The organism is Allobosea sp. 01N443 (assembly GCF_056399325.1).
On record NZ_JBFTRC010000005.1, the window covers coordinates 1 to 57,671 of the forward strand.

Genomic DNA, 57,671 nt, shown 5'->3' on the forward strand with positions numbered 1-57,671 from the left:
GCGCCGACCCGGCGCAGGCGCCGACCCGGCGCAGCGCTTCCCGTGGAAGCGCTGCTTGACCGCAAGGCGCAGGATTTCCTCGCAGTAGCAGGTCGACTCGGCGATCCACTTGGCGACGAGGCCACCCGGCATCTGCGAAGCGAGGCGGCGGCAGCGCTTGCCGCCGGCCGCTTCGCCGATGCGGACAAGGCGCTGGCTCAGGCCGAGCTCCAAGTGATCGGCGGCTCGACCGATCTCTCGGCGCTGACGGTCGCCCAGCGGCTCACGGCCGGCGGGAACCGCACCGACCGGGCGGCGATCAGCTTTCTGCGCATGACGTCGGAGGCCTATCGCGAGGCCGCTGCCCGCTATGGCGAAGCGTCTGCGCTCATCGGTCTGGCCGATCTCGATCGCAGTCGGGACCTGGCTCTCGCCCAGGCGAAAGCGCTGGCGCGGATCAGCGAGGATTTCGGTGGGCGAGACGGCTATGACGCGGCCATTGGCTTGCTGCGCCGTTTGCTCGAGGGCTTCGACAGCCTCGAGGATACGGTCGCCTTTGCCGGGGCCCAGGACGCTTTCGCTGCCGTGCTCGAGAGCCTTGCGGAGATGTCCGGCGATGGCAAACTACGCGTCGAGGCGCTCGGCCGTTGCCGGGCGGCATTAGAAGACCTCCGCCGGGATGAAGCGCCGGCCCTCTGGCATGGATTGAAGGTCCGCTTTGGCCGACTTGCCTCGATGCTGGGTGAGGCCAGCGCGGACGATGATCTGCTGGAGGAAGCGGTTGCAGCGTTCGCCGATGTCCTTGCTCGCTGGGATCGAAGTCGTGACGAGGCGCGTTGGCTCGAGGCCGAGCACTTGATTTCTCGCGCGCGCGCCGATCTCGGTTCGCGCCGGAAGGACCTCGCCCTGCTCGAGCGGGCTTTCAACGGCTTCAACAGGGTTGCCAAGACCGTCGACAGGGCGCGGGAGCCTCTGCGCTGGGCCGAGTTGCAGCATCAGATGGGTGGGGTGCTAGCGGCCATGGGCGAGCGCTATAGCGAGCCCGTCGTGCTCGAAGAGGCCCTCGCCTTGTTCTCTGCCGCGCTTGAGGAGCGCCGGCGCGAGACCGTACCCTCCCTTTGGGCGGCAACCACGGCCAGTCACGGACAGGCTTCCCTGCATCTCGCCGAACGCCGCCGTGATCGGGGCCTGGCCGAGCAGGCCCTCGCTCAGATCATGTCCGCGATCGAAGCCTTGCGGGCCAGTGGACACGCCGCGAATGCCAAGCGCCTCGAGGCGCCGTTGATCAAGGCCGGCAGGCTGGTCGAGACACTACGCAAGAGCTGAGAGCGGGGCTTCCGCGGCTCAGGCCGCTTTCCTCCAGTCCGCGAGCCGCTCAAGTGCCGCATCGAGCGTCGCGTCATGCTTGGCAAAGCAGAAGCGCACCACCGTCTTGACGGCGCCCTCCGCATAGAAGGCGCTGACCGGGATCGCGGCGACACCGTTCTCCGTGACAAGTCTCTGACAGAACGCGATGTCGTCGGTCTCGCCGAGCGGCGCGATGTCGACATTGAGGAAGTAGGTGCCGACGCTTGGCAGCACGCTGAAACCGAGACCCTGCAACCCGCTGGCGAAACGATCACGCGAGCGCTGGAAATCGGCGCGCATCCCGTCGAAATAGGAATCATCCTTGCCGAGCCCATAGGCGACTGCAACCTGCAGGTTCGGCGGGGTGGTAAACGTGATGTATTGATGCGCCTTGGCGAGCACGCGCATCAGATTGGGCGCCGCCATCACCATCCCGACCTTCCACCCGGTCAGCGAGAAGATCTTCCCAGCCGACGAGATCTTCACCGTGCGCTCGCGCATGCCCGGCCGCGCCATCAGCGGTACATGCCTGCGGCCGTCGAAGACGACATGCTCCCAGACCTCGTCGCAGATCGCGACGGCGTCATGCCGGATGCAGAAATCGGCGAGCAGATCGAGATCGGCAGCACTGAAGATCGTCGCGGTCGGATTCAGCGGGTTGTTGAACAGCACGACCCGGGTCTTTGGTGAAAAGGCCTTGGCCAGCGCCTCTTCGCTCAGGCCGAAAGCCGGCGGGGTTAGGGTCACGAATTTCGGGATGCCGCCGGCCCGGCGCACCAGCGGCACATAGGCGTCGTACATCGGCTCGAACAGCACGACCTCGTCACCGGGCGTGATCAACGCCATCAGGGCGCCGGCGATCGCCTCGGTTGCCCCCGAGGTGATCATCACCTCGCTGTCCGGATCGAGATCAAGGCCCTGCCAGTGCTTGTAATGCGTGGCGCAGGCCTGACGCAGCTCCGGCAGGCCCATCATCGGCGGGTACTGGTTCCAGCCGTTCATCACCGCCTCGGCGGCCTTTCGCCGCACATCCTCGGGCCCCGGGTCGTCGGGAAAGCCCTGGCCGAGATTCACGGCGCCGGTCTCGCGCGCGAGCCGCGACATCACTTCGAAGACGCTGGTCTGAAGGGCGGAGAAGATCGGGTTCATCGCAATCTTGTCGAGTTTGGGTGCGAGAGAGCTTGGGCCTCTACCATGTCCCGCTGCCCTGTGCACCGGCTCAAGCAAGCCCTCATGCTCCTGACAGAATATGGAATGATGAATGTTGACATTCATCAGCGGTCAATGCTTATCTCCGTTTCGCCGGTTCACGACGGGCGCCCGCGGTTTCTTCGCCCCTTTGGAGCTGCGGGATATTGGCGTGAACCGGTGACCCTCCCTCTCCATCGCCGCCTGCTTGCCCGCGCCCTGAGCGCCGCCTAAGCAAGCGCCATGGCCGCGCCCAAACCCACCCCCGCCCTGATGATTCTCGGCACCGGCTCGAATGTCGGAAAGTCGCTGCTCGTCGCTGGATTATGTCGGCTCTTTGCCGATCGCGGCCTCAGGGTGCGGCCGTTCAAGCCACAGAACATGTCGAACAATGCCGCAGCGACCGCTTCAGGCGAGATCGGTCGCGCCCAGGCTCTTCAGGCCCGCGCTGCCCGCGTGCCGCCGCATGTCGACATGAACCCGGTGCTGCTCAAGCCGGAGAGCGACACAGGCAGCCAGATCGTGCTGCAGGGCCGCGTCGCAGGCCACCTCGCGTCGGGCGATTTTGCGCGGCGCGGCGATTTCCTGCCGAAAGTGCTGGAGAGTTTTGAGCGGCTGAGCGCCGGGGCCGATCTCGTTCTCGTCGAGGGAGCCGGTTCACCGGCCGAGACCAATCTGCGCGCGCGAGATATCGCCAATCTCGGCTTTGCCCGCGCGGCCGGCGTTCCGGCGCTGCTGATCGGCGACATTGATCGCGGCGGCGTGATCGCCAGTCTCGTCGGCACCCATGCCGTGCTCGATGCCGCCGATCGCGAGATGATTAGGGCCTTTGCCATCAACCGCTTTCGTGGCGACGCAGCACTCTTCAAGGACGGCATCTCCACGATTTCGCAGGCGACTGGCTGGCCTTGCCTCGGTATTGTGCCCTGGTTCGCCGAAGCGTCCCGCCTGCCGGCCGAGGACGGGCTCGATCTGACCTCCGGCGTGCGCACGGCCGGCGCCGTGCTCAAGGTCGCGGTACCCGTACTGCCGGGAATCGCCAATTTTGACGATCTCGACCCGCTGAAACTGGAGGCCGCCGTCGAACTGGTCATGGTGACCCGTGGCGCGCCGCTGCYGGGCGACGCCGATCTCGTCATCCTGCCCGGCTCAAAGACGACGCTCCGCGATCTCGCGGCTTTGCGCGCCGAGGGCTGGGATATCGATCTCGCTGCCCACCGCCGACGCGGAGGTCATGTCATCGGCCTCTGCGGTGGCTACCAGATGCTCGGGCGTACCGTGCAGGATACTCATGGTCTGGAGGGACCGGCAGGTGAGGCTCCAGGCCTCGGCATGCTCGAGGTCGAGACGGTGCTGGAGCCTGGCAAGACCGTGCGTGAGGTCGATTTCACCCATGCGCCCAGCGCATCGTCAGGTCGGGCCTACGAGATTCATCTTGGCCGCACCGAGGGGGCCGACACGCAACGCGCGCCCTTCCGGGTTGGTGAGCGGCGGGAGGGAGCAGCCTCGACCGATGGGCGCGTGATCGGCACCTACCTGCATGGCGCCTTTGCCTCAGATGCCGTCCGTGCCGCCATTCTTGCGGGCATCGCGGGCCGAACGCTGTCTTCGACGCTGAATTACGAGGATGAGGTCGAATTGGCGCTCGACCGTCTGGCCGGACATCTGGCCCGGCATCTCGACATCGATGCGATCTGGACCCTCGCTCAGGAGCGGGTGCAATCCGGCTGATCGAGTTGCGCCGCCTCGGCGCGGCCTAGCCTGCGACACTTTCACCGCACCCCGGTCTACCCGCCCGGGGACGGATTGACAAACTGGTCAGTTTTGCCGTCTACCGGTCAGAGAGGCCAGGAAGATTTGGCTAAAGTCTTTATTCGTCATGGAGTTGACGAATGACGAAATTCATCATAATGAACAATTCCCACCCGAAATCGCTGAGCAACTGAACGAGAAACCGAGTTGAGTCATCTTGAGCGGGATACGAGGCAGTGCATCGTCGATACGGCGGAGCGCTTCTTTCGTGACATCGGCTACCAGAAGACCACGGTGGCGGACATCGCCAAGGCACTGCGGATGAGTCCCGCCAATGTCTATCGGTTCTTCGACTCCAAGAAATCCATCAATGAGGCCGTCGCCGAGCGCTACATGGGCGAGATGGAGGCGGCCGTTACGGCGATTGCGCGGGAAAAGCGTTCCGCTGCCGAGCGGCTTCGGGATATCCTGATCACCAACAACCGCATCAACTCGCTGCGTTATCTCGACCACCACAAGGTGCACGAGATGGTCGCCGCTGCGATGGAGGAGAGCTGGGAGGTCGTCCAGGCTCATATCGGGCGCTATGACGGCATCCTGCGCGGTGTCGTGGCGGAAGGCATCGCTTCGGGCGAATTCCGACCGATGGACCCGCAAGTCGCCACCGCCTGCGTGCGCTTTGCAATGACGCCCTTCTGCCATCCGATGCTGATCTCGCAATGCCTGAGCCTGCCGGGGCCGAGCATCGAGGAGATGGTCGATTTCATTCTCGCCGGTCTCGGCTATTCGCGCGCCAAGGTCTCGCACGCGGAGGCTTGATTTCGCGCGCAGCGCGCTCTTTGCCTGCCGCTTCGCGTTGACAAGGCGGCACGGGAGCGGGATACCCCGCCGGCCATGGCCCTATTCACCAAGCAGAATACCAAGAAGCTCGCCGTCATCGTCCATGATCTCGTGGTCACGGCGCTGGCAATCGTTTCCGTTTTCGTGGTGCGGTTCGAGGGCGGGCAGCTCGATGAGCATCTGCGCTATCTGCCGAGCTTCCTGCCGTTTTTCGTCGCCTATGCTGGCGCGGTCTACTGGTTTTTCTCGCTTTATCGCTCGAAATGGCGCTTCGCCTCGCTTCCGGACCTGTCGAACATCGTCAAGGCGGTCACCGTCCTGTCGCTGTCGCTGCTGGTGATTGACTATCTCCTGTTGTCACCGAGCCTCTACGGCGCCTTCTATTTCGGCAAGATCACCATCGCACTCTATTGGCTTGTGCAGAACGCGCTGCTCGGCGGCCCGCGCCTCGCCTATCGCTACCTCAAATATTCCCGTTCCAAACAGCATGCCGAGCGCGACGCGGCGCTCCCCGCGCTGCTGCTCGGCCGCGGCGTCGAGGTCGAGATGGTCATTCGCGCCATGGAAGCCGGGACCATGCGCAAATTGAAGCCTGCTGGCATTCTGTCACCGCGCGCCGATGATCTCGGCCAGTCGATCCGCGGCGTTCCCGTGCTTGGTCTGCTGTCTCAGATCGAGACGGTCGCTGGCGACGCGGCCGAACGCGGTGAGCCGTTCCGCCGTATCGTCGCCACTTCGAGCGCCTTGGCACCGGAAGCCGAGCCGGACAAATGGCTCGCCCGGACGCGCAGGCTCGCCTTGCCGATCTCGCGGCTCGATTCCTTCGGCGAAGGCGGGACCGAGACTGAGCTGGCACCGCTGGAGATCGAGGACCTGCTCGTCCGCCCTTCGGTCAAGATCGATCGCGATCGGTTGGGGTCCTTCCTGAAAGGCAAGCGCGTCATCGTCACCGGCGGAGGTGGCTCGATCGGCTCGGAGATCTGCCTGCGCTGCGCGGCCTTCGGTGCTTCGGAGCTCCTGGTGGTCGAGAGCTCGGAGCCGGCGCTGTTCCAGATCACCGAGGAACTCGCGGCTCATCGGCTGGAGACAAGGATCTCGGGAGCGCTTGCCGATGTGCGCGACCGCGCCCGGATCACGCCGCTCTTCACGGCGTTTGCCCCCGACATCGTGATCCACGCCGCAGCGCTGAAACATGTGCCTTATCTCGAGGCCGACTGGGCAGAGGGCATCAAGACCAATGTCTTCGGCTCGATGCATGTCATCGATGCCGCGATCGCTGCTGATGCCAAGATCTTCGTGATGATCTCGACCGACAAGGCGATCGAGCCCGTCTCGATGCTGGGAGCGACCAAGCGTTTCGCCGAGATGTATGCCCAGTCGCGCGATGCCGAGTTTGTCGCAGCAGCCTCCGGCATGCGCCTCGTTGCCGTGCGCTTCGGCAACGTGCTGGGCTCGGTCGGCTCGGTGGTTCCTAAGTTCAAGGCGCAGATCAAGCGCGGCGGCCCGCTGACCGTGACCAGCCCGGAGATGATCCGCTACTTCATGACGATCCGCGAAGCCTGCGATCTCGTCCTGACCGCCGCGTCGCATGCCCRCGCCGCAGGGCCAGAGACTGAGCGCGCGGCCGTCTATGTGCTCAAGATGGGCCAGCCGGTCAGGATCATGGATCTGGCCGAGCGCATGATTCGGCTCGCTGGCTACGAGCCGGGCGTCGATATCGAAATCGCGATCACCGGCGTCCGCCCTGGCGAGCGTCTGAACGAGATTCTCTTCGCGCACGATGAGCCGATGGCCGAGACCGGGCTCGACGGCGTCATGGCCGCGAAGCCGAGCTTCGCGGCGCGCGCCCGCATGCAGGGCTGGTTCTCGCGCCTGGAAGCCGCCATCAAGGCTGAGGATCGCCTTGCGGCTGAAGCGGTGCTGGAGGAGGCGATTCCGGATTTCAAGCTGCGTCAGCAGCCGCGGCCAGCTGCGCCAGTGYCGGAAGCGTCGCTGCCGGTGGCCGCCAACCGGCCCTGATCAGCCCCTCGGGGCGCGCGACGAGCCCGCCACTGAGCTTGGCGAAGGCCTGTTTCTTCCCGGACAGCCGCGCCGCCTGCCTCAGGAGGGCCGCTGGAATGGCCAGGAGGCCGGGCTTGCGCCCGAGGCCGGAGCGCATCGCCGCGATCATCTCGGCCACGCTGACGGGCTCGGGGTCGGCAACCGTATAGCTACGCCGTGCCGGACAGGCGGATGTCAGCGCGAAGAGGATCGCGTCGACGAGATTCTCGATGGCGAGCAGCGAGCGCGGGGCATCGAGACCGCCGAGGGGCAAGGGTATCGGCAAACGCGCCAGCTTCAGGAGCGACGCCATATTCGCTTTGACGCCGGGCCCATAGACCAAAACCGGCCTTAGCGAGATCCAGTCGAGACCGAGCGCGGCGAGTCCCTGCTCCGCTGCAAGCTTGGAGCGGCCATAGGCATCGTCCGGTGCTGGCGCGTCGCTCTCGCGAAAATGGCCGTCAAAGGCTCCCGTGAGAGCCTTGATTGAGGAGACATAGACAAATCGCGCAGCGCCTGCTTGCAGAGCAGCTTCCGCCAGCGCGAGCGTCGCCTCGGTGTTGATGCGCCGGTAGAGCGATTCATCGAGACCAGGCCCGGCATGGGCGAGGCCGGCGAGATGAACGACATGGCGGATGCCAGCGACAGCCGGGCGCCAATCCACCGGCTCGGAGAGATCGCCGATCACCACGCGCTCGATGCCCTCATCCGCGGGGCTCTCGCGCCGCTGGGCTACCCGGACGCCATATCCCCTCGCACGAAGGCCGGCGACGACATGCGGGCCGATGAAGCCGCTCGCTCCTGTAACGAGAACACGTTCGCTCACGGCCGGATCCGCTTGCTGGCGAAGCGCCGCAGCAGCAGCCCGGTCAGCATCGCTGCAAGGGCAAGACAGATGAGCTGTTGCCAAAGCGCGGGAACGGCGACGCTGAGTCCGGCAAGCGCGATCAGGGCAAGGTTGAGCAGCGCGACCTGCATCACGACCTCTCGAACGCTGAAGCCGTTGACGGTGGCCTGCTGGTAGAAATGGCTGCGATGCGCCTCCCAGACTTTCTCGCCGCGCGCCAGCYGCCTGAACAAAGTGATCGTCGAATCCGCGACATGGTAGAGCGGCAGGATCAGCGCGGCGGTCAGTGCGCCGGTTCCCGCYAGGCGGTAAAGCAGATAGGCGCTGAGCAGACCGAGCGGCAGCGAGCCGACATCGCCGAGAAAGAGCCGCGCCACGGGCTTGTTGAACGGCGCGAAGCCGATGATCCCGCCGAACAAGGCGGCGGCGAGCAGGCCACTGGCGGGATCGAGCACCCCGCTGGCGCCCGCCAGGGCAAGCGCACCGGCGAGCGGTGCGATGCCGGCCACGGTGATCCAGTCGATGCCGTCCATGAAATTGGCGAGATTGACGAACCAGAGCCCGGCGATGAGCGCGAGACCGCGCTCGAGCCCGAGCGGCATGAGGTCCGGGAACAGTCTGAGTTCGGGAGCGGCGCAGAACAGCACGATCCCGACGCAAAGCGCCTGCAGGACGAGCCGTGTCGCGGCCGGAAGCGGGCGGATGTCATCCCAGGCTCCGACGACCGCCAGTGCCGTTGCCGCCGCCATGACCCAGACCAGATCAGCGCGCGCCGCCGTTGGAAGGGGAAGGAGCAGCAGAGCCAGGATCAGCGCGAGAAAGGCCCCGGCAAGAACTGCGATGCCGCCGCCCTGTGGCGTCGGCTGCGTATGGCTGGAGCGGGCATTCGGCCGCGCCAACGCATAGCGGACCAGCAGGGGCCGCAACAGCACGCAGAGCGCCGCCGATGCCGCGGCAGCCGGAATGATGATCAGCAGGAGAGCAAGATGGGAGTTCAAAGCGCCGGGACCATAGCCGGACGGCGCGGGCCTGCAAGCGTCTTCAGCTTGCGTTGAGGCGCACAAAGAGTGAACATGTGGGTATGTTGCTTCCCGATTCCGTGCTCAACCCGCCGCCTGCCCGCCCAGACATCACCCGTGCCGTCTGCCGCGGCGCGGCCAGGCATCTGCGTGAGCGCGGCTATGCCATCGTCAAGGAAATGACCTTCGCCAATGGCCGTCGGGGCGATATCGTCGCCTTGTCTCCGACCGGCGAACTCCTGGTCATCGAGGTCAAGTCGGGCATCGAGGACTATCGCGTCGATGGCAAATGGCCGGATTATCGCGACTATTGCGATGGTTTTCTCTTCGCGGTCGCGCCGGAATTCCCGCGCGAAATCCTGCCCGACGATGTCGGGCTGATCATCGCCGATAGCTATGGCGGCGAACTCCTGCGCGATGCGCCGCGCCATCCGCTCGTGGCTGCACGACGCAAGGCGCTCACGATCGCCTTCGCCAGGCTGTCTGCCCAGCGCCTTGCCTTGATCGAGGACCCGCCGCTCTAGATCAGTGGGCCGGATATCCGGCCCGATAATCTGACCTTCAGCGCTTGCATAGGCTTTCCCGAAAACCGCAATCCACTTTTCGGGCCGATGCTTCAGCGCGGGGCGCGCTTTGCCAGGATGCGCTGCAGGGTGCGCCGGTGCATGCCGAGCCGCCGCGCCGTCTCAGAGACATTGCGGCTGCACAGCTCGTAGACACGTTGGATATGTTCCCAGCGGACCCTATCGGCCGACATCGGGTTTTCCGGCGGCATCGGCCGCGAATCGCGCGCGGCTGCCAGGGCCGAATGGATTTCGTCGGCGTCAGCGGGTTTTGCCAGGAAATCGAAGGCACCGAGCTTCACGGCACTGACGGCGGTCGCGATGTTGCCGTAGCCGGTCAGCACGATGCCGCGCGCGTCGGGGCGGCGCTCCTTCAGGCGGGCGATGACATCGAGCCCGTTGCCATCAGCAAGGCGCAGATCGATGACAGCAAAGGCCGGGGCCTCTTCTTCGACAGCAGCAAGACCAGCCGAGACACTTTCGGCGATGCGTACGGAGTAACCCCGCCCTTCCATGGCCCGCGCGAGTCGGGTCAGGAACGGCTTGTCGTCGTCGACGAGCAGCAGGGTCATGTCCGATTGGGCGGCGTCGTTCAGCGCCTGTTGCATCTCAACTCTCCTGCCACCGGTTCGGGCCGGCGAAATTGTAACGCGATCATGGGTTTCGCGCATCAGGACGGCGAGAAGGGGCCGTCACCCTCAGGTAGTGGCATTTCCCCCCGTTTTGAAGACCCGGAAGGTTTTGCGTCGGCCTCGAACACCGCCCTCGGCCAGACCATGCGGACGGACGCGCCGCTCGCCGGGGATGGCAGATTCGAAAATTCGAGCGCTGCACCGCCGCGTTCCAGCAGCGTTTTTGCAATGAAAAGTCCCAGGCCCAAACCGCCGCCGGCGCGACTTTCTGCCGCTGCGCGCGAGAGATAGGGCTCGCCGGCGCGCATCAGGACGTCGGGAGGAAACCCGGGGCCATCATCGGCGATGGTCAGCATGACATGTATATCGGTCCATTGTGCGATGATCGCCACTTCGGACCGGGCGAAGTCGACGGCATTGTCGACGATATTGCCGAGGCCGTAGATCATGCCCGGGTTGCGTCGGCAGACGGGTTCCGGCTTGTCTCCGATCATATCGATGCGGAACGGCACGCCGAATGGCCGCTGCGGGCCGGCCGTCTCTTCGATCAGCAGGCGCAGCGAGAGTTGGTCGAGCGGGCCGGCATCGTCGTCCTGAAGCGAGGTGAGCTTGCCGAGGATGCCGCGGCAGCGCTCGACCTGCTCGCGCAGCAGCGTGATATCCTCCGCCATCTCGCCTTCCGGAGGGGCCAGCCGCGACAATTCACGTGCCACCAGGGCGATCGTGGCGAGCGGCGTGCCGAGTTCATGGGCTGCTGCTGCGGCGAGGCCGTCGAGCTGCGAAAGGTGCTGTTCGCGTGCCAGGACCAACTCCGTCGCAGCGAGAGCCTCCGAGAGGTCGCGCGCTTCCTTGGCGACGCGCCAGGCATAAATGCCGGTGAAGCCGAGCCCGAGCACGAGCGCGATCCAGTTCCCGGCCTGGTAGAATGGCGGCAGGACCGGCCGGTTGGGCCCGGCCCAGGGCAGGGGCAGATGCGCGAAGTTCAGCACGCTCGCCAGCACGACGGCCAGTAGCCCGAGCAGCATGGTGCGCTGCGGCGGCAAGGCTGTCGCCGAAATCATCACCGGCGCGAGGAACAGAATTGCGAAGGGATTTTGCAGGCCGCCGGTCAGGTAGAGCAGGGCTGCGAGCTGGATGATGTCGAAGGCCAACAGCGCGGTCGCCGCATCCTCGCGCAGCCTGTGGCTGAGCGGAAAGCGAATGCGCAGCGCAATGTTCAGCCAGGCGGAGATTGCGATGGCGAGGAAACACCAGCCGAAGGGCAGGGTGAAGCCGAGGCCAAAATGCACGCCAGCGACTGCGAGGCTCTGGCCGGCGATAGCAAGCCAGCGCAACCGCACGAGGGTGTCGAGGCGCAAATGACGGCTGGATCGTGCCAGCGGCGGGAGATCCGCATCAGGGACCGTCATGACGCCCATGCATCCGATGACGGACCGGGGTTTTGCAGTGCAAAACTGTGGCATTTTGGCATTGAAGGAAAATCTTAGCCTTTTGCCGGATTGAATGAGAGCAGAAACAATCTAGGCTGCGCTGTTTGTTGCGGCGCATCATCAGGTGCATCCGGCACCCGGGAGACGTCGCTGCATGTATGGAGCTGCCATGTCGTTCGCTTATCACGCCTACGAAGCGGTTCATACGATGGTCGCGCCCGTTCGTGGCATGTCGGATGCGCTGCAGCTGGCGTTCAAGAACCCAGCCAATCCGCTGACCTACACGCCGCTCGGCCGCACGGTCGCTGCGTCCTGTGAACTGTTCGAACGGATGACGCGCCGCTATGGCAAGCCCGCCTTCGACCTGAACGAGACCACGATTGGCGGCGTCAAGGTCGCCGTCGAGGAACGCGTCGTCTGGGAGCGGCCCTTCTGCAAGCTGGTCTATTTCGACCGCAAAATCGCCGGGCGTCGCAAGCCGCAGCCGAAGGTGCTGCTGGTTGCGCCGATGTCGGGCCATTACGCCACTCTGCTAAGAGGCACGGTCGAGGCCTTCCTGCCTGGCCATGAGGTCTACATCACCGACTGGACGGATGCCCGCCTGGTGCCGCTCGCCGCCGGTCGCTTCGATCTCGACGATTATATCGACTACGTCGTCGGCATGCTCCAGACGCTCGGCCCCGGCACCCATGTCATGGCCGTCTGCCAGCCTGCGGTTCCGGTGATTGCCGCGATCGCGCGGATGGAAGCGGAGAATGATCCCAATGCGCCGCGGTCGATGACCCTGATGGGTGGTCCGATCGATACCCGCCGCTCGCCGACCGCGGTCAACCAGCTAGCCATGGAGCGCGGTACCGAATGGTTCCGCCGCAATTGCATCACCATGGTGCCGTTCCCGCATATGGGCGCTTTCCGGGAGGTTTATCCCGGCTTCATGCAGCTATCGGGCTTCATGGCCATGAATATCGACCGGCATGTCTCGGCTCACTACGAGATGTACAAGCACCTCATCGCCGGGGATGGCGATTCGGCCGAGAAGCACCGCGATTTCTATGACGAGTATCTCGCGGTCATGGACCTGACGGCGGAGTTCTATCTCCAGACGGTCGATACCGTATTCGTTCAGCATGCCCTGCCCAAGGGCACGATGATGCATCGCGACAAGCTGGTTGATCTGAAGGCCATTCGTCGTGTTGCGCTGATGACGGTCGAGGGCGAGAACGACGATATCTCGGGCGTCGGCCAGACCCAGGCCGCCCATGATCTCTGCGCCAATATCCCGGCCGACAAGCGCGTGCATTACCTTCAGAAGGGCGTCGGCCATTACGGCGTCTTCAACGGTTCGCGCTTCCGCGCCGAAATCGCGCCCCGCATTTCCGACTTCATGGTCAGCCTCGACATGGAGGCAGCCAAGGTGCGCCGGGACGACAGCGCGGCCGTCGCGCGCAAGGCCTTGAAGATCGCGAACTGAAGCCCTTCCGCATCGCCCGCGAATCCAGCACAATTGCGGGCGATGCGGCTCTCCCTGTTCAAGCGCCAGCCTGATCCGGATCGGATCGAGGTCGCTCACGGCGGCACGCTGTTCTCCGTTGCGGTGAAGCGGCGCGCTGCCGCTCGGCGGATGACGCTGCGTGTCTCGCAGGCGACCGGCGAGATCACGCTGACGCTGCCGGAACGCGCAGACTTCCTCACCGGCAAGATCTTCGCCGAGAATCATGGTGGCTGGATCGCGGCAAAGCTCGCCAAACGTCCGCTTTCGGTGCCCTTTGAGCCGGGACAGGTCGTGCCCTTTCGCGGCGCACCCCACCGGATCGTGCATTGGTCGAAGGTGCGCGGCATCACCCACGCTACAATCGACAAGGATGGCACCGCCATCATCGCGGTCGCCGGCGAAGCCGCCCATGTCGCGCGTCGGGTCAAGGATTTCCTGCGCCGCGCCGCACTCGAGGATCTGGAGCGTGCGGTCAGGCACCACACGGCAACGCTCGGCATCCCCGCCCGCAAGATCACCATCCGCGACACCACGAGCCGGTGGGGCTCCTGTTCGTCGAGGGGGCACCTGAATTTCTCCTGGCGCCTGATCCTCGCCCCGCCACTGGTGCTGGACTATCTCGCGGCCCATGAAGTCGCGCATCTCAAGGAGATGAACCATTCCCATCGCTTCTGGGCGCTGACCCACAAGCTCTGCCCACGGACGGAAGAAGCGGAAGCCTGGCTGAAGCGCCATGGCGCAGGGCTGCACGGCTACGGCTGAGGCAGTCCTGGCCGCAGGCGTCCGGCTCGACTTGAGGCGCAACCTCCCCTAACCCGGCATCAGCCGAAACAGGGATGGTCTCGTGAAGCTGCGCCCCGACACGCTCGCAATGACCGCGGTCCTTGCCATGCTGACGGCCCTCGGGCCGCTCTCGACCGATTTCTATTTGCCGTCCCTGCCCGAGATCGTTCGTGTCATGGGCACCGACGTTGCAGGGGCGCAGGCGACGCTCTCCGCCTTTCTGTTCGGTTTCGCCGGAGGCCAGATCGTCTGGGGGCCGCTCTCGGATCGGTTGGGGCGCAAACCCGTGCTTCTCACCGGGCTGGCGCTTTTCCTCGTCGCGACCCTGCTCTGCGCACTTGCGCCTTCGATCGAGTGGCTGGTGGCGGGCCGGGTCTTGCAGGCATTGGGCGCGTCCGGGCCGATCGTGCTCGGCCGGGCCATGGTCAGGGATCTCTATGAGGGGCCCCGCGCCGGCCGGGAATTCGCCCGCATGGGCATGATCATGGGGTTGGTCCCGGCCATTGCGCCGGCGGTCGGCGGCATCCTGCAGGCGGCCTTTGGCTGGCGCTCGACCTTTGTTGCGACGCTGGCTCTCGCGCTGCTGCTGGCGGTCGTGATCATCCTGTTCCTGCCGGAAACCATCCGCGTGCGTTCATCGGAGCGGCTGTCGCTGCTGGCGATTTTCCGCAGCTTCGGCGTCTTGCTCAGGAACCGTCCCTATCGTGTCTATGTCGCGATCACGGCCTTGGCCTATGGCGGACTCTTCGCCTTCATCTCCGGCTCGTCCTTCGTGCTGATCAGCATCTATGGCCTGTCGCCGCGCGATTACGGCCTGTCCTTCGGGTTCGGGGTGCTTGGCTTCATCCTGGGCACCATCATCGCCCAGCGTCTCGTCGGCCGGCGTGGGCTCGACGGCGTCATTGCGATCGGCGTGGCCTTCCTGGCTGCGGGCGGGCTGAGCATGCTGCTATGCCTCACCGCCGGCTTTGGCGGCCCCCTCGGCGTCACGATACCCTGGGCGATCTATTCGATCGGGATCGGGCTCAGCATGCCCCAGGCGCAGGCCTCGGCGCTCATGCCGTTTCCGGATCGCGCTGGTGCTGCATCATCCTTCGTCGGGCTCTGCCAGATGCTGTTCTCGGCCTGTGTCGGTCTTGTGGTCGGCAAGCTGCTGACCGACTCCGCGCTGCCGCTGCCGGCGATGATGTCGCTGCTCGGCGTGTCGGCACTGGTCCTGTTTCACGCCTCGCGCAAGCTGCGAGCGGCCAAGGCCTGAAAAGGCTCAGCCGCCGAACAGCCGCTCGAGGAAGTTCTTCTCCTGCGGCGCAGGCGGCACCCAGGCGCGGTCCGAACCTGCGCCCGCTGTCTGGGTCTGTGCTGGCGGCTGCATGCCGGCCACTGGCGCGCCGCCATCGAAGATCGATTTCGGCCCCGCGCGCCACAACCCACCCGGCAGCGGCGATGGCTGCAGGCCGACATGGGCGGCCTTCATGTACCTGCCCCAGACTTCGAGTGGCAATCCGCTGCCATAGACCCGCTTCATGGCGCTGTTGTCGTCATTGCCGATCCAGACGGCGGTCACCAGCTTGGAGGTGAAACCGACGAACCAGGCATCGCGGAAATCCTGCGTGGTTCCCGACTTGCCGCCGACTTCCCAACCGGCGAGATTGCCCTTGCTGCCCGAGCCGCTGGCCATGGTTTCGTGGAACATGGCGTTGATCATCGGCAGCACCTGCGGCTGCACCACCGTCCCGAAACTCGTCGCCTTGCGGGCATAGATCACCTTGCCCGAGACCGACTTTACCTCGCGGATGACATAGGGCAGCACGGACTGCCCGCCATTCGCGAAGCTGGCATAGGCCGTGGTGAGCTCGATCGGCGTCACTTCCGAGGTACCGAGTGCCAGCGAGCCATTGGCCTGGAGGCCCGAGGAAATGCCGAGCCGCTGCGCGGTGCGCACGACTTCCTTCGGCGTCACCTCCTGGTTCAGCTTCACCGCGACGGTGTTGATCGAATGGGCGAAGGCGGTCTGCAGGGTCACCGGGCCGCGATAGGTGCGGCTGTTGTTCTCCGGCTGCCAGCCCTTGATCGAGACCGGGGAGTCGTCGCGGATCGTGTCCGGCGTCAGGCCATGCTCGATCGCAGTCAGATAGACGAAGGGCTTGAAGGATGAGCCTGGCTGGCGCTTGGCGGCGGTCGCGCGGTTGAATTGGCTCTTGGTGTAGTCGCGTCCGCCGATCAGCGCGCGCAGAGCCCCGTCCGGCGCCATGGAAACGACGGAGCCCTGGCTGGCATTCAGCTTCCCGCCCTGGGCGGCCAGAGACTCGACAAGGGTCGTTTCGGCCGCGGCCTGCAGCTTTGGATCGATTGTCGTCAGCACCGTGACGTCGCCCTCGACCGCACCGATGAAGTCGTCGAGCACGTCCATGACGTAGTCGGCCGCATAGTTCACCGAGCCGGCGCCGACACGTTCGGCCGCTTCTGCCGGGGCGACCAGTGCTGATTTCGCTGCGGCCGGCGAGACAAAGCCCTGCTCGGCCATCGCGGCGATCACGAGCTGCGCCCGTTTCTCGGCCGCATCCGGATTGCGGTTGGGCGCCAGCCGCGACGGTGCCTGTACCAGGCCCGCCAGCATGGCGGCTTCGGGGACGGTGACCGAGCGGGCGGACTTGTTGAAATAGCGCTGCGCGGCCGCCTCGACGCCATAGGCGCCGGAGCCGAAATAGACGCGGTTGAGATAGAGCTCGAGGATCTGGTCCTTGCTGTAGGTCTGCTCCAGCCACAGCGCCAGGATCGCTTCCTGGATCTTGCGCGCGGCGGTGCGGTCCTGGGTCAGGAACAGGTTCTTGGCAAGCTGCTGCGTCAGGGTGGAGCCGCCCTGGACGCCGCCACCCCGGTTGGTGACGTTGCGCACCATGGCGCGGGCGATGCCGATCGGGTCGATGCCGAAATGCTCGTAGAAGCGTCGATCCTCGATCGCGACGAAGGCCTTGGGCAGATAGGGCGGAATCTCGCCAAGCGTCACGGTACGCCCGCCGGTCTCGCCGCGATTGGCGAGCAGCGAGCCGTCGGCGGCGAGGATCGCGACGTTCGGCGGACGCTTTGGCACGGTGAGCTGATTGATCGGCGGCAATTGCGCCGCGTGATAGGCCACCAGCCCGCCGACACCGATGACGCACCAGAGTCCGAGGACCAGCGTCCAGTACATCATCCGGCCGAGGAAGGAGCGGCGCTTGCGTCCACGCCGCCGGCCCCCGCCATTTCCGCCCCCACCCTTGCGGATCTTCGGCATCTCTTCTCTCGGCTCCTGACGTGCGGCGCCGCGATGGCTGCGGCTCGAGCGATCATCGGCGGAGAGGCGCATGTCGAAGGCGTCGGAACTCTCGCTCCGCCCACCCTCGAAGGACGGCTCGCGCCGCTCGCCGCCTCGTCTCGCCCGATCGTTCATTCTGCCCCGTTCAGCCCCGTGAAACCGCGCCCTTTGCACCGAAAACGCGCGAGCTTCACACAGGAGTCAAACATGGCGCTTTTAAGGGCCGGTTAAGGGAAACCAGATTCCAGCACGGGCCCGGAGCAGCGATCACTCGGATTTGTGGCAAATGCGCCAGCCATGGCACTTCGCCGGGGAATGTTGCAGTGCAAACGTTCTTGTGAATTGAAAATCGCGTGAAACCCGACAACTTCGCCGCGCAGTCCAGATGCAATGCCGCAATTCGGCACGAATCCAGCCTGTTCCGACGTACTCGAGCCTCCGCGACCTAGAAGGTTATGTCCGAATGCAAGCCTCCAACCCCCTGAGCCGCTTTGCCCCGCAGGCTCTCGCCGTTTTGCGCATCGTGACCGCGCTGATCTTCATCATCCATGGCACTCAGAAGCTCTTTGGTTTCCCGGCCGCGCCAGCCAGCGGCCTGCCGGCCGCCTTCTCTCTGTTCTGGTTCGGCGCCATTCTGGAGGCTGTTGGCGGTTTCCTGATCCTGATCGGCCTGTGGACCCGTCCTGTCGCCTTCGTGCTGGCTGGCGAAATGGCCTATGCTTACTGGATGTTCCACGCACCGCGCAGCATCTACCCGCTGCTTAATGGCGGCGATGCGGCGATCCTCTACTGCTTCATCTTCCTTTACCTGGTCTTCGCCGGTGCTGGCGCCTGGAGCGTCGATTCCCGCTCGAAGCGCTGATTCTTCGACGGAACGGCGCCATTCGCCCAAAGAAAAGCCCGCCTCCCCCAGGGAAGGCGGGCTGATTTTTTTGGCCCGACAGGCCGGCAGAACTCAGACCGAGGCCGAAATCCAGCGCGAAAGGTCGCTCTTAGGGGCCGCGCCGACCTTCTGCGAGGCCAGCTTGCCGTCCTTGAACAGCATCAGGGTCGGGATCGAGCGAATGCCGAACTGGGCGGGAATGGCCTGGTTCTCATCGACATTCATTTTCACGATCTTGACCTTGCCGGCCATCTCACCGGCGATCTCCTCGAGCGCTGGGCCGATCATCCGGCAGGGGCCGCACCACTCGGCCCAGAAATCGACCACGACCGGCTCGCTCGACTTGAGGACATCCGCCTCGAAGCTCGCATCGGTTACCTTGTTCGTCGCCATGGCTTCTTCGCCTTTCAAAAGCAGTTCGCAGCACTGCTGCATTCGACACCGAAGCTATGAACGCCGGCAGCCCGGGTCAAGTTTCGTCGGCCTTGCATTGAAGCAGGGCTACCCTGCCAAATTCGCCAGAACGGCATCGAGCGCAGCGGCTTGTGGCTCCAGTGTCGCGAGCGTCGCAGTGTAGATCACCAGGGTCCGCACCTGCCGCCCCGGATAGATTTGCCCGATCAGGGCGCGATAGACGGCGAGCTGGGCTTGCGTCGCGGGCGGGATCGCCGATTCATCGGCCGGCGGGCGCGACGCCGTCTTGAAGTCGGCGATCAGTACCTCGTTCTCCGTGACGGCGAGCCGGTCGATCTGGCCCGAGACGGCGCGCACTGCACCATTCGCAAGCGTGATCTCGCCGGCAATCGGAACCTCAGCCAGAGATCCGGATGAAAACAGGGCGGAAAGCGCAGGGGCGCGAAGCAAAGCCAGGGTCTGGCCGATGACCTCCTGGCGTCGTGCGCCAGGCAAACCGGCTCCGCGCAGGGCGGCGAGTGCCTGTGCCGTCGCGTTGCGGGCCGGCGCGTCGACATCCGGCAGGATCTGCAGGAGCAGATGCGCCAGCCGGCCGGCTTGCGCTGCCTCGGCAAGGAATGGGCCGTCGCCCGGCCGCTCGGCCGCATCGGCGGCGCTGATCGCATTCGACGGCTTGAGCGGTGGCAACGGTTCCTGTTCGGCGGGCGCGGAGGCGCGGAGCCAGCCGGGTTCGGCGAGCACCGGCTTGGACTGCGCCTCCTCCACAGGACCGGTGGGCTTTGGTGCCGAGACCATGAAGCGCCGGATCGTGCCGACACCGTCCGGTGCGGCGACCTCCTGCAGGCCCGATGTCGCGAGCGAAAGTCCGCTTTCGATCATCGCATACCAGCTTCCGGGCGGCGCCTCGCCTTTGGCTTGCGCTCCGCAGACGATCAGCCGGTCCTCGGCCCGGGTCATCGCGACATAGAGGAGGCGATGATGCTCCTCGGCAAGCTGGTCGACGACCTGCGCCTTCGCCCTGCGGGTCGCCTCCGCATCGTCTGCCCTGGCCGGGGGCCAGATCGGCACGAGTTTGCCCCTGGGAGGTTCCACCGCGAGAATCTTCGGCAAGCGCTTGGCGCCCGGCTCGGGGGCGAGATCGGCGAGGATCACGATCTTCGCCTCCAATCCCTTCGAGCCGTGCACCGTCATGACGCGCACTTCGCCTGCGCTGCTGGAGAGGTCGCGCTTAACCTCGGTTCCGGCCTGGGTGATGTGGTGCAGGAAGCCGGCAAGCGATGGGCCGTGCCGTCGCTCATAGTCCAGCGCCGCGTTGAGAAAGGCGTCGAGCGCGTCGCCGGCCTCGGCCCCAAGCCGAGCCAGAGCGAGATTGCGCCCGCCTTCCGGCCCGAGCAGCTGCGCAAAGAAGCGAAATGGCCCGATGCGCCGTGCGTCGTCACCGAGTTGGGAGAGGCGTGCTTCGGTGGCGGCAAAGCGCGGCTCGCTTTCGCCGATGCCGTGCAGGGCGACGCGCAGCGAGCCCTTTCGCTCCGGCGCGAAGCGCATCAGATCGTCGTCGTCGAGGCCAAGCAGCGGCGTCTTCAGCGCGATGGCCAGCGACAGGTCGTCATCGGGCAGGAGCAGCGCCCGGCCGAGTGCCACGAGGTCTTCGACAGCGGGATGTGTCGCGAGGCTCAAGCGATCGCGACCGGTCACCGGCACGCCCGCATCCTTCAGGGCTTTGACGATCGCCTCGAACAGCGGCCCGCGCTGGCGCAGCAGGATCATGACGTCGCCGGGCTTGAAGCCGTGTCCGAGATCATCCTGCCCGCTGCGCGTCCAGCGTGCCAGCACGCCGGCGATGCGCGTTGCGAGCTTCACGGTCCCGCTACGCTGCTCGGGCGCGTCGACCGGAGTCGTCCAGGCATCCGGCGGCTCGCTCTGGTCGTCGGCCGATAGCGGCCAGAGATCGACTGCGCCGGGGTCGCCCTGGCGCACCGTGTCATGCACCTCCGGCCGGGCGCTGCCGTCGAAGACCAGCCCGCGGGCGTGCTCCGCCACCGCGAAGACGATGTCCACCGCCCGCATGATGTCGGGCGCCGAGCRGAAGGAGGTGTTGAGGCTCACCGCCTCGAATGCGAGCTGCGCCTGCCGGATATTCAGCCCGAGCCGGGTCCGCTGCTCGCCGAAGGCGCTCGGCGCGGCACCCTGGAAGCCGTAGATCGACTGCTTCTCATCGCCGACGACGAAGATCGTCCGGGGCTTTGGGCTCTCTGCGCGCGTGTCCCGTCCGCCCGTGAACTCGTCGGCGAGCGCGCCCAGGATCGCCCATTGCGCCTCGCTGGTGTCCTGCGCCTCGTCGAGCAGGATGTGATCGATGCCGGCATCGAGCTTGTAGAGCACCCAGGCGGCCTCGACCCGCGAGAGGAGGGAGCGCGTCTTGGCGATCAGGTCGTCATAGTCCAGCAGCGAGCGCTCGCTCTTCAACCGCTGATAAGAGGCGAGCATCCGTGTCACCAGCAGCGCGAGCGCGTGGCTGCGGTCGCGGATGGCAATGGCGTTGAGCTGGTCGACTGCGCCGAGCAGGAGATCGGCAAGAGTGTCGAGCACGGCCATCAGCGCCGACTCGAGTTCGGATTTGCCCTTGCCCCTGATATGCGCGTTGACCGTGCCTTCGGCCGTGATGAAGCCGGAGCGGCAGGTTGCGATCGGGTCGCCCTCGAACTGCTGCGCCGTCAGGCTCCGCAGCGCAGCCGCAAATTTCTGCCGGGTCGCGCTACCGGCATCCAGCGCCGAGACGAGAGCGGCAAGTCCTGGAACGGAGGCAAGATCGCGCCGGAAATCGGCCAGCACCTCGTCATTCGTCAGGTCCGGTGCAATTCCCAGGAAACCCGAAATGCCCGCGCGCATCTCCTGCGCCGAGCGCGCGCGGCCGTCTGCGTCGCTGAACAGGGTGCGCTGGCGCAAGGCCTCCTGCATCATCGCGTCAAAGGTGTCCTGCGCCGCCTGCCTGGCCAGCAGGTCGAGCGCCTGCGCCTCCGCGCCGGCAGGATCGGCGGCAATGGCCGCGAGCAATTCGCGCCTTGCGTCGTGCAGCAGCTCAGCCTGCGCGAGATCATCGGCAACCTCGAAGCGCGGCGGTACGTTCGCCTCGAAGGGCGCAGATTGCAGAACGCGCGTGCAGAAGGCGTGGATGGTCTCGATTCTGAGCCCACCCGGCGTCTCCAGCGCCTCCGCGAACAGCCGGCGAGCGCTTGCCTGCTGCCGCGCCGTCGCGCGCTCGCCGGTCAGGCCTTGGAGCGCCGCGGAAAGGGCCTCATCCGGCATGGTCGCCCAGGCGCCGAGCGCCTTGAACACGCGGTTCGCCATATTGGCGGCCGCCGCCTTGGTGTAGGTGATGCAGAGCATCCGGGCCGGCGCGACGCCATCGAGCAGCAGTCGCAGCACGCGGTTGACCAGCACATGCGTCTTGCCTGAACCGGCATTGGCCGAAACCCAGGCGCTGAGATCGGGCCGGGCGGCAAGCGCCTGGCGTTGGTTGGTCTGCGGGGGAACGATCCAGCCGGGCTTCATGTTTCGCCTCCGGGCTCGTCGCCACCCGGTGCCGCGGACCACTCCTTGACCCGCGCGAGCTGGTCGTAGGGGCTGGTATATTTGATGTAGTCGGGCGCGCGCCGCGAGACATAGGCTTCGCGCCCGCTTCGAAGCGCATGGAGATGCTCGATCAGCCGTTCGAGATGGCGCGCGGCGACATCGGCCAGAGGCTCGCCATCGAACTCGAGCGGCTTGTCCTTGGCCCAGCCCTTCGGATCGTGATGGAGCTTGAGATAGAGCAGCGCGTCGACCGGTGCAGGAGCGATATCCTCGCGAAATCCGGATCGCGCCGCGAGCTCGGCTTCCAGTGTCAATTGCGGCGCAAAACCCTTCTCGACCTGCGCCTTGCTTGGCGGAGCTCCGGTCTTGAAGTCGATGATGCGCAGCGAGGTCTGGCGCGTGATCTCGATTCGGTCGGCCCGCCCGCTCAGTCGGAATTCCGCGCCGTCCGGCAGCTTGAACGTCGCCGCGGTACCGCGTTCGACTGCAACCCGTGCCAGCTCGCCGCGCCGGCGCTCCTCCCAGCCGATGAAATGACTGGCGGTCAGGAGGAAGCGCGGCCACCAGAAGGCGCGGACCTCGGGTGTATCGTCAAACGCCTGGAACAGGCGCTTGCCGATCGCGATCAGGTGATTGAGCGAGTCGGCCGGCAATTGCTCCGGATAGGTCTCCGCGAAAGTCCCGACAATATCATGCAGCAGGTTGCCGCGATCGCTGGCGCCGGGGTCGCCAACGAGCTCGGGAAGGGCGTCGAGCTTCAGGATCTTGCGGGCAAAGATCTGGTAGGGGTCGCGGTAGAGCGTCTCGACCTCGGTGACGCTGAGCGCGACGGGCTGGAGCTGGCGCGCGGGCCGCGGAGCAGGGCGGCCGATTGGTTTGGCGTCGGCGGGTTTGCTCAGGAGTGAAGCAAGCCCGGTCAGGCGGGCTCCCCTGGCTGCGGCCCCGTTCCAGACATCCTGCGGGGTCACGGCCTTGAGCCTTTGCCAGAAGCGCGAGGCGATGGTCTCGGCCTCGCCGGCCTTGCGCGCGCGGGTCAGGGTCACCCGCTGCGCCATCGCGCCCTGGATGAAATCATGCGCGGTCTGGCCGATGCGCCGCTCGGGAGCGCTCAAGCCCAGTTCGGCCCGCATCGGCCGGTTCAGGAAGGAATCGGTCTTGGCCTCCGGAGGCCAGACGGACTCGACGAGGCCGCCCAGCACGACATGGTCGGCTTCCAGCAGGCGCGCTTCCAGCAAGCCCCAGATCTTGACGCGAGGATGGCCCGTCCCGCTGCGTCGGACCGATGTCTCGGCCAGCAGGCTGTCGAGGATCGCAATGACATCGCGGGGATGGCCGGCCTCGGGTGCATCTGGGAGGGCGCCGTCGATCTGGTCGAACAGCCCTGCAAGGGCCTYGCCGTCCGGCCCGACGAAGGCGAGCGTGGCGCCACTCTCCGCCCGACTGAGTGCGACCAGGGCATCGCGACTTGCCGTCACCACAGTAGCGAAGGAAGGCAGCGGGGCGGCCAGTGCTGCGAGCAGCGGCGCCATGGCGGCCTCGATCGCGTCGAGAACCAGGCCCGCGGCGGCGAGATCCGCGCTGTTCAGGCGCCTGCGCGGCGCAGGCGCATGCCGGTCCTGCATCAGTCCCGGAACCGCCGCAAAACTGTCGCGCAGGCCCGCAAATCCCTTTGTGACAGCCTCGCCCCGCCAGGCGCCGATCTCGAGCGCCGCCGCGCCCTGCGCCACGGTCTGTCGCGACAGTCCGAGCCGGCAAAGCGGGTGGGCAAGCAAGGGAACGAGGCTCGCCGGCATCATCTGGGCTCGCGCAGCCTCCAGGAGGAGGCGCAGCAGGGCGCCGGCCGGCCAGCGCGCGAGCGGCAGGCCAGCGGAATCATCGGCTTCGATGCCCCAGCGCCGGAGTTCCACGACGACTCGTTCGGCGAGGCCGCGATCGGGAGTGATCAGTGCGGCGTGCTTGCCGTCCTGCTCCAGTGTTTCACGGAGCGCGATGGCGACTGCCAGCGCCTCCTCGCGCTCGTCGGCGGTCTCCACGATGCTGATCCCATCGAAGGCTGCTTCAGCCTCGCCCGGGGAAACGCGGGTCGCGAGATCGGCCCAGAATTCCGTGACCGATGCCGGAAGCATCGCCTCGCGCAGCAACGCCGCCCGGGCCGCGAGGCCCGGTTCCGGCCTCGCCAGCGGCTGGGCGTCGTCACGGCCGGCCTTCAATGTCTGGAGCAGCCGATACAATGCCGCCTGCGGGTGGGACGGTGCAGGCTCCTTCTCGATCGCCTCCCAGGCAAGCTGAGCCAGGTCGAGGTCGAGATCGGGCAGTACGACCGCGCCATTGGGCATCCGTGCGATCGCTGCGAGAAGCCGGGCGGTGGCCGGGATCGTGCCCGTGGAGCCCGCAGCAATGATAGGCCCGGTCACGCTGCCGGAAAGCAGGCGTTGGCGTTCGGCTTCGAGCATGCGGTTGCGAAAATCGGCAGGATCGCAGGCATCGCGGCTTTCGAGGATCTTCGGCCAGGCCTCGCCCAGGATGGCCAGGAAGCTCGCATTGAGCTGCCAGACCTTGTCGAAACGAGCGGCGTCAAGGGTCGCCAGCCGCTCGACCGGCACGCCTTCGGTCTGCATCTGGTCGAGCAGGGCGGCGAGGTCGCCAGCCAGCCCCCAGGCCTCGGCCAGCGTCGAAGGCACGAGCGAGGGCTCTGACGGGTCGAGCTTCAGGTGGCTGCGGTTCGCCGTGCGTCCCCAGCTATCGACCAGCCGCGCCAGCAGCATCCGCCGCGCCAGTGGGTCGATCGGCCCGACGCGCGCGCCATCCCAGCCGCCCGCGCCGATCAACGCTGTCTCGGCCTCGTCGACATCGCCGAGCGGCACGATGCGCGGCAGCAGCAGCGGCTTGCCGCCAAGCCTCGCAGACAGGCCGGCGACCAGGGCCCGCGCTGCACGGCGCGTCGGGAGATAGAGCGTCGCACGAGCCATCGCTGCCGGATCATCCGGCGCGTAGACCTGACCGAATCGTCCATCCAGCACCGCCTGCGCCAGCACGTCGAGAAACGCTGTGCCGGCGGGGATGGTGAACAGGTTGAGCTCAGCCATGGAAGCTCTGGGCGGCCGCGAACGCGGCTTCTGCCGGCGCGATCGCTTCCGGCGTGCCGACATGCAGCCACTGGCCCTGCAGAACATGTCCGAACAGGCGCTTTCGCGCGATGAGCCGGTCGAAGAGCAGGTTGAGCGAGAACGAGCCCTCGGGGGTGTCGGCAAAGATCTCGGGTTTCATGATGATCACCCCGGCATAGACGACGGGGGCCGTTGGCGCCTGTCCGCGCCGTGTCAGCCGGCCGTCCGCATCCTGGAAGAAGTCGCCGGCGCCGTCGAAGCCGACACTGTCCTCGCGCCGGGCCAGCAGCATCAGCATGTCCATCTCCGCCGGCGTCCAGGCCTCGGCCATGGCCGCAATGTTGGAGATGCCGGTCTCGCTCCAGAGCGAGTCGGAGTTGACGTGGAAGAAGGGTTCGCCGCCGAGCAGCGGGAGGGCCTTCTTCACGCCGCCGCCGGTTTCGAGCAGCGCGTCGCGCTCGTCCGAGATGACGATCCGGGGATGTGTGCGCCCGGCGAGGTGAGCCTCGATCTGCTCGGCGAGATGGTGGACATTGACGATCGCCTCGGTGGCGCCGGCTTCGGCGAGCCGGTCGAGCGCGTGATCGAGCATCGCCTTGCCGCCGATCCGGACCAAGGGCTTCGGCAGGCTGTCGGTGATTGGGCGCATGCGCTGGCCAATGCCTGCCGCCAGCACCATGGCCCGGCGGATCGGCCGCGAACCCGTCTCAGTCACGCGAATCTCCCGATTGTGATGAACCTGCGCGATCCATAGCGCGTCGCGGTCGCGCTTGTCGCGGACGACCTCTCAGGGGCTCTCGGCTGTCTCGAACAGCTTCGGCAGATGGGCCTGATACCAGGCCTTCAGCTCTTCGAGCGCTGGGTGCTCGAGGTTGCGGCGCAAGTACGTTTCGATTCGCGGCAGGTGCTTGAGATAGGCAGGCTTGCCGTCGCGCTTGTCGAGGCGTGYGAAGATCCCGGCAATCTTGGTGTTGCGCYGTGCGCCCAGGATCGCATAGGCGCGAGCGAAGCCGGCGAGATCGAAGCTCTCGTCCGCCGCCCGCCGCGCCGAGCCATAGGAGGCAAGCAGCTTGAGTTCCAGCGCCGCCGGCACGTCAACGCGCGCGTCCTGTCCCAGCGAGACCAGATCATAGGCGGGGTGGCCGAGCACGGCGTCCTGGAAATCGATCAGACCGAGCTTGGCGTGTCCTTCACGCTTCGGCAGCCAGATCAGGTTGGGGGAGTGGAAGTCGCGGAGCGTCCAGGTCGATGGTGCGGCGAGGATTTCGTCGAACAGCTTGCTCCAGATGCGGCTGAATTCGGCATGAGTCACCGCCGGCAAGGTCACACCGGCAATATGCGGGGCGTACCATTCGAGCACGAGTTCGGTCTCGATCGAGAGCGCACCCCGATCATAGTCCGGCACGATGTAGTCGCGTCCGTCGGCGACCGGCAGGATCGCCGGCAAGGTGTGGCGATGCATGTCGGCCAGCAGGCGTGCGGCGGCCTCATAGCGTTCGGGAATCGGTCCGTTCTCGTCGAGCACGCCTTCGTCACCGAGGTCCTCGATCAGCAGGAGGCCGGTCTCGAGGTCCTGGGCAAAGATGTCGGGGGCCGAATAGGTCAGCGAGCGCAGGCCGCGATCCATGCCGACGAAGGCATCGACCGATTCCGCCAGGTGCGCGATGGCGCTGTAAGGCTTGCCGAGGCGGATCGCGGGGCCGTCCGCGCGCGGCGGCGAAATCATCAGGATGGCGGTTTGTCCATCCGGACGGGTCAGCCGCTCATAGGCGCGGGTCGAGGCGTCGCCGAGCATGAAGTCGCGCTTGGCCTCACCCCATCCGGCAGAGTCGATCAGTCGCCGCGCTGCGATCGCGATGGCAAGGCGCGAGCGCCAGAGCACACCGCCGGCGAGACTGGCGATCCGCCCGGTCTCGGGCGCCTTTGGGTCGACGTCGAGCACGATGTCGAGCCGCCGACCGGCAGGCAGCCGCGTACCGGCCCGGTCCGGCCACTCGACCAGCGTGATGATGCGGTCGAGATCCTCGATCAGCCCGATATCATCGAGCTCGTCGGGGGACCGCACCCGGTAGAGATCGGCATGGATCACGCTGCCGCGCAGCGTGTCGTAGCTCTGCACCAGGGTGAAGGTCGGGCTCGGAGCCTCCAGGTCCGGGTTGTCGGCAAGCTCGCGCAGGATAGCGCGCGCCAGCAACGACTTGCCGGCGCCGAGATGGCCGGAGATCGCCACGATATCGCCGGGCTTGAGGATCGCGGCGAGATCGCGGCCGAGCCGCACCGTGGCGGCTTCACCGGCCAGCGTCAGCCGATGCCCGCCTGTCTTCACGGTATCCTCTGTCATTCAGCGGCATCCGAGAGCGGCATGCCTTCCGAGGGAAACACCGCGGTGACCCGCGTGCCCTGCCCTGGCGCAGAATCGAGCTCTACATGGCCACCATGCAGCTCCACGATCGAACGCACGATGGAGAGGCCAAGTCCGACGCCGCGATGCTTGGAGCCGAGAGAATGGCTCTCGAAGCGGTCGAACACCTTGTCCTTGACCTCGGCCGGGATGCCGCGGCCTTCGTCGGCGACGGTGATGCGGACATCGCCGCCGATGCGCCCGGCCGTGACCCCGATGGTCTGGCCGGGAGCGGAGAAGCCGATCGCGTTCGAGATCAGGTTGAACAGCACCTGCCGCAACCTGCGGCCATCTGCCCTCAAGGGGCCGGTCTGGGGCGCGATATCGACCTTGAGGGTCAGCTTGCTGTCGATCAGGCGGTCGTGCAGGCCGGCCGTCGCCTGGGCAATGGTCTCGGCGACATCGACTTCCTGGAATTCGAGCGCCAAAGCGCCGTTGTCGATCGAGGCGAGGTCGAGAATGTCATTGATGATCGCGAGCAGTGCACCGGACGAGCGCACGATATGGCCGGTATAGTCGCGTTGTTTCTCGTTGAGCGCACCGATCGTCTCGGCGCCGAGCAATTGCGCGAAGCCGATGATGTTGGTCAGCGGCGAGCGCAGCTCGTAGGAGACGTGGTGGACGAAATCCTCGCGCAGCCGCGAGACCTTCTCCAGGGCTTCGTTCTTTTCGGTCAGGGCACGTTCGACATTCACGCTTGCGGTGACGTCGGCGAAGGTGATCAGCGTCGCTCCGTCCGGCAACGGCGCGGCGGCGCAATCGAGCACGGTGCCGTCACGACGCTCCATCCGGCAGCCATAATCCTCACGCGCATCGCGCACGCCGGTGATGACGCTTTGCAACTCCGTCCAGACATCGTCATGCGGATAGAGCGGCCGGCAGAGCCGGACCACCTCGTCGATATGCGGCGTGGCTCCGGCCAGGTCGCCATGGATCTTCCAGGCCTGGGCGAAGGCGGGGTTGGAGAGCTTGAGCCGGCCGTCCGAACCGAACACCGCGACGCCCTCGCGCAGCGAGTCGAGCGTTTCCCGTTGCGTGCGTGACAGCGCATTGAACCGGGATTCGAGCGTGAAGCGTTCGGTCACGTCATCGAAGAGATAAGTGACCCCGCCTTGCGGGTTGGGGCTCGAGACGACATGGATCGTCCGCCCATCCGGCAGATACCACCAGTCCTCGCTGGCACGCGGGCTTGTATAGGTGGCCTGCACCGCAGCCTTCCAGCTGCGGTAGTCGCCGAGTTCAGGCAGGCGGCGCTCGGCTCTCAGCCGGTCGAGGATTTCGCTATCGCTGGGCTTGCCTTCGAGGAAGGCGGAGTCGAGCGACCAGAGCGTCTCGAACCCGGAATTGCTGTAGACCAGCCGTTGTGAGGCATCGAACACGGCAACGGCCGTCTTCAGCCGGTCGAGCGTGCGCACATGCGCATCCATCTGGCGCTGCAGGTCGGCGCGAACGGCCTCAAGCTCGCTCATGTCGGTCGCGATGCCGGCAAAGCCGGCCGGCGTCGGCATTTCCAGGATGTCGAGCGTATGCCGCTGGCCGGCTACCACGGCCGGAGCGCGTGTTGCGAACGGGCGCCCTTCGCTGCGCGCCTTGGCTGCGTTCTCCCGTTCATTGCGGTCGAGCAGCTCGAGGCCGCCCTTCACCGCCTCGCTGCCGCCGGCAGCTTCGACCGCGCGGGCATAGGCGGCATTGGCCCAGCTCAGGCGACCGTCGGCATTGCGGGTCCAGACCGGTTGCGGCAGGCCAGCCAGCAAGGTCGAGAGCGCTGCATGATCGGCGGTGACATGCTCGAGTTCGCTTTGCAGCGCCATGACCCGGGCCCGCTCGCCGCTGACCTGGCGGAAACGGATCACCGCACGCCCTGCGACGGGGCGGCCTTCGACATCGATGAACGGGCCGGAGCGACTCCTGAGCGTGAAGCCGAAGGCTTCGCCGCGCTCCTTCAATGCGTCGGTGGCGAGTTCCAGGCGCTTGGCATCGGCGGGAGGGGCCCAGCTGCCATAGGCAAGGGCCAGCGCAGCGCCGGGCGCGCCGAGAAAGCCGCTGTCGCCCTCGAAGATCGGCTCGGCGTTCTTTCCGTTCCAGCTCACCACGACCTGGGCATCGGATGCGAGCAGCGCACCCAGGCGTTCCTGGTGGCTGCGGGCCGCTTCCAGTTCGCTCGCGAGCTCTCCTTCGCGGCGCTGCCAGCGTCCCCGCTCGCGCACATAGATGATCGAGGTTGTTGCCGCGAAGACCACAAGCCCGGCCAGGACGATCGAAAGGCTGCCGGCACCAAGCGCGCCTGCCGGGAGCGGAGCCATGATCTCGGTTTGTGCGAGCGCCGGAAGCGGAATGCTGCCGACGGCGAGGCCTGGGAGCAGTGCGCTGTGGCGCCCCGCATCTCCGTTCCGTCTCTTTCGCCCCGCTCGTCTCATTCTGCTTCCGTCACTTAGTCTGAACCCGACCCTGGCGTTGAACGGCCAAGGTGGAAAGCCGATCGAGGCGCCGCAGCCCGAACCGGACGCACGCACACCACCACACCAACCCGTTTGAGCTTGCTCGACCTCGCGCGAACGCAGCGGGCCCGAATCAGCTCCACTCTAATCACCGGTGGAGTCCGGCAGGAAGTGCTTAATGGCAGGTAAATGCGTGGAAAATCGCGACCGAGTGCCGCCCCAGGCCAAGAAATCAACAAATTGATCCTGGCTGTAGGGCGCCGTCTATTAGTGGTGTCTTCTTGCAATAATGAGAGGTCAGTCAGATACAAAAAAGCCCGGCGCGAACGCCGGGCTTCTTCAACTTTACGCCTGTTGGCGTGTCAGTAGCGGTAGAGCTCGGGCTTGAACGGGCCGGTCGGGGCCAGGCCCAGATACTTCGCCTGCGCATCGTTGAGCACAGTCAGCTTGGCGCCGACCTTGGCGAGGTGGAGCGCCGCGACCTTCTCGTCGAGATGCTTCGGCAGCGTGTAGACCTTGTTCTCGTACTTGGCGTGGTGGTTCCAGAGCTCGATCTGGGCCAGCGTCTGGTTCGAGAACGAGCAGGACATCACGAAGGACGGGTGGCCGGTGGCGTTGCCGAGATTCACCAGGCGACCTTCCGAAAGCAGGATGATGCGCTTGCCGTCGGGGAACTCGACCTCGTCGACCTGCGGCTTGACGTTGTCCCACTTGAAGTTCTTCAGGCCCGCGACCTGAATCTCCGAGTCGAAATGGCCGATATTGCAGACAATGGCGCGGTGCTTCATGGCGCGCATGTGCTCGACGGTGATGACGTCGAGATTGCCGGTGGCGGTCACGAAGATGTCGGCGCGGGGCGCAGCATCTTCCATGGTCACGACCTCGTAGCCTTCCATCGCCGCCTGCAGAGCGCAGATCGGGTCGATCTCGGTGACGAGCACGCGGCAGCCGGCCTGGCGCAGCGAAGCGGCCGAGCCCTTGCCGACGTCGCCATAGCCGGCGACGACCGCGACCTTGCCCGACATCATCACGTCGGTGCCGCGGCGGATGGCGTCGACCAGCGATTCACGGCAGCCATAGAGGTTGTCGAACTTCGACTTGGTGACGGAGTCGTTGACGTTGATCGCCGGGAAGGGCATGCGGCCGGCCTTGGCCAGCTCGTAGAGGCGGTGCACGCCGGTGGTGGTCTCTTCCGAGACGCCCTTGATCGCGGCGCGGGTCTTGGTGAACCAGCCTGGATTGGCCTTGAGCTCCCGCTTGATCAGCTTGAAGAAGATCGTCTCTTCCTCGTTGCCCGGCTTGTCCAGGAATTCGGCCTTGCCGGCCTCGGCCTCGGCACCGAGGATGATCAGCATGGTCAGGTCGCCGCCATCGTCGAGGATCATGTTCGGCGTGCCGCCGTCACCCCATGTCGCGGTGCGCAGGACGTATTCCCAATACTCCTCCAGCGTCTCGCCCTTGATGGCGAAGACCGGCGTGCCGGTCGCGGCGATCGCGGCGGCGGCATGGTCCTGGGTCGAGAAGATGTTGCAGGACGACCAGCGCACGTCGGCGCCGAGTTCCTTCAGCGTCTCGATCAGCACGGCGGTCTGAATGGTCATGTGCAGGCAGCCGGCGATGCGGGCGCCCTTGAGCGGGGCCTTGCCCTTATGCTCGGCGCGGATCGCCATCAGGCCCGGCATCTCGTCCTGGGCCATGTTGATTTCCTTGCGGCCGTAATCCGCGAGGCTGATGTCCTTGACGACGTAATCGTGCTTCGACACGGGGCTGCTCCAATGGCTTGATCTTGAATGACGCGCGGCTCTCTAGCAGCGACGGCGTCAGAAGGCAATCAAAGATATAAAGATGTCTTTATATGCGCCGGGAATGAGCGCGGCGCGACATGCGCGAGCCTCGCCCGTCAGATGCCCGCATTGGGCATTGTCGCGTGCCTGCCATCAGAAGTCAGCAGTCCGGGAAGGGAGGGGACGGTTTTGCCACCAGCGCATCTCAGGCCGAGCGCAGCAAAATCCGACCTCAGGCGACCTGGAAGGGCGCGCGGTCGGCGCCTCAGTCTATTCGCCTTCGCCGAACTTGTCGGCGACCAGCGCTTCGAGCGCCTTCAGCGCCTCCTGGGCGTCACGGCCCTTGGCGACGACGGTGATGGTCGAGCCGATGCCGGCGCCGAGCGTCAGGATACCCATGATCGAGGTCGCGCCGACGGTCTCGCCGCAGCGGGTCACGGTAATGTCGGCGTCGAAATTCGAGGCGCACTGCACGAATTTCGCCGTGGCGCGGGCGTGCAGCCCCTTCTTGTTGACGATCGGCAGTTCGCAATAAAGCGCGCCGTTCGGGATCGCCGTCTCCGGGCAATCACAATCGTCTTCGCTGCTGCTCACCTGGCCGCTCATCCTATTTTCCCGCCAGAACCCGGCTGGCTACGGTGATGTATTTTCGGCCGGCATCCTGCGCGCTGGTTACGGCCTCGTCGAGGGTCTTCTCCTCGCGCACGCTGGCGAGCTTGATCAACATCGGCAGGTTGATCCCGGCCACGACGTCGATCCGCCCGGGTTCCATCACCGAGATGGCCAGATTCGAGGGCGTGCCACCGAACATGTCGGTGAGAACGATCACGCCCTTGCCGTTCTCGACGGCTTCGACCGCCGCGATGATGTCGCGTCGACGGGCCTCCATGTCGTCATCGGGGGCGATGGCGATGGTGGCGAGGTTTTGCTGGGGGCCGACGACATGTTCGAGCGCTGAGCGGAACTCGGTCGCCAGATGCCCATGCGTCACAAGGACGAGTCCGATCATTCACTATCGCACCGGAGAGCGCTTGCAGGCGCCCGGACAAGGTCGCGGTTTATGCGGCAGGCGCGCGGGTTAGGCAAGACAGCTGGATTGAATCTTGTCGAAAACAAGGCTCACGCATCTCCCATGAACAGGCGCAGGGCGGTGAGGACAAGCCGCTCGTCACCGGCCCGACCCTTCACGGTCAGCCGCGGCAGGTCGATACCTGCCAGGCGTTCCACCAGCGCTTCCGGCTCAGGCATGCGTTCCGGCTCCTCCCCGCTGCAATCGACAATCAGCCGGATCACGACGCCGGGCAAGTAGGGCTCGGGCGTGAGGCCGAGACCGCGTCGCTCGATCAGTCCCTCCAGCGGGGAGACGGGGTAGCCGACCAACCTGCCGCCAGTCGCATTCAGTTCGGTCCGGTCGTCGGCGACCAGGCGCGCAAACAGGCCGTCCTGCCTGGCGAGCGCGATGAGGGCCAGCGCCAGAACCGATTTTCCGGCGCCGGATGGGCCGCGGATGATGATTCCGGCCTCTCCAATCGCAATCGTGCTGGCATGCACGCGTTCGCCGGTTGCGGCCGTGTTGGCATTGTCCATGGCGGCAACTCAGGCGATGTGCTGAACGGCAGGCAGCCGTACGACGAAGCGGGCACCGAGCCGTGGCGGGTCTTCCGCTCCGGTCGAGCGGTCGAGCCGGTTCTCGGCCCGAATGCTGCCGCGATGGGCTTCGACGATCTGGCGTGAGATCGAAAGGCCGAGCCCGGAATTCTGCCCGAAGCCCTCGTCCGGTCGGTCGGTATAGAAGCGCTCGAAGATGCGCTCGATGGCGTGGGGCGGGATGCCCGGCCCGTCATCCTCGACGCTGATCAGCACATCGGGTCCGACGCGCGACAGTATGACGCGCACGGGCTTGCCGGGCTGCGAGAAGGAACGGGCGTTGTCGATGAGATTGACCATGACCTGGCCGAGCCGGGAATCATGGCCCATCACCAGGAAGTCCTGACGTCCGCCAGGGCGCTGCCCGCGCCGCTCGACCGAAAGCTCGATGCCGGGCTGGCCATCCCGACGCGTCTGGTTCTGCAAGCTGACCACGGCTTCCAGGACCTGGGCCATGTCGACGGGGGCGGCATCGTTGCGTGCCAGCTCCGCGTCGAGCCGCGACGCATCCGAAATATCCGAGATCAGGCGGTCGAGGCGCCGGACATCATGCTGGATCACGGCGAGCAGCCGGCCGCGGGAATCGTCGTTCTTCACGCGCGGCAGCGTTTCCACGGCACTGCGCAGTGAGGTGAGCGGGTTCTTGAGCTCATGGGCGACATCGGCGGCGAAGCTCTCGATCGCCTCGATGCGGTTGTAGAGCGCCTTTGTCATGTCGCGCAGCGAGCCTGACAGGTGTCCGATCTCGTCGTGGCGATTGGTGAAATCGGGAATTTCCTCGCGCGACTTCACGCCCTTGCGCACGCGCTGCGCAGCGTCGGCGAGCTTGCGGATCGGCTCGGCGATCGTGCCGGCCAGCAGCACTGACAGCACGATCATCACGCCCGCAGCAACGGCAAAGACCTGGATGATGGCGTAGCGTTCTCCGGCGATGATGCCGTCGATGTCGCCGCCTTGGGTCGAGAGCAGAAGCGCTCCGCGTACGGTCCGGAAGYGCTGGACCGGCACGGCGACGGAGACGATGGTCTGCCCGCGCGTATTGACGCGCACGACACTGGCTGGAACGCCGCTCAAGGCGCGTGCCACCTCCGGATAGGACTTGCCATTGGCATTGGCGAAATCGTCATAGGCCGGCACGTCGGCACGCCCGAGCCGGCTGCGCAGCATGTTCCATGTGCGCTCGAGCAAGGGCGCCTCGTCCTGCTCGCCGAGGCGCGGCAAGTCGAGGCGGAGCACGTCGCCGCGCGAATAGAGATTGCGCGAATCGAGCGTCAGCATCCCGTCCTTGTCATAGACGCGGGCACGGGTCTTGGTCGGCGTCACCAGGCGCCTGAGCAGCGGCGCCACTTTCTCGGGATTGATCGAGAAATCGAGCGGATCGTCGGCAATGCCGGCGCTCTCACCTGCTTGCAGCTGCAGCAACTTATCGGCGTCGATGGTGATCGTGTCGGTCTCGACCGTCGCGGAGGCCGCGATCGAGGCGGCAATGATCTCGCCCTGCGTCAGCAGGCTTTGCACCCGGGACTCGATCAATCCTTCGCGGAACTGATTGAGGTAGAGAAAGCCGAGCAGCAGTGCCACGAGCCCGGCGAGATTGAGGACGACGATGCGACGCGTCAGGCTGGAGGCCGCGCGCGACGAGATGGCGCGCCAGGCATGCCGTCCCGCAAGCGCTACGCGCCGCCGCAGCGCCGGACGGCTGCGGCGGCCTTCGGCGCGGGGTCTGTCCTGTTCAATCGTCGCCATGCGTGATGCGTTCCAATTCCACGAAGGCCGTTAAGTGTCCCTCGGAGCAGGTCAAGGCATCGATCGCGATTCTCACATCTCCTTGAAGCGGTAACCGACACCGTACAGCGTCTCGATCATGTCGAACTCGGCATCGACCTGATTGAACTTCTTGCGCAGCCGCTTGATATGGCTGTCGATGGTGCGGTCGTCGACATAGACCTCGTCGTCATAGGCGGCGTCCATCAGGGCGTTGCGGCTTTTCACCACGCCGGGACGCTGTGCCAGCGACTGCAGGATCAGGAATTCGGTGACAGTCAGCGTGACCGGCTCGCCCTTCCAGGTGCAGGTATGACGCTCCGGGTCCATGCGCAACTGGCCGCGCTCCAGGGCCTTGGCGTCTTCCGGCCGCGCTGGCGCGCTGACATCCTTGGCGCCTGCGCGGCGCAGGATCGCCTTGACGCGCTCGACCAGCAGTCGCTGCGAGAACGGCTTCCGGATGAAGTCATCTGCGCCCATCTTCAGGCCAAAGAGCTCGTCGATCTCCTCGTCCTTCGACGTCAGGAAGATCACCGGCAGGTCGGATTTCTGCCTGAGCCGCCGAAGCAGCTCCATCCCGTCCATGCGTGGCATCTTGATATCGAAGATCGCCAGATCCGGCGGGTTCTGCTTCAGCCCATCAAGCGCCGATGCCCCGTCCGTATAGGTCATGATCCGGTATCCTTCGGCCTCGAGGGCGATGGAGACCGAGGTCAGGATGTTGCGGTCGTCATCGACCAGCGCAATGGTTGGCATGGGCTTTACGTCTCTGGGCCGCGTTGCAATGACGGGTCCACTCTCGCGAGAGAGCGGCCAAACCGTGGCTGCAATCTAGCGGTGCCGTGACGGTTTCGCTACAGCCTAACGCGTTGTTATGCCGAAAGGGTCCGGAGCGGCTGTCGGCGGCTTCGGCTGGTGCGGCTCACCAAGGCCGATTTTTGAGGGTGAGGAGCGTGCGATGTCTGAGGTTCAGGGACAGGCGATCACGCCGCGCGGCGTCGAACTCGGGGGCACGGCGCCGGATTCCTTCKATGCGGTCGCGATGGCGCGCGAGCTGCTGCGCATTGCTCGCACGGCGCCGCTGGCGACCCTTGACCCGGCAAGCGGATTTCCGTTGTCGACTCTCGTGAATGTCGCGACCGATGTCGATGGAACGCCGCTTCTTCTGCTCTCGAAGCTCGCATTGCATACGCGCAATCTCGATGCCGATCCGCGCTGCTCGATCCTGTGCTTTGCGTTGGGGAAGGGCGACCCCATGGCCAACTCGAAGCGCGTCAGCGTGGCCGGGCGTGCCCTGYGCACCGACGATCCGCGGGCGCGGCGCCGGTTCCTGGCGCGTCACCCCAAGTCGAAGCTCTACATTGATTTCCCCGATTTTTCGCTCTTCCGGCTCGAGGTCTCCGGGCTCCATCCCAATGGCGGGTTTGCCCGCGCAGCCGAGATCGCGACAGGTGACGTCCTGCTCGACCTGACGGGGTGCGATGCGCTGATCGAGGCCGAGGACGGCGCCGTCGCACATATGAACGAGGACCATGCGGACGCGCTCGCGCTGTATGCGACGCGGCTGCTGGGTGAGGCGGAGGGGCGCTGGCGGGCGACGGGACTCGACCCCGAAGGGCTTGATCTTGTCTGCGGCGATGCTGCGGCGCGCCTTGTCTTTCCCGAGCGTGTCACCAGCCCGGGGGCGTTGCGTGCCGCGCTGGTGGCGCTGGCCCAGAAGGCCCGAGCTGCGGCCTGATGACGCTGTGCTGGAGGGCTCGGATTATTCAATCGATTTAGGGAAGCTTGTGCCTGCTCAAGTTTCGTCGGTGACTTGAGCCGGCGCCGCCATGCGCTTAAAGAGCGCCGCACTTGATCTCGCCCACGGTGGCGGAAGCACAGTCCGCCATGTCGAAACAAGGCGTCGAAGGGCGCCGTTTGGGAGAATGCCTGTGGAGACCATCGGTCACTTCAACACCGCCTGCGGCGCCGACACATTCGGCTTCCGCAAGCTCAAGGCGGTGCGCTGGAACTTCGAAGCGGCGCGCCTTTACGAGGAGTCGCTGCGGCGCGGCGAGTCCGAGATCGCCCATGGCGGTGCGCTCTGCGCCGATACCGGCAGCCATACCGGCCGGTCTCCGAAGGACAAGTTCGTCGTCAAGGATGCGCTGACGGAAGGAACCGTCTGGTGGGAGAACAACGGCGCGATCACGCCGGCGCAGTTCGAGACCTTGCTCGCTGATTTCATCGGCCACGCCGAAGGCAAGGAACTCTTTGCCCAGGATCTCTATGGCGGCGCCGACCCGGTGCATCGTGTCAAGGCTCGCGTCTTCACGGAGTTCGCCTGGCACTCGCTCTTCATCCGCAACCTGCTCATCCGCCCGGCTCCGGAAGAGATTCCGACCTATGTGCCGGAGATGACGATTGTCGATCTCCCCAGCTTCAAGGCCGATCCCAAGCGCCATGGCTGCCGCAGCGAGACCGTCGTTGCCATCGATTTCACCCGCAAGATCGTGCTGATCGGCGGCTCCGCCTATGCCGGCGAGATGAAGAAATCGGTCTTCACATATCTGAACTACATCCTGCCCACCAAGGGTGTCGTGCCGATGCATTGCTCGGCGAATGTCGGCCGCAATGAAGACCCGGCGATCTTCTTCGGGCTCTCCGGCACCGGCAAGACCACGCTGTCGGCAGACCCTGACCGCACGCTCATCGGCGATGACGAGCATGGCTGGTCGAAGGACGGCATCTTCAATTTCGAGGGTGGCTGCTACGCCAAGACGATCAAGCTCTCGGCCGAGGCCGAGCCGCAGATCTATGCTGCTTCGCAGCGTTTCGGCACCGTGCTCGAAAATGTCGTGCTCGACCCGATCAGCCGCGTTGTGGATTTCGACGACCAGAGCAAGACCGAGAACACCCGCTCGGCCTATCCGCTCGATTTCATCCCGAATGCGTCGCGCACCGGCCGGGCCGGCACGCCCAAGAACATCGTGATGCTGACGGCCGACGCGTTCGGCGTGATGCCGCCGATCGCCAAGCTGACCCCGGCCGAGGCGATGTACCATTTCCTCTCCGGCTACACCGCCAAGGTCGCCGGCACGGAGCGCGGCCTTGTCGGCGTCGAGCCGGAGTTCTCGACCTGCTTCGGCTCGCCCTTCCTGCCGCGTCACCCGTCGGAATACGCCAATCTGCTGCGCGACTTCATCGCCAAGCACCATGTCGATTGCTGGCTGGTGAACACCGGCTGGACCGGCGGCAAGTACGGTACCGGCCGGCGCATGCCGATCCGCGTCACCCGCCGCCTGCTGTCGGCGGCGCTGGACGGCTCGCTCAACCGCGCCGATTTCCGCCGCGATCCTTATTTCGGCTTCGCGGTGCCGACCTCGGTGCCCGGCGTCGAGCCGCACATCCTCTATCCCGTCAAGACCTGGCAGGATAAGGCCGAGTTCGCCGAAACCGCCAAGACGCTCGTCGGCATGTTCCGCGAGAACTTCAAGCGTTTCGAGAGCCATGTCGATGATGCCGTGAAGGCGGCAGCGCCGACCAGTTCGCTCGCGGCGTGACGCCCGAATCGGATTGATGTGTTACGAGAGGCGGCGATGAGCCGCCTCTTTTTGATTCTGCTGAAGCTTCTCACCACCCTCGTCATCGTCGGGGCGGGTCTTTGGGGCGTCGGCCTCCTGCTGTTCCGCCTCAACGGCGCGCTGGCCATCATGGGCGCCATCGGCTTCGGCTTCGCCGCGCTGGCCGGGCTGATCGGGATCTGGACCGGCGCCCTGCGATTGCCGCTGGGCTTCGCGGTCGTGTTCCTCGGCCTGCTCGGCTGGTGGAACAGCATGCTGCCATCCCATGATCGCGACTGGATCCCCGAGCTTGCGCGCCTGCCGGAGATCGCGCGCGAGGGCGACCGCATCACCGTCAGCAATTTGCGTCATTTCCGCTGGCGCACCGAAACCGACTACGATCAGCACTGGGAAACGCGCAGCTTCGACCTGTCGAAGATCGAGGGCGCCGATCTCTTCCTGTCCTACTGGTCCGGCGAAGCGATTGCGCATCTGCTCGTCAGCTTCACCTTCTCAGATTCCCCGCCGCTGACCTTCTCGATCGAGGTTCGGCGCGAGAAGGGCGAGGAATGGTCGTCGCTGGCCGGCTTCTTCCGGACCTATGAGATGGCCTATGTCGCCGCCGACGAGCGCGACATCGTTGGCCTGCGCACCCATGCGCGTGGCGAGGATGTCAGGCTGTTCCGGCTCGCCGCGACCCCGACCCAGGCCCGCGACGTGCTGCTCGCCTATGCCGCCGACATCAACCGGCTGGCGAAGAAGCCGCGCTGGTACAACACGCTGACGACCAATTGCACGACGGTGGTCTACCATCTCGTCGGTTCGGTTGCCCCCGGCTGGACCTTCTCGCTGCCGCTCGATCCGCGCGTGCTGCTCTCCGGCTACCTGCCGGGCTACCTCGCCCGCATCGGTGCGATCCGCTCCGACATGCCGCTCGACGAGTTGATTCGACGCGGGCGCATCAGTGAGCGGGCACGCACACTGTCCCTCGACGATCCCGCGTTTTCGCAGAGGATTCGCGAAGGCGTGCCGACGGGCCGGCCCTAGCGCCTCGCAAGCCATGGGGTGGACGCGCCCGGAGCGCCCCCGACCTCGTCCGTCCGTGAACCGGGGATGGCGGGCGCCCGGCACGGGGCCGAGCTGCCGCACAGGCCTGCAGCTACCTGAAGAAGATCACCGTCTGCAGCAGGAAGAGCGGGATCAGGATCGCGCCTGACCACAGCATGTAGCCGAAGAAGCTCGGCATATTGACCTTCCGATCCTTGGCGATGGCGTAGACCATGAAGTTCGGCGCGTTGCCGATATAGCTGTTGGCGCCCATGAAGACCGCGCCGGCCGAGATTGCGGTCAGCGTCAGCGCGCCGGTTGTCATCAGGGCTTTCGCGTCGCCGCCGGCAAGCTCGAAGAAGACCAGATAGGTCGGGGCATTGTCGAGGAAGGACGAGAGGATGCCGGTCAGCCAGAAATAGGCGACGTTGTTCGGCGTTCCGTCCGCATGCGTCACCAGCGCGACGAGCGGTGCGAACGCCCCGTCCTTGCCGGCCTGCAGCATCGCCAGCACCGGGATGATGCAGACGAAGATGCCGGCAAAGAGCTTGGCGACCTCCTTGATGGGCCCCCAGCTGAATTCATTGCCGGCCCGCACGGGCTTCGGCGTCAGTACCAGCGAGAGACCCGCGAGGCCGAGCAGGATCGCGTCGCGCACCAGATTCTGCAGCTCGACATGAACGCCATGGATGTCGAAGACAGTGCCGGGCTTCCAGTTCGCCGACATCAGGATGGCGAGGATGACGCCGCCGAGCAGGGCGATATTGACCTTGCCGAAGAGCCTGATGGCACGGTCCGGCGTCGGATCCTTGAGGGCTGGAGCCCCCTTTTCCTTGCTGAAGAAATAGCTGTCGAGCGCGAAGAACAGTGCCAGCAGCACAGCGACCGCAAAGCTGGTTTCCGGCAGGAGGTGCTGGGTCGTCCAGAAGAAGCTGACGCCGCGCAGGAAGCCGAGAAAGAGTGGCGGATCTCCGAGCGGTGTCAGGGAGCCGCCGATATTCGAGACCAGGAAGATGAAGAACACGACGACATGGACGTTGTGGCGGCGGTCGTCATTGGCGCGTAGCAGCGGCCGGATCATGATGATCGAGGCGCCCGTCGTGCCGACCACGCTCGCCATCGCGGTCCCGATCGCCAGCAGAGCCGTATTGGTCGCTGGCGTACCGCGCAGATTCCCGGTGATCAGGATGCCGCCGGCAATGGTGAAGAGCGCGAAGAGCAGGATGATGAAGGGGATATATTCGAGCAGCGCGGTGTGAAGCAGTGATCCGAGCGCCGGATCGAAGCCACGGAAGAGGACCAGAGGCACCAGCACGAGCGCTGCCCAGAAGGCTGCGAACTTGCCGTAATTGAGCTCCCAGACATGCGGAAACAGGATCGGTCCGAGGGCGATCGAGAGCAGCATGCCGGCAAAGGGAAGAGCCCAGGCCGCACCGAGCGTCGCCCCGCCGATATCGCCCGCCGCGAACGCGAGGCTGGGAACCAGGCACAGCGCCAAGGCTGCACCCGCAAGCGAAATCACTGACTTCAAGGACCCGCTCCCCCAATCCCGATATCGAGCGGTTTCCGTCATCGCCCGGTTGTGTTGTCGCGTAAAGCCTGATCGGAGGGCTAGCAACCTCACGGCGAAATGGCATAGCTGCGCAATCCTGCCGATAGGGCGTGATTCAGATGGGGCCTCGACGATGCAACCGGCTTTCTCCGCACTGTTCGGCCTGGGCCTTCTGGCGGCGTCTTCAGCTTCGGCCTTCGCCCAGGTCGCGGTCGAGGAGATCAAGGCCCAGCTCTTCCTCGAGCGCACCGGCAGGCTCTCGGAGAATCTGGTCGGGACGAAGAAGGCGCTCCACAATGCAGTGATCGGCGAGGGCGAAGCCGGCGAGCCGGCCGATGCGCTGCTGGTGACGCTTTCCTTCACCGGCGCGAAGAACACCAAATCCTCGGACAAGATCGCGCGCGACCTCGCCTCGCTCACCGTCAGGCAGAAGGCGAAGACCGGCGAGAGGATCCTGCTCAGGCGCGTCTATGGCGGGTTCCTCTTCGGCGAAGAGGGGCGCATCCACAAGGCCTTCCTGCTCGACAGCGCCACCTGCTCTCCGCTTGAGATCGAGGTGAAGGTCGGTCGGAGCCGCAAGGAAGCGAAGCTGGATTTCTCCTGCAGCGAGTAGGGTGCGGGGAAGATTTGTTATGTCACGGTTCATTCTCGTGGAATAATCTCCTCAATGCGGCGTCCCGCCCGCAGCCTGATTCGGGACCGACCATGTGCCGTTTCCTCGCCTATTCTGGCGTTCCGGTCTTTCTTGAGGATTTCGTCGCCTCGCCCTGCCATTCGCTGATTCACCAGTCGCTCCATGCCGAGGAGAGCAAGACCGGCACGAATGGCGACGGGTTTGGCGTCGGCTGGTATGGCGAGAAGCCGGAGCCCGGGCAGTATCGCGAGGTCCGTCCGGCCTGGTCCGACGAGAACCTGCTCTCGATCGCCCGTCAGGTGCGCTCGCATCTCTTCTTCGCCCATGTGCGCGCTGCGACCGGTACGGCGACGACGCGGGCCAATTGCCATCCCTTCGTCCATGGCCGGCATCTCTTCATGCATAACGGCCAGATCGGCGGCTACGCCCTGATCCGCCGCAAGCTCGAGAGCCTGATTCCCGATTCGCTCTATGCCGCCCGTGTCGGCACGACGGATTCGGAGGCGATCTTCCTGCTGGCGCTCGCCCGCATGGCGGACGGCTATTCGCCCGGCGAGGCGTTGGCCTGGACCTTGGGGGAGGCGCTGGCCCTGATGCAGGCGGCCGGCATTCGCGAGCCCTTGCGCTGCGCCGCCGCGCTCGCCGATGGCGAGACGATCCACGCCGTGCGCTGGTCTTCCGATACGCGGCCGCCGACGCTCTATATCTGCAACCGCAGCGACAGCATCGTCGTCGCGTCCGAGCCGGTCGATGCCGCGCGCGACTGCTGGCAGGCGCTCGGATGCAATTCGATGGTGTCTGTAAAATCAGGCGCGATCACGGTCAGCCCCTTCGAGGTCGGGCTTCGGCGGGCAGCCTGAGCCCGCCATCGCTTGCGTCCGCGCGCCGGCTGCGTCACATCGCGCCATGCGCGATTTCGATACCCCGCTTCCGATCGATGCCGTCCTGGGCGATCTCGCCGCGGCGCTCCGTGCCGGCCCGAATGCGGTGCTGGTCGCTCCTCCCGGCGCCGGCAAGACCACGCGTGTCCCGCTCGCCCTCCTCGACGAGCCCTGGGCGGCTGGCGGCAAGCTGATCATCCTCGAACCGCGCCGGCTCGCGGCTCGCGGTGCTGCCGGCCGCATGGCGCAGACGCTGGGGGAGCGCGTTGGCGACACGGTTGGCCTGCGTGTCCGGCTCGGATCGAAGATCGGGCCGAAGACGCGGATCGAGGTCGTCACCGAGGGGGTCTTCGCCCGGATGATCCTCGACGACCCGGCACTCGACGGCATCGCCGCCGTGCTCTTTGACGAATTCCACGAACGCTCGCTCGATGCCGATTTCGGCCTCGCCCTCGCGCTCGACGCGCAAGGCGGACTGCGCGAGGACCTGCGCATCCTRGTGATGTCGGCCACGCTGGACGGAGCGCGGGTCGCAAAGCTGCTCGGCGCCGCGCCGGTCATCGAATCGCAGGGCCGGGCCTATCCTGTCGAGACACGCTATCGCGGCCGGGATCCGCTGAAGCGGATCGAGGACCAGGTCACCGAGGCCGTGCAGCAGGCCCTGAACGAGCAACCGGGCTCGCTCCTCGTCTTCCTGCCGGGACAGGGTGAGATCAGGCGGGTCGAGGAGCGGCTGCGCGAACGGCTGCGCGATCCCGCGGTCGAGATCGCGCCGCTCTATGGCGCGCTCGATCAGGCCGAGCAGGATCGCGCCGTGCTGCCGGCACCGGCCGGACGTCGCAAGATCGTGCTGGCGACCTCGATCGCCGAGACCTCGCTCACCATCGAGGGGGTGCGCGTGGTGGTCGATTCGGGCCGCGCGCGCGTCCCCGTCTACGAGCCCGATATCGGCGTGACCCGGCTCGAGACCCGCCGGGTCAGCCGCGCTGCGGCCGACCAGCGCCGCGGCCGCGCCGGCCGCACCGAACCGGGCGTGTGCTACCGCCTCTGGGAGGAGGCTGGTACTGGCGCCCTGGAAGCCTTCGCCCGGCCTGAAATCCTCTCTGCGGATCTCGCGCCGCTGCTGCTTGATTGCGCCGCCTGGGGCGTCGCCGATCCGACATCGCTCGCCTTTCTCGACCAGCCGCCGGCGCCTGCCCTGAAGGAGGCGCGGGCGCTGCTGCTCAATCTTGGCGCACTCGCCGATGACGGCCGCATCACCGCCGATGGCCGGGCCTTGCAGGCATTGCCGCTGCCGCCGCGCCTCGCGCGCATGGTCGTCGTTGCCGCGCGCTTCGGTCAGGCCAGGGCGGCGGCGGAACTGGCGGCGCTGCTGGTCGAGCGGGGGCTCGGCGGGGATGCGACGGATCTCGCCGAGCGGGCCGAGCGCTTCGGGCGGGAGCGCGGTGGTCGTGCCGCCGATATGCGCCGCCTCGCGGAGGGCTGGGCCCGGTTGGCGGAGAAGGCGAGCCCGCCCGGGTGCGACGCGACGGGATCCATCGGCTTCCTGCTCGCGCTCGCCTATCCCGATCGAATCGCCAGGCTACGCGCAGCGGGCTCGGGCCAGTATCTCCTGGCCAATGGCCGCGGTGCGGCGCTTGAGCCGGCGCAGCGCCTCGCCCGCGAGCCCTGGATCGTCGTGGCCGACATGACGGGCATAGCGCAACAGGCCCGAATCCTTGGGGGTGCCGCAATCGGTGAAGACGAAGTCCTGCGTCAGGCCGCCGAAGGCCTGGCGTCCTTCGGCCTGGAGGAGCGGACGGAAACGATCTTCGACCGCAATGCCCGCGCCCTGCGTGCGCGTGCGGTCAAGCGCTATGGCGCCATCAGCCTGTCGGAACGCCCGCTTGCAGTCGAGGCAACGTCGGAGAACGCTGCGATCCTGGCGATTGGTGTGGCGACGCTGGGCGTCGGGTTGCTGCCATGGACGAAGGCACAGCAGCAATTGCGGGAGCGGACCGCCTTCCTGCGTCAGGCCGGAGTCGGCACAGAAAGCGAAAATCCCTGGCCCGACCTGTCCGATGCCGGGCTCGCAGCCGAGCCGGAACTCTGGCTTGCGCCCCATATCGAGGGGCGAACCTCGCTCGCTGCGATTGCGCCGGCCGACCTCGACGCGGCACTGGCCAGCCTGCTGCCCTGGGATCTGAAACGCCGGCTCGATGCCGAGGCGCCGACGCATTTCGCTGCACCGACCGGCTCCCGTCTCGCAGTGGACTATGCGGCCGAGGCAGGGCCGACGATCTCGGTGCGCGTGCAGGAGCTTTACGGGCTTGCCCAGCACCCCTCGCTCGCGGCCGGCCGCGTGCCGCTCGTCCTGGAGTTGCTGTCGCCGGCGCATCGGCCGATCCAGGTCACCCGCGACCTGCCGGGTTTCTGGCGCGGCTCCTGGGCCGCGGTGAAGGCCGACATGAAGGGCCGCTATCCCCGCCATCTCTGGCCGGACGATCCAGCCGCAGCGCTGCCGACGACGCGAGCGAAGCCCCGCGGCACCTGAGGCCGCCTCAATTCCCCATCCGGTCGCGCCACTGTCTCTCACCCGAGAGGCAGGACACGCGCGGCTCCTTCGCCTGCGCCTTCTGGATGGTGGCCTCGGCAGCCGGGGCCTCGGCAATCTCGCGCACAAGCTTGGTCCGGGTCGCATCGACGAACTGGTGACGTTCGCGGATCGGGATCACGAAGGCGCCGACGCCGGTGACGACACAGTCTTCGTAATAGACGTCGAGATTGTCGATATCGAAATAGCTCGCCTGCTTCAGCATCACCGGCAGGCCGTTGATGCTGATGCCCTTGTCGCGGGCATCGTCGCGCGCCGCGGTAACGGGGCGCCCGTCATTGTTGGCGCCGTCGCCCGAGATGTCGATCACGCGGCGCATCGCTGTGACATTGGCCTGATCGAGCAACTGCATGCCGAGATCGATCGCGCCCGAAATCGACGTCCGCCGGCCGCGCCGTGTCTGAGCCTCGCCCAGCTCCTCGGCAAAGGCGATGGCCGATTGTGGCGTGTCGATGACCGTCCAGGGCTTGACGATATGCTGGAAATTGCCGCCGGCCCATTCGAAATAGGTCACGGCGATCTTGCCGAGCGCGCCTTTGGCGATGGCGTCGTGCAGCTGTTTCGAGCGAAAGGCCTCGATATAGCCGCCGCGCTGCAGCGCGAGCTCGTCGAGATCCATCGAGTAGGAAATGTCGACCGCCAGCACGAGGGCGAGATCGACCTCGTCGGGCGGGGCGGCCGCCGGCTGCGCATTCGGCGCCGTGCCCGTCCAGAAGCCGGCCGCCGCAAGACTCAAGAGACCGAACAGCCCATGCCGCATCGCCACCTCCGCCATCAGGGCGCGGCGGAAGTGTGCACCTCGTTTCGGCTCTCGCCAAGAATGATTTATCGGCAGGCTCAGCCCGCGCGGCGGGCATCCACGATGGCGATCGCGGCCGCGACCGCCTCCTCGACCGTGAGCGCCGAGGTGTCGAGGATATCCGCGTCCTCAGCTGCCTTCAGCGGGGCATCGCTGCGGCCGGAATCGCGGGCATCGCGACGCCTGATATCGGCCAGAATGCCCTCGAAGGAGGCAAGCTCGCCGCGTCCGGCCAATTCCTTGTGGCGCCGGGCCGCCCGCACCTCCGGCGTCGCGGTGACGAAGAGCTTGGCCGGAGCCTCGGGGCAGATCACCGTGCCGATATCGCGCCCGTCGAGAACGGCCCCGCCCGGCTGCCCGGCGAAGCGGCGCTGACGGTCGATCAGCCCCTTGCGGACCGCCGGCATCGCCGCAACGACCGATGCGGCCTCGCCGATCTCGCGGCCACGCAGGCTGTCCTCGGCGAAGGCCTTTTCATCGAACGTCGAGACGATCGCTGCAGCGGCCTCGTCATCGTGGATATCCTTGCCCACGTCCCGCATCGCGCGGGCCACCATGCGATAGAGCAGGCCGGTATCGAGATAGGGCAGGCCGTAATGGGCCGCGAGCCGCCGCGCCAGCGTACCCTTGCCCGAGGCGGCAGGACCATCCACGGCGATGACCAGGCGCTTGCGCATCGCGGCAGGGCTCATGCGATCTCAGCGCCCAGCCCGTTCATCAGGCTGATGAAGGTCGGGAAACTGGTCGCGATCATCGCACCGTCATCGACCTGCATCGGTTTCTGCGTCGCCAGCCCCATGACGAGGAAGCTCATGGCGATGCGGTGATCGAGATGGGTTGCGGCCGTGCCGCCCCCCGTGACCTTGCCGTTTCCGCCCTCGACGACGAGGTCGTCGCCTTCGATCCGGCAGGTCACGCCCGCGGCCTTCAGCCCGGCCTCGACAGCGGCGAGCCGGTCCGATTCCTTGACGCGCAGCTCCTGAAGCCCCCGCATCCGGGTCGTGCCGCTGGCAAAGGACGCGGCGACCGCGAGGACCGGATACTCGTCGATCATCGATGGCGCGCGCTCCGGCGGCACCTCGACGCCCGTGAGGGCGCCGGAGCGGACGCGCAGCGTCGCTACCGTCTCGCCGCCCTCATTGGCTTCGCTCTCGACCGTGATGTCGGCCCCCATCTCGCGCAGCGTGGTCAGCAGCCCGCTGCGGAGCGGATTGGTCATGACGCTCTCGATCAGGATGTCGGAGCCCGGCACGATCAGCGCTGCGACCAGCGGGAAGGCGGCGGAGGACGGGTCGGCGGGCACCACGATCGGCGCCGCCTGCAATTCGGGCTGGCCCGTCAGCACGATACGGCGGCCATGGGCCCCCTCGGGGGTCACCCGCACCTCGGCACCGAAATGCGCCAGCATCTTTTCGGTATGGTCGCGCGTCGCTTCGGTCTCGATCACCGTGGTCTCGCCCGGGGCGGCGAGGCCGGCGAGCAGCACGGCCGACTTGATCTGCGCCGAGGCGACGGGTGTGCGATAGGTGATCGGCAGCGCCTCCTTCGGCCCGCGGATCGTCAATGGCACGCGCCCGCCCTCTTCCTGCGACAGGATGGTGGCGCCCATCAGTTCGAGCGGATCGAGGATACGCCGCATCGGCCGTTTCCTGAGCGAGGCGTCGCCGTCGAAGGTGGTGGTGATCGGGTGCGCGCCGCAAACGCCCATCATCAGGCGAGAGCCGGTGCCGGCATTGCCGAAATCGAGCAGGCCGGCCGGCTCCCTCAACCCGCCGACGCCGACGCCCTGTACGCGCCAGGCGCCGGGGCCGTCATGATGCACGATGGCGCCCAGCGCCCGGGCCGCGTCGGCTGTGCGCAGCACGTCCTCGCCTTCGAGCAGTCCGGTGACCTTGGTCTCGCCGATGGCGAGCAAGCCGAAGATCATCGCGCGATGCGAGATCGACTTGTCGCCGGGAACCCGGACACGGCCGGAGAGCGGGCCGGAGGCCCGGGCGGTGACGGGAGTTGGGTGCTGCGCGTGGGCCACGTCGATCGTCTCTGGCTGCTTGATCTTGGACGCTGGCTGCCTAGCATGGCCACCCGTCGCGCGCCACGCGCGAGACGCGAATCAAATCAGCATTTGACAGGGCCGGCCGGCACGACTAACGGACGCGCCTGCTTTTCAAAACATGAATGAATGAAGGTCCGACGCAGTGGCGAAACCGGAACTTGGTACCAAGCGCGTTTGCCCGACCACGGGACGCAAATTCTACGACCTGAACAAGGACCCGATCGTCTCGCCCTATACGGGGCAGGCTTTCCCGCGTTCGATGTTCGAGCCGCAGGCCAAAGCGGCGGCGGTTGTCGCCAAGGAAGCGGATGACGAGGACGAGACCGAGGCCGCTGACGGCGCGGTCGAGCTTGTCTCTCTCGATGAGGCCGATGCCGAAACGAGCGAGAAGGACGCGGTTGTCACCAGCGAGGACGACATCGAGGTCGAGGACGACATCGCTGCCGAGGAAGACGACACGTTCCTGGAAGAGGACGAGGAAGGCGACGATGACGTCTCCGATCTGATCGATGGCGACATCGAGGGTGACGAGGACGTCTGAGGACAAAAAATATTTCTGCGATATAGGTGCTTGTGTCTTCTGCCGAGCCCGCCTATAGAGCCCTCCGTCGCGACAGTGACGACGCGGACATCGCCGGGCTTCGAAGTTGAAGCCACTCCTGCGGTGTCCGGGAATTTGCCGGTTGACCCCCAAATCAATCGGCCAGCGTGGGGCCATAGCTCAGTTGGGAGAGCGCTTGAATGGCATTCAAGAGGTCGGCGGTTCGATTCCGCCTGGCTCCACCAAATTTTCCGATCCGGATCACGAACTCACCGAGAGTAGACAGGTCGCATCTGCGGCCTTGATCGCCGGCCGCCGCGCTCGGCCCCAAGCTTTCTCAGAGTCCGCCGAACAGATCGTTCCTGAGAATCAGCTTCGCGGTCGCCCGACCATGCCGGCAATCTCAGCCCGAAGGCCCGACTCTCCGAAGAACCATCGATTCGCTGGTATGCGTCGGTGAGATCATTGATTCCCCCAATTTGTCATTGCCCCCTCAGTAGGGCAAAGGGCTTGCCTGCAATGGGGAGAGGCAGGCCATGCGATCGCAGATCAATGCGCGCCTGAAGCTGCGGCAGATCGAGATCGCCATTGCCGTGGCCGAGCAGGGCAGTTTCCTGGCCGCGGCCCACGCGCTCAGCATCACGCAGCCCGCAGTGTCGAAGGCGGTGCAGGATGTCGAGCTGATCGTCGGCCATCCCATCTTCGACCGGATGGCCCGCGGCGTGATGATCAATCCCTTCGGCCGTGCCGTTGTCGAGCGTGGCCGGGCCATGCTGTCGCTGGTCGAGCGACTCACGGACGATATCGGGCTGATCGAGCAGGGGCAGGCCGGCACGCTCGTCATCGGCGCCCTGCCGACTGCGGCGACGAGCGTGCTGCCGCCGACGCTCGGCCGGCTGCGCGCCTCCAATCCCGAGTTGAACATCAGGCTGGTGCAGGGGCGCACGGCGGAGCTGATGCCGCAGCTGGAGAGTGGCAAGCTCGATCTGATCGTCGGGCGGCTCTACGAGCTCGAAACCGCCCATGATGTTCACCGCGAGACGATCTATCACGAGCCGATCTCGGTCCTGGCACGGGCCGGTCATCCCTTGCTCGACCGCCCCGGCAGCGCGGGAGCGGAGCTCGGGAGGTTCGGCCTCGTACTGCCTTCGCTGGAACAGCGCCTCGGTCAGGAGATCGATGCGGTGATCGCCTATTCCGGATTGGAGATGCTGGCCGCGCCGCTGCGTTCGACCTCGATTTCCTTCATCCGCGAGCTCGTTCTGTCGAACGACTATGTCACCATCCTTCCGCGGTTGATGCTCGCCGGCGATCTCGGCCGCGGTGCCGTCAGGATATTGCCCGTTCCCATGGTCTCAGGCAGCCGGCCGGCCGGAATCATCACATTGCGCCATCGTCGACGGTCGCCGAGCGTCGGGGCCCTGCTGGCGGCGCTGCGAGACCATCTGCGCGAATTGCGGGCGACCGGCCTCCTCGACGAGGACGGCGCCTCGCCGGATATGCTCACCGGCATCTGATATTCCCGGCACTTATAGCTCTTGTGAACCAGCACATGAAGACGCGACGGGCATCCTGCGGATAGCGTTCCGGCGTCTCATCCGCAGGTTCGCAGCTCATGCTTCAACAGACGACAAGACAATGCGTATCCGAGCATTGCCTGGACATTCTCTTCCGCGAGGCGCGAACCTATTACGGTTGGCTGCCGAAGGCGGTGAGCGACGCGCAGCTGCGCGAGCTCTACGAACTCGCGCGGATGCCGCCGACGAGCAGCAATATCAGCCCCCAGCGCATCGTCTTCGTCGTCTCGCAAGAGGCCAAGGAGCGGCTGCGGCCCGGGCTGAAACCCGGCAATGTAGACAAGACCATGGCGGCGCCGGTGACTGCGATCCTCGGCATCGACAGCCGCTTCTTCGATCATCTGGAGCGCCTGGCGCCGCATGCGGTCGACAAGCGCGCGGGCTATCTCGCGGATCCCGACCTTGCTGCCCGGGCGGCCTTTCGCAACGCGACCCTGCAGGGCGCCTACCTGCTGATGGCGGCGCGTGCGCTGGGGCTCGATTGCGGCCCGATGTCCGGGGTCCTGCATGATGTCGTGGACGCCGAATTCTTTCCAGGCGGTGAGGTCAGGTCCAATTTCCTGATCAATATCGGTCATGGCGACCCGGCGAGCGTCAGGCCGCGCGCCGCGCGGTTCGACTTCGACGATATCTGCCAGATTCTCTGATCGCGGAGGGCATCATGCTGCAAACCGTTTCTCCGCGCACCAACCCGCCGCGACTCTGCTTCATCGGCTTCGGCGAGGCCGGACAGGCCTTCGCCGGCGGCCTGCTCGAAGCCGGCATCGTCGAGATCGCCGCCTTCGACACCGCGGGTACGCAGGAGCGCGTCCGCAAGCCGGCAGAGCATCTGGGCGTCCGCCTCGCCGACAGCCTCGAGGCCGCGCTGGCCGGTGCCGATTTCGTATTCTCGGCCGTCACCGCAGCCGACAGTCTCGACGCCGCCCGCCAGGTTGCGCCGCATCTTGTATCCGGCCAGGTCTTCGTCGACGTCAATTCGGTCTCGCCCGGCCGCAAGCGCGAGGCGGCCGCAGCCTTTGCTTCGCCTGGTGCCTATCTCGATCTCGCGATCATGGCGCCGGTTCACCCCAAGCGCCACGCCACACCTTGCCTGGTCGCCGGCGGGGCGGCCGAGCGCTTCATCGCGATCTTCGGTGGCTTCGGCATGGAACTCGGGCCGGCGGGTCCGCAGATCGGCTCGGCAACGATCATCAAGATGATCCGCAGCGTCATGGTCAAGGGGCTGGAGGCGTTGACCTATGAGTGTTTCATGGCGGCGCGTGTCGCCGGAATCGACCCGGTGATCCTCGACTCCCTCGGGCGCAGCTATCCTGGCCTCGATTGGCCAAAAGTCGTTCCCTACAATGTCAGCCGTATGCTGCAGCATGGCGTCCGGCGTGCCGCCGAAATGCGCGAGGTCGCGCTGACGCTTCGCGAGCTTGGCATCGAGCCGGCCGTCACAGAGGGCGTCGTCCTCCAGCAGGAACGACTCGGGCGCCTGCCGTTGCAGGCCGAGCCCGAAGACGGCTTCGCGATGCTCGATGCCGTACGCGCCGCACTCTCCGGGCAGAAGCCGGAGCCCTCATAGTCGCGAAAGTTATAGCTGAAGCCCGAAACACCGCGAAGACCGCTCCGGGCGAAGCCGATACCCAATAAGCAAGCAAGAAAATGCGCCGGCGCAGCAAGCCGGCGCGACCGGCCTCGCCGGAAGGGGAGACAGACGATGGACCAGGACATGCGCGACCCGATCGCGCCAGCAACTGCAAGCGCATCGCCCGATGTCTTGCCGCGGAACCGGAACCTCTACATCAACGGCAGCTGGCGCGAGGCGGCCGAGACCGGCGGTCTCGAACTGACCAGCCCGGCGACGGGCGCGTCGCTCGGCTTCGTCGCGCAGGCTGGAAGCCGTGATGTCGATGCCGCGGTCCGGGCCGCTGGCGCCGCCTATCGCGGCTGGCGGAACGTCGCCCCGGCCGAGCGCGCCAAGATCCTCAGGCGAATCGCCCAGATCGTCCGCGACAACGCGCGGGAACTCGCGCTCATCGACGCAATCGACGGCGGCAATCCGGTCCACGAGATGCTCGGGGACGTTGCCAACGCCGCCTCTCAGCTTGATTTCTTCGCCGGCCTCGTCACCGAGATGAAGGGCCAATCGGTGCCGCTCGGCCGGGAATCGGTCAATTTCTCGGTGCGCGAGCCGCGCGGCGTCATCGGCCGCATCATCCCGTTCAACCACCCGTTCATGTTCTGTGCCGCCAAGTCGGCTGCGCCGCTCGCGGCTGGCAACACCGTCATCGTCAAGCCGCCGGACCAGGCGCCGCTGAGCGCGCTGCGCTTTGCCGAGCTGATCGACGGGGTGCTGCCTCCCGGCGTCTTCAACGTACTCCCAGGCGGTCGCGAGGCCGGAGCGGCGCTTGCCGCCCATCCAGGCGTCGCGATGATCTCGCTCATCGGCAGCGTCCAGGCCGGGCGCGCCGTCATGAAGGCCGGTGCCGATACCATCAAGCCGGTCCTGCTCGAACTCGGCGGCAAGAATGCGCTGATCGCGCTTGCCGATGCCGATCCCGACGAGGTCGCGGCCGCCGTGGTCGCCGGCATGAACTTCATCTGGTGCGGCCAGTCCTGCGGCTCGACCAGCCGGGCCTTCATCCACGAGGCAATCCACGACGCGGTCGTGGCGCGTATCGCCGAGCGTGTGAAGCAATTCCGCCCCGGCGATCCGACCGATCCGGCGACCACGATGGGCGCCATCATCAGCCGTGCCCAGCTGGACAAGGTGATGGGCTTCATCGCGGACACCAAGGCGGAGGGCGCGAGCCTGCTTTGTGGTGGCGGCCGCCCGCTCGATCCGGCGCTCGCCAACGGCAATTTCGTCGAGCCCACCGTGTTTACCGAGGTGACGCCTGCGATGCGGCTGGCGCGCGAGGAGGTCTTCGGACCGGTTCTTGCGGTCTTCCGCTGGTCGGACGAGGCAAGCATGCTCGAGACCGTCAACAGCGTCGAATACGGGCTGACCTGCTCGATCTGGACCAATGACGTCCGCAACGCGCACCGTCTCGCCGGCGAGGTCGAGGCCGGCTTTGTCTGGATCAACGAGGTCTCGCGGCATTTCCTCGGCACACCCTTCGGGGGCTACAAGCAATCAGGTCTGGGTCGCGAGGAATGCCTCGAAGAACTGCTCAGCTACACCCAAGAAAAGCACATCCACGTCAACCTGAAGCGGCCGGCAAGAAGCTGACAGGAGCGATCGGAAAGACCGCGTGACTGCTCGCGGGTCATAAAAATACATAAACGGAGGGAGAAACATGCGTAGTCTCACTGGCGCTGCCGCCCGTCTCGTCGGAGCCGGCATCGCGCTCTCGGCTTCTGCCGGCCTCGCCTCGGCGCAGGCGCCGGCCTACCCGTCCGACCGCATCAACATGACGGTCGCCTTTGCCGCCGGTGGCTTCGTCGATACCTTCGCACGCATTGTCGGCCAGAAGCTCAACGAGAAATGGGGCAAGGCGGTCACCGTCGAGAACAAGGCCGGCGCCGGCGGCAATACGGCCGCTGCAATCGTCGCGCATGCAAAGCCCGACGGGCTGACGCTGCTCGTCACCTCGACGGCGATCGCCATCAACGAGACGCTCTACAAGAAGCGCGACTACGCGCTCGATCAGCTCATCCCGGTTGCCATTGCGGTTTCGTCGCCGGAGACGATCGCGACGCATCCATCGAAGCCCGGCAATCTGAAGGACTATCTCGCCTGGGCCAAGAAGGAGGAGATCACCTTCGCCAGCGCCGGTGTCGGCTCGGGCTCGCATCTGGCGACCGAGTACTTCCTGAAACGCCTCGCCATGCAGCCGGCCTCGCATATTCCCTTCCGCGGCGGCGCGCTCTCGGTGCAGGCGGCACTCGGCAACCAGGTCGACATGGTTGCATCGTCCTTCGGCATCATCCCGCAGGTCGCGGAGGGTAAGCTCAAGGGACTGGCCGTTGCGAGCGAGACGCGTGTCGCGGCGATGCCCGATGTTCCGACCTACACCGAGTCCGGATTCCCCTTCGTCGCCGAATCCTGGGTCGCCGTGCTCGCCCCGGCCAAGACGCCGCCGGCCATTGTCGAGCAGCTCAACGCCGCGATCAACGAGATCGTCAGCGAGCCGCAGACGCGGGAGAAGCTCCTGGGCATGGGCTACCAACTCCATGTCCGCTCGGCTCCCCAGGTCGCGACCTATCTGAAGGCTGAGGTCGCCAAATGGGGCGAGATGGTGCGCACCGTCGGCGTGACCGTCGAATGACGCCGAGCCGGCCGCAACGCGCCGCCTCCCAAGCCAGGGCGAAAATGTCATGAGCCAGTCCGAGCCTCTCCCCCGGTGGAAACGCGCCGTGCGTTCTCCGCAGAATCTGGTCTCCGGCCTGATCCTCATCGCAGCGGCGACCGTCGTCGTGTTGATGCTCGGCAATCTCGCGCAGGGCACGCTGCGCGTCATCGGCCCGGCCATGGTGCCGCGCTGGACGGCGATCGCGATCGGCATCGGCGGTGCTGTCCTCGTCGTGCTGAGTTTCATCGAGGATGGCGACGCGCTCGAACGCTGGCATCTGCGCGGGCCGGCCTTCGTACTGGCCGGAATCGTGCTCTTCGCCGCGACGATCCGTGAGCCCGGCTTCATCGTCGCGGCGCCGCTTGCCATGCTCGTCGCCGGCTTCGGCTCGCGTGAGGTCAGGCCGCGCGAGCTCATTGTCTTTGCGCTGGCGATGACGGTCGCCTGTGCCCTTCTGTTCCGCTTCGCGCTTAACCAGCCGATCCCGATGCTGGTGCTCCCGTCGTTCTCGATCAACTTCTGAGGCGCGCATGGAACTCCTGCAGAATCTCGGCCACGGCCTCGGCATCGCGCTGTCGCCGACCAATATCCTGCTCTGCTTTGCCGGCTGCATGCTGGGGACGCTGATCGGCGTCCTGCCTGGGATCGGGCCGATCGCGACCATCGCTATCCTGCTCCCGCTGACCTTCGGGCTCGATCCTACCGCCGCGCTGATCATGCTGGCCGGCATCTATTACGGCGCCCAGTATGGCGGCTCCACCGCCTCGATCCTGCTCAATATCCCCGGCGAGTCGAGCGCTGTCGTCACCGCAATCGACGGCCATGAGATGGCGCGCCAAGGCCGAGCGGGCATTGCGCTTGGGATCTCGGCGATAGGCTCCTTCGTCGCCGGCACGATTGCGACACTGGTGATTGCCGCCCTCGCCGCGCCGTTGGCCAGCATCGCGCTGATCTTCGGGCCAGCGGAGTATTTTGCGCTCATGCTGATGGGGCTCGCATTCGCAGTCCTGCTAGCGCGCGGATCCGTGCTCAAGGCCGTGGTGATGATCCTGGTGGGCGTGCTGCTCTCGACTGTCGGGCCAGACCTGACAACCGGCCAGCTGCGCCTCACCTTCGGAGCGACCTGGCTCGCCGACGGTATCGAGATCGCCCTGCTCGGCATGGGGCTGTTCGGCATCGCCGAGGTTTTTCGCAGCCTCGAGCATGGCGAGTCACGGCAGGTACGCCAGACCCATATCGGCCGGCTGCTGCCTGGCCCCGAGGAATTGCGCGCTTCGGCCAAGCCGATCCTGCGCGGAACCCTGCTCGGCTCGATCCTCGGCATCCTGCCGGGCAACGGTGCCGTGCTCGCGCCCTACGCCTCCTACACGCTCGAGAAGAAGCTGGCCCGCGATCCGCGCCGGTTCGGCCGCGGCGCGATCGAGGGCGTCGCCGGGCCGGAATCGGCCAATAATGCCGGAGCTCAGACCTCCTTCATTCCGCTGCTGACGCTCGGTATCCCGCCCAATGCGGTGATGGCCCTGATGGTCGGCRCAATGACGATCCACGGCATCGTGCCTGGCCCGCAGATCATGRCCAAGATGCCCGACCTGTTCTGGGGGCTGATCGCCTCGATGTGGGTCGGCAACCTGATGCTGCTGGTCATCAATCTGCCGGCGGTCGGGCTCTGGGTGAAACTGCTGAAAGTGCCGTATCGCCTGATGTTCGTCGGCATCGTCATTTTCTGCTGCATCGGCGTCTACTCGATCAACAACGAGCCGGCCGACATCCTGATCATGGGAGCGCTGGCCGTGTTCGGCTACGGCCTCACCAAGTTCGGCTTCGAGCCGGCGCCGCTGACCCTCGGCTTCGTGCTCGGACGCATGATGGAGGAAAACCTCCGTCAGGCACTGATGATCTCGCGCGGCAACCCCATGACCTTCGTCGAGCGGCCGATCGCCGCCATCCTCATCCTGATCGCGTTCGCCATGCTCACCGTCGCCATCCTACCGGCGATCCGTAAGGGCCGCGACGAGGTCTTCAGCGAATAAGCGCGACAGCCAGATGGACATGACCATGCAGACCGAGGGGGGCGCCGTGGCGCCGGCGACCGAAAGATGGGGCAGCGACGTCGTTGCCGAGACGATCAGGGCGCTGGGCTACAGATATGTCGCACTGGTTCCAGGCGCGAGCTTCCGGGGCCTGCATGACAGCCTGGTGAACCACCTCGGCAACCATGACCCGGCGATGATCATCTGCCTGCACGAGGAACACGCGGTGGCGATCGCCGACGGATTCTCGCGGGTGGCGCAGGAGCCGATGGCCGTCATCCTGCATTCCAATGTCGGGCTGATGCATGCGACGATGACGATCTTCAACGCCTGGTGCGATCGCCGGCCGATGCTGATCCTCGGAGCCACGGGCCCGGTCGACGCGCATCGCCGCCGGCCCTGGATCGACTGGATCCACACTGCGCGCGACCAGGGCGCGCTGGTCCGGCATTACACCAAATGGGACGACCAGCCGGCCTCGGCCGAGGCCGCGGTCGAATCCGTGCTGCGCGCCGACCAGATCGCGCGGACCGCTCCGACCGGCCCGGTCTATGTCTGCCTCGACGCCGAGATGCAGGAAAGCCGGCTCGACCGCGCGGTAAGGGTTCCCGATATCCGCCGCTTTGCGCCGCCGCGGCCGGCCGCGGCTCCCGCCGAGGACATCGCTCGGACCCTGGACATCCTGCGCAATGCGCGTGCGCCCCTGCTCCTGATCGGCCGGGTCTCGCGCCATGCCGGCGATTGGCAACGCCGTATCGCATTGGCCGAGCGGCTGGGGGCGACGGTTTTGACGACCACGCATAATGCGTCAGGCTTTCCGACCGAGCACCGGCTTCATGCGCTGGCCCCGGTCGGCGAGCGCCCGAACGACGCCGAGCAGCACTTGCTGCGCGAGGCCGATGCCATCGTCAGCCTCGACTGGCA

The 57,671-nt window shown here is 66.1% G+C and carries 46 protein-coding genes and 1 tRNA gene (1 of these 47 running past the window's edge); 25 read left to right on the plus strand and 22 right to left on the minus strand.

All coding sequences use genetic code 11. The features are described 5' to 3' along the window. On the plus strand, nt 1-1,305 hold a 1,305-nt coding region (locus AC1DRP_RS02770; RefSeq protein WP_476767742.1), incomplete at its 5' end, for a hypothetical protein. An 18-nt stretch (nt 1,306-1,323) separates the two neighbouring features. Here the strand turns inward: AC1DRP_RS02770 and AC1DRP_RS02775 are convergent. After that, nucleotides 1,324-2,475: an aminotransferase gene (locus AC1DRP_RS02775; protein WP_441492001.1), complete on the minus strand. Its 1,152-nt coding sequence runs from the start codon at nt 2,473-2,475 to the stop codon at nt 1,324-1,326. Nucleotides 2,476-2,757: 282 nt separating this feature from the next. Between AC1DRP_RS02775 and AC1DRP_RS02780 the strand changes: the two genes are divergently transcribed. The 3 genes from AC1DRP_RS02780 (at nt 2,758) to AC1DRP_RS02790 (ending at nt 7,125) form a co-directional block, all read left to right on the plus strand. After that, nucleotides 2,758-4,245, plus strand: coding sequence for a cobyric acid synthase (locus tag AC1DRP_RS02780; RefSeq protein WP_476767743.1), 1,488 nt, complete (start codon nt 2,758-2,760; stop codon nt 4,243-4,245). A gap of 228 nt (nt 4,246-4,473) precedes the next feature. Next, nucleotides 4,474-5,085 carry a TetR/AcrR family transcriptional regulator gene (locus AC1DRP_RS02785; RefSeq protein WP_441505078.1) on the plus strand — a complete coding sequence of 204 codons (612 nt, stop codon included), beginning with the start codon at nt 4,474-4,476 and terminating at the stop codon, nt 5,083-5,085. 75 nt (nt 5,086-5,160) lie between these two features. Continuing rightward, complete coding sequence (locus AC1DRP_RS02790; protein ID WP_476767744.1) at nt 5,161-7,125, plus strand: SDR family NAD(P)-dependent oxidoreductase; 1,965 nt, start codon at nt 5,161-5,163, stop codon at nt 7,123-7,125. On the opposite strand, the gene AC1DRP_RS02795 is transcribed toward AC1DRP_RS02790, so the two are convergent. Further along, complete coding sequence (locus AC1DRP_RS02795; protein ID WP_476767745.1) at nt 7,049-7,972, minus strand: NAD-dependent epimerase/dehydratase family protein; 924 nt, start codon at nt 7,970-7,972, stop codon at nt 7,049-7,051. The two genes, AC1DRP_RS02790 and AC1DRP_RS02795, sit on opposite strands and share 77 nt — an antisense overlap. After that, the gene (locus AC1DRP_RS02800) at nt 7,969-8,991 is read right to left on the minus strand and encodes an MraY family glycosyltransferase (RefSeq protein ID WP_476767746.1); all 1,023 of its coding nucleotides are present in this window, start codon (nt 8,989-8,991) and stop codon (nt 7,969-7,971) included. The genes AC1DRP_RS02795 and AC1DRP_RS02800 overlap by 4 nt, the downstream gene beginning before the upstream one ends. 83 nt (nt 8,992-9,074) lie before the next feature. On the opposite strand from AC1DRP_RS02800, the gene AC1DRP_RS02805 reads away from it, so the two are divergent. Further along, nucleotides 9,075-9,536, plus strand: coding sequence for an MmcB family DNA repair protein (locus AC1DRP_RS02805; RefSeq protein WP_441492060.1), 462 nt, complete (start codon nt 9,075-9,077; stop codon nt 9,534-9,536). Nucleotides 9,537-9,628: 92 nt separating this feature from the next. Here the strand turns inward: AC1DRP_RS02805 and AC1DRP_RS02810 are convergent, their stop codons facing one another. Together AC1DRP_RS02810 and AC1DRP_RS02815 are read right to left on the minus strand one after the other, a co-directional pair. Further along, nucleotides 9,629-10,183, minus strand: a complete 555-nt coding sequence (locus AC1DRP_RS02810; RefSeq protein WP_043234810.1) for an ActR/PrrA/RegA family redox response regulator transcription factor — start codon at nt 10,181-10,183, stop codon at nt 9,629-9,631. Nucleotides 10,184-10,245: 62 nt separating this feature from the next. After that, a complete protein-coding gene (locus AC1DRP_RS02815) occupies nt 10,246-11,616 on the minus strand; it encodes an ActS/PrrB/RegB family redox-sensitive histidine kinase (RefSeq protein WP_441505074.1) in 1,371 nt (456 codons plus the stop codon). A gap of 190 nt (nt 11,617-11,806) precedes the next feature. Between AC1DRP_RS02815 and AC1DRP_RS02820 the strand changes: the two genes are divergently transcribed. The 3 genes from AC1DRP_RS02820 (at nt 11,807) to AC1DRP_RS02830 (ending at nt 15,170) form a co-directional block, all read left to right on the plus strand. Further along, entirely contained in the window at nt 11,807-13,108 is a 1,302-nt protein-coding gene (locus AC1DRP_RS02820) for a polyhydroxyalkanoate depolymerase (protein WP_476767747.1), read from the plus strand. 42 nt (nt 13,109-13,150) lie between these two features. Then, nucleotides 13,151-13,891 (plus strand): M48 family metallopeptidase, encoded by a 741-nt coding sequence (locus AC1DRP_RS02825; RefSeq protein WP_441505072.1) that lies wholly within the window; start codon nt 13,151-13,153, stop codon nt 13,889-13,891. 82 nt (nt 13,892-13,973) lie between these two features. After that, nucleotides 13,974-15,170: a multidrug effflux MFS transporter gene (locus AC1DRP_RS02830; RefSeq protein ID WP_441505071.1), complete on the plus strand. Its 1,197-nt coding sequence runs from the start codon at nt 13,974-13,976 to the stop codon at nt 15,168-15,170. Nucleotides 15,171-15,176: 6 nt separating this feature from the next. On the opposite strand, the gene AC1DRP_RS02835 is transcribed toward AC1DRP_RS02830, so the two are convergent. After that, on the minus strand, nt 15,177-17,342 hold the full coding sequence (locus AC1DRP_RS02835) for a transglycosylase domain-containing protein (protein ID WP_476767748.1): 2,166 nt from the start codon (nt 17,340-17,342) through the stop codon (nt 15,177-15,179). A gap of 328 nt (nt 17,343-17,670) precedes the next feature. Between AC1DRP_RS02835 and AC1DRP_RS02840 the strand changes: the two genes are divergently transcribed. Next, the gene (locus AC1DRP_RS02840; protein ID WP_476767749.1) at nt 17,671-18,069 is read left to right on the plus strand and encodes a DoxX family protein; all 399 of its coding nucleotides are present in this window, start codon (nt 17,671-17,673) and stop codon (nt 18,067-18,069) included. Between the two features lie 93 nt (nt 18,070-18,162). Here AC1DRP_RS02840 and trxA read toward each other — a convergent pair whose 3' ends face one another. From trxA to AC1DRP_RS02900, 12 genes are all read right to left on the minus strand, one after another. Then, nucleotides 18,163-18,483, minus strand: coding sequence for a thioredoxin (gene trxA / locus AC1DRP_RS02845; protein WP_043235061.1), 321 nt, complete (start codon nt 18,481-18,483; stop codon nt 18,163-18,165). Nucleotides 18,484-18,591: 108 nt separating this feature from the next. Next, complete coding sequence (gene addA / locus AC1DRP_RS02850; RefSeq protein WP_476767750.1) at nt 18,592-22,056, minus strand: double-strand break repair helicase AddA; 3,465 nt, start codon at nt 22,054-22,056, stop codon at nt 18,592-18,594. Beyond that, the gene (addB, locus tag AC1DRP_RS02855; RefSeq protein ID WP_476767751.1) at nt 22,053-25,163 is read right to left on the minus strand and encodes a double-strand break repair protein AddB; all 3,111 of its coding nucleotides are present in this window, start codon (nt 25,161-25,163) and stop codon (nt 22,053-22,055) included. The genes addA and addB overlap by 4 nt, the downstream gene beginning before the upstream one ends. Beyond that, complete coding sequence (locus AC1DRP_RS02860; protein WP_476767776.1) at nt 25,156-25,863, minus strand: nucleotidyltransferase family protein; 708 nt, start codon at nt 25,861-25,863, stop codon at nt 25,156-25,158. The genes addB and AC1DRP_RS02860 overlap by 8 nt, the downstream gene beginning before the upstream one ends. Nucleotides 25,864-25,971: 108 nt before the next feature. Then, nucleotides 25,972-27,525: a tRNA (adenosine(37)-N6)-threonylcarbamoyltransferase complex ATPase subunit type 1 TsaE gene (tsaE, locus tag AC1DRP_RS02865; RefSeq protein WP_476767752.1), complete on the minus strand. Its 1,554-nt coding sequence runs from the start codon at nt 27,523-27,525 to the stop codon at nt 25,972-25,974. Next, nucleotides 27,522-29,888, minus strand: coding sequence for a sensor histidine kinase (locus tag AC1DRP_RS02870; RefSeq protein ID WP_441505065.1), 2,367 nt, complete (start codon nt 29,886-29,888; stop codon nt 27,522-27,524). Before AC1DRP_RS02870 ends, tsaE begins: the two co-directional genes overlap by 4 nt. A gap of 497 nt (nt 29,889-30,385) precedes the next feature. Then, complete coding sequence (ahcY, locus tag AC1DRP_RS02875) at nt 30,386-31,786, minus strand: adenosylhomocysteinase (RefSeq protein ID WP_113515661.1); 1,401 nt, start codon at nt 31,784-31,786, stop codon at nt 30,386-30,388. A 291-nt stretch (nt 31,787-32,077) separates the two neighbouring features. Further along, nucleotides 32,078-32,413 carry an HPr family phosphocarrier protein gene (locus AC1DRP_RS02880; protein WP_069878534.1) on the minus strand — a complete coding sequence of 112 codons (336 nt, stop codon included), beginning with the start codon at nt 32,411-32,413 and terminating at the stop codon, nt 32,078-32,080. A gap of 1 nt (nt 32,414) precedes the next feature. Then, nucleotides 32,415-32,816 carry a PTS sugar transporter subunit IIA gene (locus AC1DRP_RS02885; RefSeq protein ID WP_043234821.1) on the minus strand — a complete coding sequence of 134 codons (402 nt, stop codon included), beginning with the start codon at nt 32,814-32,816 and terminating at the stop codon, nt 32,415-32,417. A gap of 110 nt (nt 32,817-32,926) precedes the next feature. Then, the gene (locus tag AC1DRP_RS02890) at nt 32,927-33,394 is read right to left on the minus strand and encodes a hypothetical protein (RefSeq protein WP_441491985.1); all 468 of its coding nucleotides are present in this window, start codon (nt 33,392-33,394) and stop codon (nt 32,927-32,929) included. A 9-nt stretch (nt 33,395-33,403) separates the two neighbouring features. After that, on the minus strand, nt 33,404-35,200 hold the full coding sequence (locus AC1DRP_RS02895; protein ID WP_476767753.1) for a stimulus-sensing domain-containing protein: 1,797 nt from the start codon (nt 35,198-35,200) through the stop codon (nt 33,404-33,406). Nucleotides 35,201-35,272: 72 nt separating this feature from the next. Beyond that, the gene (locus AC1DRP_RS02900; protein ID WP_113515657.1) at nt 35,273-35,974 is read right to left on the minus strand and encodes a response regulator transcription factor; all 702 of its coding nucleotides are present in this window, start codon (nt 35,972-35,974) and stop codon (nt 35,273-35,275) included. A 202-nt stretch (nt 35,975-36,176) separates the two neighbouring features. On the opposite strand from AC1DRP_RS02900, the gene AC1DRP_RS02905 reads away from it, so the two are divergent. From AC1DRP_RS02905 to AC1DRP_RS02915, 3 genes are all read left to right on the plus strand, one after another. Continuing rightward, nucleotides 36,177-36,956 (plus strand): HugZ family pyridoxamine 5'-phosphate oxidase, encoded by a 780-nt coding sequence (locus AC1DRP_RS02905; RefSeq protein ID WP_476767754.1) that lies wholly within the window; start codon nt 36,177-36,179, stop codon nt 36,954-36,956. Nucleotides 36,957-37,149: 193 nt separating this feature from the next. Next, nucleotides 37,150-38,760: a phosphoenolpyruvate carboxykinase gene (locus tag AC1DRP_RS02910; RefSeq protein WP_476767755.1), complete on the plus strand. Its 1,611-nt coding sequence runs from the start codon at nt 37,150-37,152 to the stop codon at nt 38,758-38,760. A gap of 36 nt (nt 38,761-38,796) precedes the next feature. Beyond that, nucleotides 38,797-39,807 carry an Lnb N-terminal periplasmic domain-containing protein gene (locus AC1DRP_RS02915; protein WP_476767756.1) on the plus strand — a complete coding sequence of 337 codons (1,011 nt, stop codon included), beginning with the start codon at nt 38,797-38,799 and terminating at the stop codon, nt 39,805-39,807. Nucleotides 39,808-39,919: 112 nt separating this feature from the next. On the opposite strand, the gene AC1DRP_RS02920 is transcribed toward AC1DRP_RS02915, so the two are convergent. Next, a complete protein-coding gene (locus AC1DRP_RS02920; RefSeq protein ID WP_476767757.1) occupies nt 39,920-41,380 on the minus strand; it encodes a sodium:proton antiporter in 1,461 nt (486 codons plus the stop codon). 112 nt (nt 41,381-41,492) lie between these two features. Between AC1DRP_RS02920 and AC1DRP_RS02925 the strand changes: the two genes are divergently transcribed. The 3 genes from AC1DRP_RS02925 (at nt 41,493) to hrpB (ending at nt 45,407) form a co-directional block, all read left to right on the plus strand. Beyond that, complete coding sequence (locus tag AC1DRP_RS02925) at nt 41,493-41,972, plus strand: hypothetical protein (protein WP_441505062.1); 480 nt, start codon at nt 41,493-41,495, stop codon at nt 41,970-41,972. Nucleotides 41,973-42,064: 92 nt separating this feature from the next. Continuing rightward, complete coding sequence (locus AC1DRP_RS02930) at nt 42,065-42,853, plus strand: class II glutamine amidotransferase (RefSeq protein WP_441505061.1); 789 nt, start codon at nt 42,065-42,067, stop codon at nt 42,851-42,853. A 46-nt stretch (nt 42,854-42,899) separates the two neighbouring features. After that, on the plus strand, nt 42,900-45,407 hold the full coding sequence (hrpB, locus tag AC1DRP_RS02935) for an ATP-dependent helicase HrpB (RefSeq protein WP_476767758.1): 2,508 nt from the start codon (nt 42,900-42,902) through the stop codon (nt 45,405-45,407). Between the two features lie 7 nt (nt 45,408-45,414). On the opposite strand, the gene AC1DRP_RS02940 is transcribed toward hrpB, so the two are convergent. The 3 genes from AC1DRP_RS02940 to aroA all read right to left on the minus strand — a co-directional run bounded on the left by AC1DRP_RS02940 (nt 45,415) and on the right by aroA (nt 48,295). Further along, nucleotides 45,415-46,227, minus strand: coding sequence for a DUF1194 domain-containing protein (locus tag AC1DRP_RS02940; RefSeq protein ID WP_441505059.1), 813 nt, complete (start codon nt 46,225-46,227; stop codon nt 45,415-45,417). A gap of 77 nt (nt 46,228-46,304) precedes the next feature. Further along, nucleotides 46,305-46,931, minus strand: a complete 627-nt coding sequence (cmk, locus tag AC1DRP_RS02945) for a (d)CMP kinase (protein ID WP_441505121.1) — start codon at nt 46,929-46,931, stop codon at nt 46,305-46,307. A 23-nt stretch (nt 46,932-46,954) separates the two neighbouring features. Then, nucleotides 46,955-48,295, minus strand: coding sequence for a 3-phosphoshikimate 1-carboxyvinyltransferase (gene aroA, locus AC1DRP_RS02950; RefSeq protein WP_441491977.1), 1,341 nt, complete (start codon nt 48,293-48,295; stop codon nt 46,955-46,957). A gap of 166 nt (nt 48,296-48,461) precedes the next feature. Here aroA and AC1DRP_RS02955 point away from each other — a divergent pair, with 166 nt between their 5' ends. From AC1DRP_RS02955 to AC1DRP_RS03000, 10 genes are all read left to right on the plus strand, one after another. After that, a complete protein-coding gene (locus tag AC1DRP_RS02955) occupies nt 48,462-48,860 on the plus strand; it encodes a TIGR02300 family protein (RefSeq protein WP_113515648.1) in 399 nt (132 codons plus the stop codon). 169 nt (nt 48,861-49,029) lie between these two features. Further along, nucleotides 49,030-49,105, plus strand: a tRNA-Ala gene (locus AC1DRP_RS02960). A gap of 291 nt (nt 49,106-49,396) precedes the next feature. After that, the gene (locus tag AC1DRP_RS02965) at nt 49,397-50,377 is read left to right on the plus strand and encodes a LysR substrate-binding domain-containing protein (RefSeq protein WP_476767759.1); all 981 of its coding nucleotides are present in this window, start codon (nt 49,397-49,399) and stop codon (nt 50,375-50,377) included. A gap of 98 nt (nt 50,378-50,475) precedes the next feature. Then, the gene (locus AC1DRP_RS02970; RefSeq protein ID WP_441491975.1) at nt 50,476-51,084 is read left to right on the plus strand and encodes a malonic semialdehyde reductase; all 609 of its coding nucleotides are present in this window, start codon (nt 50,476-50,478) and stop codon (nt 51,082-51,084) included. Between the two features lie 14 nt (nt 51,085-51,098). Beyond that, entirely contained in the window at nt 51,099-52,004 is a 906-nt protein-coding gene (locus AC1DRP_RS02975) for an NAD(P)-dependent oxidoreductase (RefSeq protein ID WP_476767760.1), read from the plus strand. Nucleotides 52,005-52,139: 135 nt separating this feature from the next. Then, the gene (locus AC1DRP_RS02980; RefSeq protein ID WP_476767761.1) at nt 52,140-53,654 is read left to right on the plus strand and encodes an aldehyde dehydrogenase family protein; all 1,515 of its coding nucleotides are present in this window, start codon (nt 52,140-52,142) and stop codon (nt 53,652-53,654) included. A 67-nt stretch (nt 53,655-53,721) separates the two neighbouring features. After that, nucleotides 53,722-54,693 carry a Bug family tripartite tricarboxylate transporter substrate binding protein gene (locus tag AC1DRP_RS02985; RefSeq protein ID WP_441505054.1) on the plus strand — a complete coding sequence of 324 codons (972 nt, stop codon included), beginning with the start codon at nt 53,722-53,724 and terminating at the stop codon, nt 54,691-54,693. Between the two features lie 88 nt (nt 54,694-54,781). Then, a complete protein-coding gene (locus AC1DRP_RS02990; RefSeq protein ID WP_476767762.1) occupies nt 54,782-55,240 on the plus strand; it encodes a tripartite tricarboxylate transporter TctB family protein in 459 nt (152 codons plus the stop codon). A gap of 7 nt (nt 55,241-55,247) precedes the next feature. Beyond that, nucleotides 55,248-56,747, plus strand: a complete 1,500-nt coding sequence (locus AC1DRP_RS02995; protein ID WP_476767763.1) for a tripartite tricarboxylate transporter permease — start codon at nt 55,248-55,250, stop codon at nt 56,745-56,747. A 19-nt stretch (nt 56,748-56,766) separates the two neighbouring features. Further along, nucleotides 56,767-57,671: the 5' portion of a thiamine pyrophosphate-binding protein gene (locus AC1DRP_RS03000; RefSeq protein WP_476767764.1), read on the plus strand. 865 nt of this gene lie beyond the right edge of the window; the window shows 905 of its 1,770 coding nt (coding positions 1-905); the start codon lies at nt 56,767-56,769; the stop codon falls past the right edge of the window.

What these genes read in the sequence shown, in the direction of transcription:
- AC1DRP_RS02930 (WP_441505061.1), top strand. Translation starts at nt 42,065, where the DNA reads ATGTGCCGTTTCCTCGCCTATTCTGGCGTTCCGGTCTTTCTTGAGGAT.
- AC1DRP_RS02825 (WP_441505072.1), top strand. Translation starts at nt 13,151, where the DNA reads ATGCGGCTCTCCCTGTTCAAGCGCCAGCCTGATCCGGATCGGATCGAG.
- AC1DRP_RS02890 (WP_441491985.1), bottom strand. Translation starts at nt 33,394, where the DNA reads ATGGACAATGCCAACACGGCCGCAACCGGCGAACGCGTGCATGCCAGC.
- AC1DRP_RS02860 (WP_476767776.1), bottom strand. Translation starts at nt 25,863, where the DNA reads ATGGTGCTGGCGGCAGGCATTGGCCAGCGCATGCGCCCAATCACCGAC.
- AC1DRP_RS02805 (WP_441492060.1), top strand. Translation starts at nt 9,075, where the DNA reads ATGTTGCTTCCCGATTCCGTGCTCAACCCGCCGCCTGCCCGCCCAGAC.
- AC1DRP_RS02975 (WP_476767760.1), top strand. Translation starts at nt 51,099, where the DNA reads ATGCTGCAAACCGTTTCTCCGCGCACCAACCCGCCGCGACTCTGCTTC.
- AC1DRP_RS02900 (WP_113515657.1), bottom strand. Translation starts at nt 35,974, where the DNA reads ATGCCAACCATTGCGCTGGTCGATGACGACCGCAACATCCTGACCTCG.
- AC1DRP_RS02925 (WP_441505062.1), top strand. Translation starts at nt 41,493, where the DNA reads ATGCAACCGGCTTTCTCCGCACTGTTCGGCCTGGGCCTTCTGGCGGCG.
- AC1DRP_RS02835 (WP_476767748.1), bottom strand. Translation starts at nt 17,342, where the DNA reads ATGAACGATCGGGCGAGACGAGGCGGCGAGCGGCGCGAGCCGTCCTTC.
- AC1DRP_RS02840 (WP_476767749.1), top strand. Translation starts at nt 17,671, where the DNA reads ATGCAAGCCTCCAACCCCCTGAGCCGCTTTGCCCCGCAGGCTCTCGCC.
- AC1DRP_RS02920 (WP_476767757.1), bottom strand. Translation starts at nt 41,380, where the DNA reads ATGACGGAAACCGCTCGATATCGGGATTGGGGGAGCGGGTCCTTGAAG.
- AC1DRP_RS02970 (WP_441491975.1), top strand. Translation starts at nt 50,476, where the DNA reads ATGCTTCAACAGACGACAAGACAATGCGTATCCGAGCATTGCCTGGAC.
- AC1DRP_RS02810 (WP_043234810.1), bottom strand. Translation starts at nt 10,183, where the DNA reads ATGCAACAGGCGCTGAACGACGCCGCCCAATCGGACATGACCCTGCTG.
- AC1DRP_RS02985 (WP_441505054.1), top strand. Translation starts at nt 53,722, where the DNA reads ATGCGTAGTCTCACTGGCGCTGCCGCCCGTCTCGTCGGAGCCGGCATC.
- AC1DRP_RS02915 (WP_476767756.1), top strand. Translation starts at nt 38,797, where the DNA reads ATGAGCCGCCTCTTTTTGATTCTGCTGAAGCTTCTCACCACCCTCGTC.
- AC1DRP_RS02885 (WP_043234821.1), bottom strand. Translation starts at nt 32,816, where the DNA reads ATGATCGGACTCGTCCTTGTGACGCATGGGCATCTGGCGACCGAGTTC.
- AC1DRP_RS02820 (WP_476767747.1), top strand. Translation starts at nt 11,807, where the DNA reads ATGTCGTTCGCTTATCACGCCTACGAAGCGGTTCATACGATGGTCGCG.
- AC1DRP_RS02940 (WP_441505059.1), bottom strand. Translation starts at nt 46,227, where the DNA reads ATGCGGCATGGGCTGTTCGGTCTCTTGAGTCTTGCGGCGGCCGGCTTC.
- trxA (WP_043235061.1), bottom strand. Translation starts at nt 18,483, where the DNA reads ATGGCGACGAACAAGGTAACCGATGCGAGCTTCGAGGCGGATGTCCTC.
- AC1DRP_RS02870 (WP_441505065.1), bottom strand. Translation starts at nt 29,888, where the DNA reads ATGGCTCCGCTCCCGGCAGGCGCGCTTGGTGCCGGCAGCCTTTCGATC.
- AC1DRP_RS02775 (WP_441492001.1), bottom strand. Translation starts at nt 2,475, where the DNA reads ATGAACCCGATCTTCTCCGCCCTTCAGACCAGCGTCTTCGAAGTGATG.
- AC1DRP_RS02880 (WP_069878534.1), bottom strand. Translation starts at nt 32,413, where the DNA reads ATGAGCGGCCAGGTGAGCAGCAGCGAAGACGATTGTGATTGCCCGGAG.
- AC1DRP_RS02965 (WP_476767759.1), top strand. Translation starts at nt 49,397, where the DNA reads ATGCGATCGCAGATCAATGCGCGCCTGAAGCTGCGGCAGATCGAGATC.
- AC1DRP_RS02815 (WP_441505074.1), bottom strand. Translation starts at nt 11,616, where the DNA reads ATGACGGTCCCTGATGCGGATCTCCCGCCGCTGGCACGATCCAGCCGT.
- AC1DRP_RS02980 (WP_476767761.1), top strand. Translation starts at nt 52,140, where the DNA reads ATGGACCAGGACATGCGCGACCCGATCGCGCCAGCAACTGCAAGCGCA.